Annotated in this window: 48 protein-coding genes and 1 pseudogene (2 of these 49 cut by a window edge); 32 read left to right on the forward strand and 17 right to left on the reverse strand. The window is 72.6% G+C overall.

Annotated features, from left to right (window positions below; all coding sequences use genetic code 11):
* The 4 genes from ACJX2R_RS37725 to ACJX2R_RS37740 form a co-directional block, all read left to right on the forward strand.
* Positions 1-435: the 3' end of a dihydrolipoyl dehydrogenase family protein gene (locus tag ACJX2R_RS37725; protein WP_413103724.1), read on the forward strand. It extends 1017 nt beyond the left edge of the window; 435 of the gene's 1452 nt are visible here — the last part of the coding sequence; its start codon lies off the left edge, out of view; the stop codon is at positions 433-435.
* 998 nt (positions 436-1433) lie between these two features.
* Complete coding sequence (locus ACJX2R_RS37730) at positions 1434-2507, forward strand: protein phosphatase 2C domain-containing protein (RefSeq protein WP_413103725.1); 1074 nt, start codon at positions 1434-1436, stop codon at positions 2505-2507.
* Between the two features lie 98 nt (positions 2508-2605).
* Entirely contained in the window at positions 2606-4348 is a 1743-nt protein-coding gene (locus tag ACJX2R_RS37735; RefSeq protein ID WP_413103726.1) for a pyruvate dehydrogenase, read from the forward strand.
* Between the two features lie 172 nt (positions 4349-4520).
* Complete coding sequence (locus tag ACJX2R_RS37740; RefSeq protein ID WP_413106036.1) at positions 4521-5387, forward strand: phosphotransferase; 867 nt, start codon at positions 4521-4523, stop codon at positions 5385-5387.
* Positions 5388-6400: 1013 nt separating this feature from the next.
* Here the strand turns inward: ACJX2R_RS37740 and ACJX2R_RS37745 are convergent.
* Positions 6401-9595 (reverse strand): alpha-mannosidase, encoded by a 3195-nt coding sequence (locus ACJX2R_RS37745; RefSeq protein WP_413103727.1) that lies wholly within the window; start codon positions 9593-9595, stop codon positions 6401-6403.
* A gap of 298 nt (positions 9596-9893) precedes the next feature.
* Between ACJX2R_RS37745 and ACJX2R_RS37750 the strand changes: the two genes are divergently transcribed.
* The gene (locus ACJX2R_RS37750; protein WP_413106037.1) at positions 9894-10310 is read left to right on the forward strand and encodes an ATP-binding protein; all 417 of its coding nucleotides are present in this window, start codon (positions 9894-9896) and stop codon (positions 10308-10310) included.
* Between the two features lie 149 nt (positions 10311-10459).
* Here the strand turns inward: ACJX2R_RS37750 and ACJX2R_RS37755 are convergent, their stop codons facing one another.
* Entirely contained in the window at positions 10460-11620 is a 1161-nt protein-coding gene (locus tag ACJX2R_RS37755; protein ID WP_413103728.1) for a DUF2637 domain-containing protein, read from the reverse strand.
* A 373-nt stretch (positions 11621-11993) separates the two neighbouring features.
* Here ACJX2R_RS37755 and ACJX2R_RS37760 point away from each other — a divergent pair, with 373 nt between their 5' ends.
* Positions 11994-12656: a GntR family transcriptional regulator gene (locus tag ACJX2R_RS37760; RefSeq protein WP_413106038.1), complete on the forward strand. Its 663-nt coding sequence runs from the start codon at positions 11994-11996 to the stop codon at positions 12654-12656.
* Positions 12657-13277: 621 nt separating this feature from the next.
* Here ACJX2R_RS37760 and ACJX2R_RS37765 read toward each other — a convergent pair.
* The gene (locus ACJX2R_RS37765; RefSeq protein WP_262699626.1) at positions 13278-14090 is read right to left on the reverse strand and encodes a hypothetical protein; all 813 of its coding nucleotides are present in this window, start codon (positions 14088-14090) and stop codon (positions 13278-13280) included.
* Between the two features lie 262 nt (positions 14091-14352).
* Positions 14353-16452 (reverse strand): PucR family transcriptional regulator, encoded by a 2100-nt coding sequence (locus ACJX2R_RS37770; protein WP_413103729.1) that lies wholly within the window; start codon positions 16450-16452, stop codon positions 14353-14355.
* Positions 16453-16735: 283 nt separating this feature from the next.
* On the opposite strand from ACJX2R_RS37770, the gene ACJX2R_RS37775 reads away from it, so the two are divergent.
* From ACJX2R_RS37775 to ACJX2R_RS37795, 5 genes are all read left to right on the forward strand, one after another.
* Positions 16736-17635: an FAD binding domain-containing protein gene (locus ACJX2R_RS37775; protein ID WP_413103730.1), complete on the forward strand. Its 900-nt coding sequence runs from the start codon at positions 16736-16738 to the stop codon at positions 17633-17635.
* Complete coding sequence (locus ACJX2R_RS37780) at positions 17626-18189, forward strand: (2Fe-2S)-binding protein (RefSeq protein ID WP_413103731.1); 564 nt, start codon at positions 17626-17628, stop codon at positions 18187-18189. The genes ACJX2R_RS37775 and ACJX2R_RS37780 overlap by 10 nt, the downstream gene beginning before the upstream one ends.
* A 2-nt stretch (positions 18190-18191) precedes the next feature.
* Entirely contained in the window at positions 18192-20579 is a 2388-nt protein-coding gene (gene pucD, locus ACJX2R_RS37785; RefSeq protein ID WP_413103732.1) for a xanthine dehydrogenase subunit D, read from the forward strand.
* Positions 20580-20655: 76 nt separating this feature from the next.
* Positions 20656-21807: an XdhC family protein gene (locus ACJX2R_RS37790; protein WP_262699438.1), complete on the forward strand. Its 1152-nt coding sequence runs from the start codon at positions 20656-20658 to the stop codon at positions 21805-21807.
* 210 nt (positions 21808-22017) lie between these two features.
* Positions 22018-23751: a glycoside hydrolase family 6 protein gene (locus ACJX2R_RS37795; RefSeq protein ID WP_413103733.1), complete on the forward strand. Its 1734-nt coding sequence runs from the start codon at positions 22018-22020 to the stop codon at positions 23749-23751.
* A 43-nt stretch (positions 23752-23794) separates the two neighbouring features.
* Here ACJX2R_RS37795 and ACJX2R_RS37800 read toward each other — a convergent pair whose 3' ends face one another.
* The 3 genes from ACJX2R_RS37800 to ACJX2R_RS37810 form a co-directional block, all read right to left on the reverse strand.
* On the reverse strand, positions 23795-24685 hold the full coding sequence (locus ACJX2R_RS37800; RefSeq protein ID WP_413103734.1) for a phosphatidylinositol-specific phospholipase C: 891 nt from the start codon (positions 24683-24685) through the stop codon (positions 23795-23797).
* A 164-nt stretch (positions 24686-24849) separates the two neighbouring features.
* Positions 24850-26022: a magnesium and cobalt transport protein CorA gene (locus ACJX2R_RS37805; protein ID WP_413103735.1), complete on the reverse strand. Its 1173-nt coding sequence runs from the start codon at positions 26020-26022 to the stop codon at positions 24850-24852.
* 139 nt (positions 26023-26161) lie between these two features.
* Positions 26162-27094 (reverse strand): LuxR C-terminal-related transcriptional regulator, encoded by a 933-nt coding sequence (locus tag ACJX2R_RS37810; protein ID WP_413103736.1) that lies wholly within the window; start codon positions 27092-27094, stop codon positions 26162-26164.
* A 94-nt stretch (positions 27095-27188) separates the two neighbouring features.
* Here ACJX2R_RS37810 and ACJX2R_RS37815 point away from each other — a divergent pair, with 94 nt between their 5' ends.
* Complete coding sequence (locus ACJX2R_RS37815; RefSeq protein WP_413106039.1) at positions 27189-28940, forward strand: AMP-binding protein; 1752 nt, start codon at positions 27189-27191, stop codon at positions 28938-28940.
* A 73-nt stretch (positions 28941-29013) separates the two neighbouring features.
* Complete coding sequence (locus ACJX2R_RS37820) at positions 29014-30738, forward strand: AMP-binding protein (protein ID WP_413103737.1); 1725 nt, start codon at positions 29014-29016, stop codon at positions 30736-30738.
* A gap of 75 nt (positions 30739-30813) precedes the next feature.
* On the opposite strand, the gene ACJX2R_RS37825 is transcribed toward ACJX2R_RS37820, so the two are convergent.
* Together ACJX2R_RS37825 and ACJX2R_RS37830 are read right to left on the reverse strand one after the other, a co-directional pair.
* Positions 30814-31563 (reverse strand): neutral zinc metallopeptidase, encoded by a 750-nt coding sequence (locus ACJX2R_RS37825; RefSeq protein ID WP_413103738.1) that lies wholly within the window; start codon positions 31561-31563, stop codon positions 30814-30816.
* A 64-nt stretch (positions 31564-31627) separates the two neighbouring features.
* Positions 31628-32332 (reverse strand): hypothetical protein, encoded by a 705-nt coding sequence (locus ACJX2R_RS37830; protein ID WP_413103739.1) that lies wholly within the window; start codon positions 32330-32332, stop codon positions 31628-31630.
* Positions 32333-32597: 265 nt separating this feature from the next.
* On the opposite strand from ACJX2R_RS37830, the gene ACJX2R_RS37835 reads away from it, so the two are divergent.
* The 6 genes from ACJX2R_RS37835 to ACJX2R_RS37860 all read left to right on the forward strand — a co-directional run bounded on the left by ACJX2R_RS37835 (position 32598) and on the right by ACJX2R_RS37860 (position 36551).
* A complete protein-coding gene (locus tag ACJX2R_RS37835) occupies positions 32598-32849 on the forward strand; it encodes a hypothetical protein (RefSeq protein WP_413103740.1) in 252 nt (83 codons plus the stop codon).
* A complete protein-coding gene (locus tag ACJX2R_RS37840; RefSeq protein WP_037949321.1) occupies positions 32846-33217 on the forward strand; it encodes a helix-turn-helix domain-containing protein in 372 nt (123 codons plus the stop codon). The genes ACJX2R_RS37835 and ACJX2R_RS37840 overlap by 4 nt, the downstream gene beginning before the upstream one ends.
* A 107-nt stretch (positions 33218-33324) precedes the next feature.
* Positions 33325-33903: a 2-oxo-4-hydroxy-4-carboxy-5-ureidoimidazoline decarboxylase gene (uraD, locus tag ACJX2R_RS37845; protein WP_413103741.1), complete on the forward strand. Its 579-nt coding sequence runs from the start codon at positions 33325-33327 to the stop codon at positions 33901-33903.
* Positions 33903-34241 carry a hydroxyisourate hydrolase gene (uraH, locus tag ACJX2R_RS37850; protein ID WP_413103742.1) on the forward strand — a complete coding sequence of 113 codons (339 nt, stop codon included), beginning with the start codon at positions 33903-33905 and terminating at the stop codon, positions 34239-34241. Before uraD ends, uraH begins: the two co-directional genes overlap by 1 nt.
* A gap of 5 nt (positions 34242-34246) precedes the next feature.
* Positions 34247-35128: a factor-independent urate hydroxylase gene (gene pucL / locus ACJX2R_RS37855; protein ID WP_413103743.1), complete on the forward strand. Its 882-nt coding sequence runs from the start codon at positions 34247-34249 to the stop codon at positions 35126-35128.
* A gap of 52 nt (positions 35129-35180) precedes the next feature.
* Complete coding sequence (locus ACJX2R_RS37860; protein WP_413103744.1) at positions 35181-36551, forward strand: 8-oxoguanine deaminase; 1371 nt, start codon at positions 35181-35183, stop codon at positions 36549-36551.
* 183 nt (positions 36552-36734) lie between these two features.
* Here the strand turns inward: ACJX2R_RS37860 and aceB are convergent, their stop codons facing one another.
* Entirely contained in the window at positions 36735-38354 is a 1620-nt protein-coding gene (aceB, locus tag ACJX2R_RS37865) for a malate synthase A (protein WP_413103745.1), read from the reverse strand.
* A 184-nt stretch (positions 38355-38538) separates the two neighbouring features.
* On the reverse strand, positions 38539-39147 hold the full coding sequence (locus ACJX2R_RS37870) for a nucleotidyltransferase family protein (protein WP_413103746.1): 609 nt from the start codon (positions 39145-39147) through the stop codon (positions 38539-38541).
* Positions 39148-39422: 275 nt separating this feature from the next.
* On the opposite strand from ACJX2R_RS37870, the gene ACJX2R_RS37875 reads away from it, so the two are divergent.
* Positions 39423-39740 carry a DUF5955 family protein gene (locus ACJX2R_RS37875; RefSeq protein WP_262699451.1) on the forward strand — a complete coding sequence of 106 codons (318 nt, stop codon included), beginning with the start codon at positions 39423-39425 and terminating at the stop codon, positions 39738-39740.
* 836 nt (positions 39741-40576) lie between these two features.
* Here ACJX2R_RS37875 and ACJX2R_RS37880 read toward each other — a convergent pair.
* The gene (locus ACJX2R_RS37880; protein ID WP_413103747.1) at positions 40577-41359 is read right to left on the reverse strand and encodes an IclR family transcriptional regulator; all 783 of its coding nucleotides are present in this window, start codon (positions 41357-41359) and stop codon (positions 40577-40579) included.
* A 222-nt stretch (positions 41360-41581) separates the two neighbouring features.
* Here ACJX2R_RS37880 and ACJX2R_RS37885 point away from each other — a divergent pair, with 222 nt between their 5' ends.
* The 4 genes from ACJX2R_RS37885 (at position 41582) to alc (ending at position 46539) form a co-directional block, all read left to right on the forward strand.
* Positions 41582-42325, forward strand: a complete 744-nt coding sequence (locus ACJX2R_RS37885) for an aspartate/glutamate racemase family protein (RefSeq protein WP_413103748.1) — start codon at positions 41582-41584, stop codon at positions 42323-42325.
* Between the two features lie 129 nt (positions 42326-42454).
* The gene (locus ACJX2R_RS37890) at positions 42455-43954 is read left to right on the forward strand and encodes an NCS1 family nucleobase:cation symporter-1 (RefSeq protein WP_413103749.1); all 1500 of its coding nucleotides are present in this window, start codon (positions 42455-42457) and stop codon (positions 43952-43954) included.
* A 129-nt stretch (positions 43955-44083) separates the two neighbouring features.
* A complete protein-coding gene (gene allB, locus ACJX2R_RS37895) occupies positions 44084-45394 on the forward strand; it encodes an allantoinase AllB (protein ID WP_413106040.1) in 1311 nt (436 codons plus the stop codon).
* Positions 45391-46539: an allantoicase gene (gene alc, locus ACJX2R_RS37900; RefSeq protein ID WP_413103750.1), complete on the forward strand. Its 1149-nt coding sequence runs from the start codon at positions 45391-45393 to the stop codon at positions 46537-46539. Before allB ends, alc begins: the two co-directional genes overlap by 4 nt.
* Here the strand turns inward: alc and ACJX2R_RS37905 are convergent.
* Entirely contained in the window at positions 46462-47373 is a 912-nt protein-coding gene (locus ACJX2R_RS37905; protein WP_413103751.1) for a hypothetical protein, read from the reverse strand. The two genes, alc and ACJX2R_RS37905, sit on opposite strands and share 78 nt — an antisense overlap.
* Before the next feature lie 301 nt (positions 47374-47674).
* On the opposite strand from ACJX2R_RS37905, the gene ACJX2R_RS37910 reads away from it, so the two are divergent.
* Positions 47675-47890: an EF-hand domain-containing protein gene (locus tag ACJX2R_RS37910; RefSeq protein WP_413106041.1), complete on the forward strand. Its 216-nt coding sequence runs from the start codon at positions 47675-47677 to the stop codon at positions 47888-47890.
* Positions 47891-48057: 167 nt separating this feature from the next.
* Here ACJX2R_RS37910 and ACJX2R_RS37915 read toward each other — a convergent pair.
* Positions 48058-48339: pseudogene (locus ACJX2R_RS37915) on the reverse strand (SCO6745 family protein); the annotation flags it as partial.
* A gap of 169 nt (positions 48340-48508) precedes the next feature.
* Here ACJX2R_RS37915 and ACJX2R_RS37920 point away from each other — a divergent pair.
* A complete protein-coding gene (locus ACJX2R_RS37920; RefSeq protein ID WP_413103752.1) occupies positions 48509-49705 on the forward strand; it encodes an RNA-guided endonuclease InsQ/TnpB family protein in 1197 nt (398 codons plus the stop codon).
* Positions 49706-49840: 135 nt separating this feature from the next.
* Here ACJX2R_RS37920 and ACJX2R_RS37925 read toward each other — a convergent pair whose 3' ends face one another.
* Positions 49841-50029, reverse strand: a complete 189-nt coding sequence (locus ACJX2R_RS37925; RefSeq protein WP_413103753.1) for a DUF6126 family protein — start codon at positions 50027-50029, stop codon at positions 49841-49843.
* 14 nt (positions 50030-50043) lie between these two features.
* The gene (locus ACJX2R_RS37930; RefSeq protein WP_413103754.1) at positions 50044-50721 is read right to left on the reverse strand and encodes a helix-turn-helix domain-containing protein; all 678 of its coding nucleotides are present in this window, start codon (positions 50719-50721) and stop codon (positions 50044-50046) included.
* 199 nt (positions 50722-50920) lie between these two features.
* Between ACJX2R_RS37930 and ACJX2R_RS37935 the strand changes: the two genes are divergently transcribed.
* From ACJX2R_RS37935 to ACJX2R_RS37960, 6 genes are all read left to right on the forward strand, one after another.
* Positions 50921-51367: a ribonuclease gene (locus tag ACJX2R_RS37935; RefSeq protein ID WP_413103755.1), complete on the forward strand. Its 447-nt coding sequence runs from the start codon at positions 50921-50923 to the stop codon at positions 51365-51367.
* A gap of 246 nt (positions 51368-51613) precedes the next feature.
* Positions 51614-52582, forward strand: a complete 969-nt coding sequence (locus ACJX2R_RS37940; RefSeq protein WP_413103756.1) for a sugar kinase — start codon at positions 51614-51616, stop codon at positions 52580-52582.
* 254 nt (positions 52583-52836) lie between these two features.
* Entirely contained in the window at positions 52837-53490 is a 654-nt protein-coding gene (locus ACJX2R_RS37945) for a bifunctional 4-hydroxy-2-oxoglutarate aldolase/2-dehydro-3-deoxy-phosphogluconate aldolase (protein WP_413103757.1), read from the forward strand.
* 338 nt (positions 53491-53828) lie between these two features.
* Complete coding sequence (locus ACJX2R_RS37950) at positions 53829-54689, forward strand: transporter substrate-binding domain-containing protein (protein WP_413103758.1); 861 nt, start codon at positions 53829-53831, stop codon at positions 54687-54689.
* Between the two features lie 118 nt (positions 54690-54807).
* Positions 54808-55530: a TetR/AcrR family transcriptional regulator gene (locus ACJX2R_RS37955; RefSeq protein ID WP_413103759.1), complete on the forward strand. Its 723-nt coding sequence runs from the start codon at positions 54808-54810 to the stop codon at positions 55528-55530.
* 155 nt (positions 55531-55685) lie between these two features.
* Positions 55686-56342 carry an HAAS signaling domain-containing protein gene (locus ACJX2R_RS37960; RefSeq protein WP_413103760.1) on the forward strand — a complete coding sequence of 219 codons (657 nt, stop codon included), beginning with the start codon at positions 55686-55688 and terminating at the stop codon, positions 56340-56342.
* 367 nt (positions 56343-56709) lie between these two features.
* Here the strand turns inward: ACJX2R_RS37960 and ACJX2R_RS37965 are convergent, their stop codons facing one another.
* Positions 56710-56923, reverse strand: partial view of a glycoside hydrolase 5 family protein gene (locus tag ACJX2R_RS37965; RefSeq protein ID WP_413103761.1) — the 3' portion only. Its footprint extends 1772 nt past the window's final position; 214 of the gene's 1986 nt are visible here — the last part of the coding sequence; its start codon lies beyond the right edge, outside the window; the stop codon is at positions 56710-56712.

The following is a 56923-nucleotide window of genomic DNA, read 5'->3' on the forward strand; positions in this document are numbered from 1 at the left end:
GCGATCGGGGCACGCGCGCGGGGCGTCGAGCGGCTGGACACGAGCCGCTGGGGCGAGTACGCGACGACCGCGGACGAGGCGGCCGTACCGCAGGTCGTCTTCACCGACCCGGAGGTCGCCGCGGTCGGGTTGACCGCGGAACAGGCCGAGTCCGAGGGCCGCAGCATCCGCGTCGTCGACTACGACACGGGCCAGGTCGAGGGCGCGGTCCTCTACGCGGACGGCTACCGCGGCCGCGCCCGCATGGTCGTCGACCTGGACCGCGGCCACCTGATCGGCGTCACGTTCGTGGGCCCCGGGGTCAGCGAACTGCTCCACTCGGCGACGGTGGCGGTAGCGGGCGAGGTCCCCATCGACCGCCTCTGGCACGCGGTGCCGTCGTTCCCCACGATCAGCGAGATCTGGCTGCGGCTGCTGGAGGCGTACAGGGGGTGAGGGCGCGGGGTTGACTGGGGCGGGGGTAATTGGCCGGGGGCCGCCTGCTCGCCCCGGCCCCGGCTCCCGCCCTTGGCCGGCTCGCGGAGTGCCGCTCCCCGCTCCTCGGGTTTGCCCTCCGGCCGCATTCACGCCCTACGCCGGGGCGCGGGCAGCGGCTCGTCTCCGGCGCTCCGCCCCGGCCCCGGGGGCCCGCTTGCAGGGCCGGGCTCCTGGGGCCCAACGGGTGAGAGCGCTCCGGTTTGCTTGAGCGGATCTTGGGCGGCCCTCGGGCCGGTCATCGCGTGGTGTCCCCGTGGAGCCTCCCTGTGGACAATGTGGGGATGAGCCAGCAGGGCGACCGACGCCGTCATGAGGACGACTGGTGGGGCGAGTTGTACGACCCGCGTCGTGCCGACGCGGGGCCCGCGGCGGCCTCCGACTCCGTGGACGACCGGTTCGATTCGGCCTCCCGCACGCTCGCTGGCGACGAGGACGCCGGAAATCGTAGACCGGCCGCGGGCGCCCCTTGGGGCCCGCGGACGGGGGAGCCGGGCGGTGCCGCCCCGGGCTCCGACGCCGACGCCGGAGGTGGCCCGCAGGGGTGGCGATCTCCCGCCGACGAGGAGCCCGGTGCCACACTGCCCACTCAGGCCCGCGCGGGCTCCGGTGCCGCATCGCCCCCGGCGGGCGGCAACGCGGGGTCTGGCGCCGCACAGGGTGACAACGCGGGACCCGGTGCGGCCCCGCCTTCCCAGGACCGGGCGGATCCCGGGGACGCACCCGGCCGCGCGGAGCCGAGCGACGGACCGGGACGTACCGCCCCGGCGGGCGCACCCGGACGTACCGACTCGGGAAGCGCGCCGGGACCCACGAGCCGGAGGAGTGCGCCCGGACCCACGAGCCCAGCGGGCGGGCCTGGGCTCGCGAGCCGGGGGAGCTCACCCCCATCCATCCCACCCAGGCGTGCCGGGATGTCCGGGCCGCCGTCGCCGTCCTCGGGGCCGCGTGGGGCCGGGGTGCCGCCTCCGCCGGAGGCCGCGTTGCGGGCCGATCCGGCGCGGCCCTGGCGGGCCGCGGCCGCCTCGTACGTCGGGGCCGAGCCGCCCACGTACGAGACCGAGCCGACCACGCTTCCCGTCACCGATCCGGAGGATCTCCGGGACGTGGTGCCCGACACCGTGTTGGAGGGCGCCCGGTACGGAACGCTGACGCTGCGGGCCGCGTCGTTGCGCGGGGACGCGGCCCGCTATCGGGGCGAGTCGCGGCGGGACGCGCTGCTCGCGGTGCGGTTCGGGACCGGGGACAGCGCCCTTCTCCTGGTGGCCGTGGCGAGCGGGCAGCGGGCGGCCCCGGGCGCGCATCGGGTGGCGCGTGAGCTGTGCGAGTGGATCGCCGGGGCGGTCGGCGGCAATCAGGCCCGGCTGACGGAGGACATCCACACCGCCAACCGCGGTGCCCTCAGCTCCGGGCTGCACCGGCTCACCGACCGTGCCTACGGGCGGCTGCGCGCCGGCGCGACCGTGCGCGGCCTCGCCCCCGCCGACCACACCGCGTCGGTGCGCTGCCTGCTGCTCCCGGCGCATCCGGCCTGCCGTACCCGGGTGTTCTTCGGCGTCGGCGACGGTGGGCTCTTCCGGCTGCGGGACGGCGTCTGGCAGGACCTGGAACCCGACGGGGGCGAGCGGGACACCGTCGGCGGGCCCGTCATCGGCTATGGGAGTGGTCGCCCGCCCGCCCGGCAAGCGAACCAAGAGCCCCAGCACCCTCAGCAGCCCCCCGGCTCCGACCCCGGCTCCGACCCCGACCCCGGCTCCGCCCACGCGCCGCCACCCGAGTCCGAGTCCGAGACCGAGCCCGTCCACGGGCCCTTCCGGTTCCGTGCCTCCGTCGCCCGGCCGGGCGACACCCTGCTGCTGTGCAGCGCGGGCCTCGCCGACCCCCTGCGCGGTGAGGCGGCCCTCGCCGATCGCCTGGCCGAGCGCTGGGACACCGCGGAGGCGCCGGGCCTCGCCGCGTTCCTCGCCGACGCCCAGACCGGGGTGAAGGGCTACGCCGACGACCGTACGGCGGCCGCCGTCTGGGAGGCGTAAGCGCGCCGTCCATGGGTTGATGGACGAAAGGTACAAGGTGGCGGACAAGCGTCACCCACCCCATCGACCCTGGACGACGAGAGGGATGAGGGCGCGCGATGGCCAAGCAGACCGTGGCGGAGCAATACGTGGACATCCTGGTGCGCGCCGGTGTGCGGCGGCTGTACGGCGTGGTCGGCGACAGCCTCAACCCCGTGGTGGACGCGGTCCGCCGGAACGCCGCGATCGACTGGATCCAGGTGCGGCACGAGGAGACCGCCGCCTTCGCCGCCGGTGCCGAGGCCCAGCTCACCGGGTCCCTCGCCGCCTGCGCGGGCTCCTGCGGCCCCGGGCACGTCCATCTGATCAACGGGCTCTACGACGCCCACCGCTCCATGGCCCCGGTCATCGCGCTCGCCTCGCACATCCCCAGCAGCGAGATCGGCACCAGCTACTTCCAGGAGACCCACCCCGAGCGGCTGTTCCAGGAGTGCAGCCACTACTGCGAGCTGATCTCCCACCCCCAGCAGATGCCCCGCGTCCTCCAGACCGCCGTGCAGCACGCGATCGGCCGCAGCGGGGTCAGCGTGGTGGCGCTCCCCGGCGACATCGCCGCCCGCCCGGCGCCCGAGCGCGCCGAGGAGCACGCCCTGGTGACGTCCCGGCCCACCGTGCGTCCGGGCGACGCGGAGATCGACCGGTTCGCCCGCATGGTCAACGAGGCGGAGCGGGTGACGCTCTTCTGCGGACGGGGCTGTGCCGGGGCACACGAGGAGGTGATGGCCTTCGCCGAACTGCTGAAGGCGCCGGTGGGGCACGCCCTGCGCGGCAAGGAGTGGATTCAATACAACAATCCCTATGACGTCGGCATGAGCGGTCTGCTCGGCTACGGCGCGGCGTACGAGGCCACCCACGAATGCGATCTGCTGATCCTGCTCGGCACCGACTTCCCGTACGGCGCCTTCCTGCCCTCCGACGTCCGCACTGTCCAGGTGGACGTCCGCGCCGAACACCTGGGCCGCCGCTCCAAGCTGGACCTCGCCGTCTGGGGCGATGTCCGGGAGACGCTGAGCTGTCTGACGCCGAAGGTGCGCCCCAAGACGGACCGCCGCTTCCTCGACCGCATGCTGAAGAAGCACGCCGACGCGCTGGAGGGCGTGGTCAAGGCGTACACCCGTCGGGTCGACAAGCACATCCCGATCCACCCGGAGTTCGTGGCGTCGGTGCTGGACGAGGAGGCCGCCGACGACGCGATCTTCACCGTGGACACCGGGATGTGCAATGTGTGGGCCGCCCGCTATCTGTCCCCCAACGGCCGCCGCCGGATGATCGGCTCCTTCACTCACGGCTCGATGGCCAACGCGCTGCCGCAGGCGATCGGCGCCCAGTTCATGGACCGCCGCCGCCAGGTGATCTCGATGTCCGGCGACGGCGGATTCACCATGCTGATGGGCGACTTCCTCACCCTCGTCCAGTACGACCTGCCGGTGAAGGTGATCCTCTTCAACAACTCCGCGCTGGGCATGGTCGAGCTGGAGATGCTGGTCTCGGGCCTGCCCGCGCACGGCACCGGCTACCACAACCCCGACTTCGCGCAGATCGCCCGCGCCGCCGGGGTGTACGGCGAGCGGGTGGAGAAGCCCAAGCGCCTGCGGTCCGCACTGCGCGCCGCACTGCACCACAAGGGGCCCGCCCTCCTGGACATCGTCACGGACCCCAACGCGCTGTCCATCCCGCCCAAGATCAGGGCGGAGATGGTGACCGGCTTCGCGCTCTCGGCCAGCAAGATGGTGCTGGACGGGGGCGTCGGCAAGATGCTCCAGATGGCCCGCTCAAACCTCCGAAACGTACCGCGCCCCTGATCAGACCGCCCGCCAGACGGAATGACCAGTAACACAGCCACCCCGTCCGGATCATCGACACGGTTGGCGAATCCGGTCCGCTGAGCCGAGGCACGATAGCTGTCACGTCAGCATGCCTGTTGTCACCGAGAGCACGAACGGGCGCATCTATGCCAAGATTTCGAGGGTGGAGATGACCGACGTCACGCGTGCGATCGCGGCTGCGACTTCGGTCGCTGCGTCGCTCGACCTGCCAGCCAACGATGCAATCGTTCTCCACAACTCGAACAAGCTGGCACTGCGGCTGACGCCATGCGACGTCTTTGCCCGGGTCGCCCCTGTGGGACAAGAGGTTGCACAGTTCGAAGTCGAGCTCGCTCAGAGGCTCGCCGAGGTCGAATGCCCGATGTGTCCCTTAGAGCCGCGGGCGGAGCCGCGCGTGTACACGCGCGATGGCTTCGCAGTGACGCTGTGGACCTACTACGAGCCCGTGACACCTCGCACCTCACCAGCCGACTACGCCAAGGCGCTGGAGCGGCTGCACGCCGGCATGCGTAAGGTCGATGTGCCGAGCCCGAGGTTCACGGACCGGATCACGGAGGCGGAAGAAGTTGTCGCCGACCCGGATCGCTCGCCGGCGCTCGCCGACGCGGACCGCGTTTTCCTCAGTGGCAGGCTCACAAGTCTGCGGCGAGCGATCGACGACCGCGGCGCCGTGGAGCAGCTGCTCCACGGCGAGCCGCATCCAGGCAATGTGCTCAGCACGAAGAACGGCCCGTTGTTCATCGACCTTGAGACGTGCTGCCGTGGACCCGTCGAGTTCGATCTCGCCCATGTTCCCGAGGCGGTCTGCGAGCACTACCCAAGCGTTGACCAGGGGCTGCTGGACGAGTGTCGGCAGCTCGTTATCGCGATGGTCGCCGCGTGGCGTTGGGAGCTTGGCGACCAGTTTCCGAATGGGAGGCGATTCGGGGAGGAATTCCTGCGCTTGCTGCGAGAGGGTCCTCCTTGGCCGACACTCGACACAGTTACCAGGCGACTGGATGGTCTTCGGCAGTGACAGGCCGTGAGCAGCTTCAGCCCGTCGGCGCCGATCAGCTCCATCTGCTTGGTCTTCCCCTTGGGTAGCCGGGTGTCCTCGAACCGGATCGCGTACCGGTCGAACCGCCGCGCGGCGGACAGCACGATCGTGAGTCCGTACGAGCACGGTTACCTGCCTTGAGCAAGCTGTGCTTCGCGGCGGCCTCGAGGACCCGGTCCAGGAGCTTGATCCCGGCGTCTCCTGCGATCAGTCGGCCACACCCGCGTCTACAGCGAGCTGTGCGAGGGAGTCGGCCGCTTCGTGCATCACATGCCGGAGCCTCCGGACGCGTCCCGGCACAACCCCGCAGAGCTGATTCGGACGCAGGAGGTGATCGCGAAGGCGGGGTTCACCGTCGACGACGCGCTGTGGCTGGCGCCGGCCGACCAGAGCATCACGGTCGTGGCGTCATGCGAACACATCCGAGGGCTGTCAAGCTCGTGGAGTTCGCTAGCCAGTTCCAGTCCTGGGCGGCGGCTCGCGGCCGCCATCGTTGTGAGCGCTGACGGGGCCATGTACGCCGTCCCGTGCACGGGTTGTGGGGGTACAGGCGTCAATCCGTAGGTGATCGACCGCCGCCGTCACCGACGACTGCGACTACCTGTTCTTCTTCGACAACGACGCGGTCCTCCCGTCCACTGAGGCGCCGGCCACGCTCGCTGCCGAACTCGACTACGACGCCCGACTCGCTTATGTACAGCCCCGCATCATCGACCCCGACAGCGGCGTACCGTGGCTACACCGGCCGCTACCTGCCCGCCGTGACCGTTCACCATCCGGCGACCAACCCGGCCAGGCATGCCACCTTCTACCGCCTCAACGCGACCCTGTGGCGGTTCCGTGACCGCGCGGCCCTCCGCGCTTCTCTGAGCGGGCTACGCGAAGGGCTGCGCGGCGGCCACGGCGCGCGGGCAGCCATGAGTTGGCGGACGGTCGTCCAGCTGACTCGCTCCGGACGACCGCCCGTCGTGTAGCCGTCAGGCCTCAGCCGCTCACCTCACCGGCCTCAGCCGCAGCGTGAGGATCTGGTGCGGGCGCAGTGTCAGGGTCAGTCCGCCCGGGCCCGTGGCCGCCTCGTGCTGTGGGCGCTCCAGCAGGTCCGTGACCTCGGCTCCGAGCACCGGGAAGCCGGTGACCAGGGTGCCCGCCGCCCGGCCGCCCTGGGACTCGTACAGCCGCACCACCACATCGCCGCTGCGGTCCTCCGCGAGCTTGACCGACTCGATCGTGATCGCGGGGTTGTCCACCGATACCAGCGGTGCCCGCTCGGCCGGTCCGGCGGGGAGGGTGCGCAGCGGCAGGTTGAGGGCGAGGCCTTCCGCGACCGCCTCGGCGACGCCCGCGCCCGGCAGCAGGGCGTAGCGGAAGCGGTGGATGCCCAGGTCGGTCTCCGGGTCGGGGCTGTGCGGGGCGCGCAGCAGGGTGAGCCGCACGGTGGTGCCCAGCACCTCGCCCTCGCCCGCGGCCCCGTCCGCGCCCGCGCCCGTGCCCTCGCCCCCGTGGTGCGCCGTACGGGTCACATCGTGGCCGTACGTGGAGTCGTTGAGCACCGCCGCCCCGTACCCGGGCTCGGCGACCCGGAGCCAGCGGTGGGCGCAGATCTCGAACCGGGCCGCGTCCCAGCTGGTGTTGGTGTGGGTGGCGCGGTCCACATGGCCGAACTGGATCTCCGCGGTGGACACCTTGGCGTGGATGTCCAGCGGGAACGCCGCCTTGAGGACCTTCTCCGACTCCTGCCAGTCCACCTCCGTGGCGATGTCGAGGCGGCGGTTGCCCGCGGCCAGGGTCAGCTCCTGGGTGATGCGGGAGGCGCCGAAGGAGCGTATGACCCGGACCGTGGCGCGCAGCGGACCGGATTCGATCAGCTCCACGGACTCGGCGTCGGTCAGATCGGTGTGGCGGCGGAGGTAGTGCCGGTCGATGTCCCAGGCGTCCCAGTGGTTGGGGTGGTCGGGGTGGAGCTGGAGGAGGTTGCCGCGGGCGCCGGGGGCCAGCACCTCACGGCTCGCGTCCAGGTCCAGCACCGAGGTGAGCAGCCCCTCGGCGTCGATGGTGACCCGCAGCCGGTCGTTGTCCAGGACGATGGACTGGCCGTCGCTCAGGGCGGTCACCGGCGGTGCCCCATGGGGTGCGCCGCTGGCGGCGGCGGGCGCCTGCGGGGCGGTTCCCACGGGTGCCGCGCCCAGCCCGGCGACCCGCACCGCGACCGCCGTACGGCCCTCGTCCAGCGGCTGGACCGGGGCCCCGGACGGCAGGGCGGCCGCCGTCCGCGCGTCCAGGACGGCGATCTCCTCGCGCTCGTACGGCGAGGCGTTGAGCACGGCGGGCCCGCCGCCGCCCAGCGCGGCCACCGCCCCCGCGATGATCTCCTCCAGCTCGGCGAACACCATCTCGTAGGTGTCCCGCGCCTCGCGGTGCACCCAGGCGATCGACGAGCCGGGCAGGATGTCGTGGAACTGGTGCAGCAGCACCGTCTTCCAGATCCGGTCCAGCGCGTCGTACGGATAGGCGTAGCCGGGCGTGTGCAGCGCGGCGGCCGTGGCCCACAGTTCGGCCTCGCGCAGCAGGTGCTCGCCGCGCCGGTTGCCCTGCTTGGTCTTGGCCTGGGTGGTGTACGTGGCCCGGTGCAGCTCCAGATACAGCTCGCCCGACCACACCGGCGCCTTGGCCCCGTACTCCCGCTCGGCCTCGGTGAAGAACGCCGAAGGTGGCTGGATCTCGACGGTCGGCGAGCCCTCCAGGGAGGCGAGCCGCCGCGCCTTCTCCAGCATCTCGCGGGTGGGGCCGCCACCGCCGTCGCCGTAGCCGAAGGGCACCAGCGAGCGCGTGGCCAGCCCCTTGTCGGCGAAGTTCTTCTCGGCGTGGGCGAGTTCGGAGGCGCTGAACTGGGCGTTGTAGGTGTCCACCGGCGGGAAGTGGGTGAAGACCCGGGTGCCGTCGATGCCCTCCCACCAGAAGGTGTGGTGCGGCATCTTGTTGGACTGGTTCCACGACAGCTTCTGGGTGAGGAACCACCTCACCCCCGCCAACTTGGCGAGCTGCGGGAAGGCGGCCGTGTAGCCGAAGGAGTCCGGCAGCCAGATCTCCTCGGTGTCCACCCCCAGCTCCTCCAGGAAGAACCGCTTGCCGTGCACGATCTGCCGGGCCAGCGCCTCACCGCCGGGCATGTTGGCGTCCGACTCGACCCACATCGAGCCCACCGGCGCCCAGTTGCCGTCCGCCACCGCCTTCTTGATCCGCTCCCAGATATGCGGCTGATGCTCCTTGACCCAGGCGTACTGCTGGGCCTGTGAGCAGGCGAAGACCAGCTCCGGGTACTCGCCCGCGAGCGCGGTGACATTGGCGAAGGTGCGGGACGCCTTGCGCACCGTCTCGCGCAGCGGCCACAGCCACGCCGAGTCGATATGGGCGTGCCCGGCCGCCGAGACCCGGTGCGCGCTGGAGTGCGCGGGACGGCCGAGCGCGTCGGTCAGCTCGGCGCGGGCGGCGGCCGCGGTGCCGGGGACGTCATGGAGGTCGAGCGCGTCCAGCGCGTTCTCCAGGGCGCGCAGGATCTCATGGCGGCGCGGCCGGTCCTCGGGCAGCTCGTGCATCAGCTCCGAGAGCACCTCGATGTCCAGGACCAGATGCCAGACGGTCTCGTCGAGGACGGCCAGCTCGGCCGAGGCGAAACGGTACAGCGGCTCGTCCCCGGCGGTCAGGACGTCGCCGAGCCGGGTCGGGGTGAAGCCGTCGCGCAGCACGGACGGGTTGGCGGCGGCCTCCAGCAGCAGCCGTACGGGCTCACCACCGGCCGCGGGGGCCGCTACGGGGATGTGGCGGTTGCGCGGATGGATGCCCTTGATCGGCACGCCCTCCGCGTCGTACACCAGCCCCTCGGCCTGGAACCCCGGGGCGTCGTCGGTGAAGCCCGGGTCGATGACGGCCTCCACCCGCCGCCCCGCCCAGTCCTCGGGCACCGCGCCCTCCAGCCGGAACCACCAGGTGGACCACGGACTGCCCCAGTCCGTGCCGGTGGTGAACGGCTCGTAGGTGCCCGCCAGCGCCTCCGCGACCGGCACCGGTTCACCGGGGGTGCGCCATGCGGAGAGGGTCAGCGGCACCCGGGCCGTGTACTGGGCGGGCCTGATGAACTGGCGCAGCGCGCGGTCCAGGCGCCCCTCCACCAGTGGTCGGTCGTCGTGCATCACGGCTCCTCGGTTCGAGCTCGGGGGATCACTCAGCGGATCACTCCCAGCATTTCCCTCGGTGTGTGGGAGGCAACACCCGGGCATGCATTTCCGTGAGCGTGTTCGACGACATTCGACGCTGGCCGCCGTCAGGGGGCGGCCGGGGCGGGGGAGGATGAAGCGTCAGCCTGTACGGCCGGGCCGGGGGCATGGGCAGGGTCGGCCGGATGCGGGGCCGAAGGCCGCGGAGGCCGTTCCGGTGGGTGTGCCGGAGGCCGCTCCGGAGGGTGTTCCGGTGGAGCGTGGTCCGGTTCCGGTGGAGCGTGGCCCGGTCCTGACCAAGCGATTGGCGCACGACGATCTCGCGGCGGTGGCGCGGGTCCGCGCGGAGCTGCGCGAGATGCTGTGGCACTGGGGCGGGCCCGGCCGGGCCGATCTCGCCGAGCTGCTCACCAGTGAGCTGGTGACCAACGCGCTGGTGCACACCGACCGTGGTGCGCAGGTCACGGCCTCGATGGGGGACGGGCCGGGCGCGCGCGTCACCGGGCGATTACGGGTGGAGGTGCGGGACTTCGTATCCCGGCACCCGACGCTGCGCGACCGGCCCGCCGAGGACAGCACATCCGGGCGCGGACTGCTGCTGGTGCATACGCTCGCGGACGCCTGGGGCGTGCGGGCGCACGGGGTGGGCAAGGTCCTGTGGTTCGAACTCGAAGCCGAGGGCGTTCCGTAGCCGCCACTCCGTGGACGTGTTGCACGTGTCGTGTGGCACGCGTGGCACGTGTGGCACGGAGGTGTGGCGCGTCGGCGCCCTGCGCGGTACGGGCCCGCGGGCGGCGGGCGGGGATCCGTACTCCGCCCTGGCCGCCGCCTCAGCCCCGCTCAGCCGAAGGCGCGCTCGATCTGCGCCAGCTTCTCCTCGAGGGAGTCCAGCCGCGGGATGGTGAGGGTGTCGTCCTCGGCCGTGAGGTCGATGGTGTGGGGACGGTCGGCCTCGGCGTCCTTGTCCTTCTCACCGAAGCCGAAGCTGAAATCCCGGTCGCGGTCCTTGTCCCGCTCATGGCCCAGGTCGCCGGTCGCGGACTCGGCGCCGCCCGCGGAGCGCAGGGCGGGCCGGGCGGAGGCGGCGGCCAGCTGGGCCTGCTCCGGGGCCCCGGCGGTCTCCAGCACCTGCTCGCCTATGGCAGGCTCCGAACTGAGCTGCGCGGGCGCCGGGGTGGCGGCGGTGACCTCCACCTGACGGCCGCCGCGGCGGCCCCACATCCGGTGCTGCCGGTTGATCGCCCGGATCCGGGCCCGGTCCAGCTTCTCCTGGTCGCGGCGGCGGGCGCGGTTGTGCTCCTTCTCGCGCCGGTCCTCGCGGACCTCCTCGACGGCCTCGTCCAGCGTCCGCACGCCCTCGAGCAGCATCAGCGACCAGGCGGCGAAGGTCTCGCGCGGAGCGCGCAGCCAGCGGACGACGCGGATCTGCGGCAGCGGCCGCGGCACCAGGCCCTGCTCGCGCAGCGCGGCCCGGCGGGTCTGCTTCAGGGCCCGGTCGAAGAGGACCGCCGCCGAGAGCGACATGCCCGCGAAGAACTGCGGGGCGCCCGCGTGGCCCATGCCGCGCGGCGCGTGCACCCAGTTGAACCAGGCCGCGGCGCCCGCGAACAGCCACACCAGCATGCGCGAGCCGAGCGCGGCGTCACCGTGGCTGGCCTCCCGCACCGCCAGCACCGAGCAGAACATCGCCGCGCCGTCGAGCCCGAACGGCACCAGGTACTCCCAGCCGTTGGTCAGCGCCAGGTTCTCCCGCCCGAAGCCCACCAGGCCCTGGAAGGAGAGCGCGGCGGCCACCCCGGCGCAGCAGAACAGCAGAATGTAGGCGGCCATCCCGTAGATGGCCTCCTTACGGCGCCGACGCTCCTCGCTGCGCTCCCAGGAGTCGGTGATGACGCTCTCGTCCTTCTTCCGTCGGCCGCGCGCGAGGACAACCGCCGCCCCCACGACGCCGGCGAGCGCCACGACGACTGGCAGAACCAGCGATATGTCGGTCAGTCTCATCCGGTGCCCCTTGATTGGCTTCATGAAGTTCTGGCCGCAGTACGGCCTACCGCGCGCGACATCCTGGCGGAGTCCTGCCGGGCCTCGAGCGGTTTTGGGACAAGAGGCCGCCAAGTGGGCGGGGGGACACGCGAATAGGTGCGATGCGATCCGAACACTCGCGCTGTGCAAGCGGCTTGATTCTATTCACGGAACCCGATCGCGGGTAATCCGACCGATCGGCTTGCCGATTGAGCTACGGTCCGTGTACGAGGCGCAACGTTACCGCGACCTTAAATGATGTTTACGGGCTTTGCCCGGGGGCGGCCTCCGCATATCGTTTCGATGGGATGTCAGGAGGACCGGAGTGGAGCAGTCCGAAGCACAGGCGGCGATGGAGCCGCTGCCCTCCTGCGGCGCGCCCGCGGCACGCAGGTCCCCGCGCCGGCACTCGGTGCGCGGCCAGATCCTGGACGCCCTGCGGGACGCGCTGGCCGGCGGTGAGCTGACCCCGGGCGAGGTGTACTCCGCGCCGGTGCTCGCCGAGCGCTTCGGCGTCTCTCCCACCCCCGTACGGGAGGCCATGCAGCAGCTCGCGGGCGAGGGCGCCGTCGAAGTGGTGCCCAACCGGGGCTTCCGGGTCGCCCGCCGCAGCGAGCGCGAGCTGGCCGAGCTCGCGGAGGTACGGGCGCTGCTGGAGGTCCCGGTGATGCTCAGCCTGGCGGAGGCGATCGCGCCCGAGCGCTGGGCGGGGCTGCGGCCCTTCGCCGAGGCGACGGCGGCGGCCGCCGTAAGGGGGGACCGGGCCGCCTATCTGGAGTCGGACCGCACCTTCCACCAGACGGTGCTCGGCTTGGCCGGAAACCAGCAGCTCGTGATCGTCGCCGATGATCTGCACCGCCGTGCCCAGTGGCCCCTGGCCTGCGGTCGCGTCACCCGCGTCGCCGACCTTGTCGCCGACGCGGAGGAGCATATGGCTCTCCTCGACGCCCTGGCCGCCCGCGACCTTGGCACGGTCGAATTCCTCACCAGGGCCCACTTCGCTCCGACGGTCTGAGCTGGGGCCTGGGGGTTGGGGGCTGGTAGGGGGCGTCCGGCGGGTCTTGGTGCCTGCGGTGGGCTGTTCCTCTCCCCGCTCCTTCCCGAAACTGGGGCTCTGCCCCAGGCCCCGGGGTGCGGGTGGAGCCTTCGTGCCCTGGGCGCGTTCCGGCGGGTCTTGGTGCCTGCGGTGGGCTGTTCCTCTCCCCGCTCCTTCCCGAAACTGGGGCTCTGCCCCAGGCCCCGGGGTGCGGGTGGAGCCTTCGTGCCCTGGGCGCGTTCCGGCGGGTCTTGGTGCCTGCGGTGGGCTGTTCCTCTCCCCGCTCCTTCCCGAAACTGGGGCTCCGCCCCAGGCCCCGGGGTGCGGGTGGAGCCTTCGTGCCCTGGGCGCGTTCCGGCGGGTCTTGGTGCCTGCGGTGGGCTGTTCCTCTCCCCGCTCCTTCCCGAAACTGGGGCTCTGCCCCAGGCCCCGGGGCCTGGGGCAGAGCCCCAGTCACGCCGGTTACCCCGTAGGGCCTGGGGCGGAGTCCCTGTCATGCCGGTCGCCCCGTAGGGGCTGGAGGCGTACGGGGCGTCCCGCGTCCCCGGGCGGGTTCGCCCCGGGGCGTGCTGTGTTTTTCCCGGGGCGAGCCGGGGCCGGTCAGTCGGCGGTCTCCTCGGGGGCCAGCTGTTCCGCGAGCCAGACGGGGACGCCGCCCAGGAGGCGGACCAGGCGGCCGGCCTCGGTGCGGAGGCGGGTGGCCTCCTCGGGGTCGGGTTCCACGTCGGCCAGGGCGGCCAGGGCCGGGGCGATGCCGACCAGGTAACCCAGCTCCTCACGGATCCGCAGCGACTCCGCGAAGCCGTGCCGTGCGTCGGGCAGATCGCCGTCCGCCTCCGCCATGGCGGCCAGATGGCGCCAGGTGAACGAGCGCAGCAAGGTGTCGCCGTGGGCCGCCGCGCCCGCGTGGGCGCGCTGGAAGGCGGCCAGCGCACCGGTCGGGTTGTGGGCGAGGTGCTGGGAGATCAGCCCGCGCCGGAAGTCCAGCAGCGGCCGGATCGGGGAGCCCGGTGAGAGCAGCGCGGCGGCGCGGCCGAGTGCGGTCCGCGCCTCGTCGGCCCGGTCCCGCACCCCGAGCAGCGTGGACGCGTACGCCAGATAGCCCCGCTCGCACGCGGTCGCGCCGCGCTCGGTGTCGGTGAGCGCCAGCGCCTCCGCCGCCCGCAGGGCGTCCTCGGCCGCGTCCCAGCCGGTGGAGGTGTACATGCACCGTTCGGTCAGGACGACGCTGCGCTTGAGCGCGGCCGAGGCGTCGTCCGCCGCCCGTGGGGCGAGCAGCTCGGCGGCGTCCTTCCAGCAGCCGCGCGAGCGCAGCCGCCATACCGCCGTGTCGAGTGGGTCGTCCACAAGCGGGTCGAGCCCGCGCCCCGTTCTTACCTCGGAATGGGAACCTGACGATCCAGGTGGTGACATGGCGGTGTCCGCCACATTGCCCTCCCCAAGCGCGCCATCGAGCCGGAAGCCGTGGGCGAATCTCAGCACGAATGCGCGCGCCCGGCCAAGAGGTTGGTGTGAATGAATTCACAAACCCCTGGCAAGGGTGATGTCGCGGTGGGGCACGGAGGTGCGCTCCGGGCGCTGCCGCGGGCGCCTCAACAGGCACATCCGCGGGCGCCTTCGCAGGCGCCTCCGTAGGCACATCAGCGGGCGCCTTCCCAGGCGCTTCCGCGCCGCGTCAGCTCATGCGCAGCGCGAGGAAGAAGTCCAGCTTGTCCTCCAGGCGCGACAGCTCGCGCCCGGTCAGCTGCTCGATCCTGCCGATCCGATAGCGCAGCGTGTTGACGTGCAGGTGGAGCCGGGCGGCGCAGCGCGTCCAGGAGCCGTCGCAGTCCAGGAACGCCTCCAGGGTCGGGATCAGCTCGGCCCGGTGGCGGCGGTCGTACTCGCGCAGCGGATCCAGCAGCCGGGCGGTGAAGGCGCGCCGCACATCGTCCGGGACGAAGGGGAGCAGCAGTACGTGCGAGGCCAGCTCCTGGTGCCCGGCCGCGCACACCCGCCCGGGGCGCGCGGCGGCCACGCGCCGGGCGTGCCGGGCCTCCTCCAGGGCGCCGCGCAGCCCGTCGGCGGAGTGCACGGCGGCGCTGACGCCGAGGGTCAGCCGGCCGTCGCCGTCCAGGCCCCGGGATAGCGGCTCCCGGACGGCGGCCAGCAGCGCGTCGGCCTGCACCTCCGCCGTCTCCGGGTGGTCCGTGGCGCCGTCCGACGGGCCGTTGGAGAGCGCCGGGAGGGGTACGAGCGCCACCGCCTCGTCGCCGGTGTGCGCCACGGCGATCCGGTCCGAGGGCTCCGGCCCGGTCGCGTACGGGTCGACCAGGATCTCCTCCAGCAGCGACTGGGCCACCTGGCCGCCGGGGATGCCACCGGGGACGCCCCCGGTGGCATGCGAGGAGCCGTCCCGCGTGCCCCGGCCCCGCACCGCACCTTCCCGCCCGTCTCGGTCCCGCCCGTCCCGGCCACGTCCGTCCCGGTCCCGCTCTTCCCGCCCCCGCGCACTCCCGTCCCATGAGGCGCCGTCTCGCGTGGCACCCTCGCGCGCCCCGCCATCCGCGCCCTTCCGCGCGCCCCCCAGCTGCGCCCCGGCGTCCCCGCCGCCCCGCGTCCCGCCGTCCGTGCCCTTCCGCGCGCCGCCCAGCTGCGCCCCGCCGCCCCGCGCCCCGGCGTCTCCGCCGCCCCGCGCCCCGGCGTCCCCGCCGCCCCGCGCCCCGCCGTATGCGCCCTTCCCCGAACCGTCCAGCCGCGTCCCGCCGTCCGTGCCGTACTCCCGCTCCGCCGTGACGCCCCACTCCACCCGGGCGACCACCACCTGCCAGTGCGGCGCCGTGCCGAGGCCCGGCAGCAGTACCGGGGCGGCGACCCGTAGCCGGGCCGCGATCTCGGCGGGCGGCGCGCCCGACTGGACCAGCTCCAGCACCTCCTGGGCGAGCCTGCGCCGCACCGTGCGGGAGGCGTTCCGCCGGTCGCGCTCGACCGCGATCAGCTGGGTGACCCCGTAGAGCAGATCCAGCCGCTCCTCCGGCCATTCGTCGGCGTCCGCGCCGACCGCCAGGACCCAGTCGGACAGCACGGTCTCGCGCACGTCGTCGCCGGGGTCACCGCTGCGGATGGGGAAGAGGGAGTACGTCATGCCGTCCGCGGCGGTCAGCCGGTGCGGGTCGCGCCGCCCGTCGCGGCGGGCGGCCAGTTGCTCGCCCGCCAGTTGGGCGCGGACCGCCGCGGGCGGCTCCGCGGCCGCCCCGGTGGCGGTCGGGCCCGCGATCAGGCGGCCGGTGGGCGAGAGCACCCACGCGGTCAGGTCCAGGTCGGAACGGAGCAGGTCCAGGACGACCTCGGGGCCGCCGCCCGCGGGTCCGGACGTCATCATCCGGCGGTGCCGGTCGACGACCGCGGCCAGATCCCCGGCCCGTTCACCGGAGACCTGGCGCACCACATGTTCGGTGATCGTGGCGAACGCGACGTCCTCGACCACGGAGAACAGCGGCAGCCGATGGCGGCCACAGGCCAGCACCAGATCCTCGGGCACGGCGCCCAGCTCCGCCTCGCCCGCCGCGAGACCCGCCACCCCGGCCGCCGCGAGGATGCGGACGAACCGTTCGGAGTCCTCCGGCTCACGCCGCCAGGCGAGCCCGGTCAGCACCAGCTCGCCACCGGCGAGATAGCGGCTGGGGTCGCGCAGATCGGTGGTCATCACGCCGCGCACGGTGCGGTCCAGCTCGTCCTCGCCGCCGAGCAGACGCAGCCCCAGGGTGTCGTTCTCCAGCAGTGCGCGCAGCCGCATGTGATGCCAGCCGATCTTGTTCCGTGTTGCCGGTCGAATACCGCGAGGTTTCCGGTCCCCGCCGTTCGTTCGAATCTACAAGACCTGCCCGCTGGCCAGCCAATTGCTTCATGTCTTTGGTGACTGCACCATGTGGCCCACACCTCGGTCTACTGGCGTTGAGCCGTGTGCAGAGTTCTTGGAGGACCCCCCCCGCACGCGGGGAGCCGCGTATGGGCGGCCATGTGCGGCGGGGAGCCCCCTCCCCACGACGCCGACGCCGACGATTCGAGAAGAGAGACCCATGGACTTCCTGCGCCCCGCCGGCTGGGAGGAGGCGCTCGCCGCGAAGGCCGAGCACCCCACCGCCGTGCCCATCGCGGGCGGCACCGATGTGATGGTCGAGATCAACTTCGATCACCGGCGGCCCGAGTATCTGCTCGATCTGACCCGCGTCGCCGAACTGGCCGAATGGGAGGCCACCGACGGCACGGTCCGGCTGGGCGCGGGCGTCCCGTACACCCGGATCATCGAGGAGCTCCGGACCGAGCTGCCGGGCCTCGCGCTCGCCGCGCATACCGTCGGCTCACCGCAGATCCGCAACCGCGGTACCGTCGGCGGCAACCTCGGCGCCGCCTCGCCCGCCGGGGACGCCCATCCCGCGCTGCTGGCGGCAGGGGCCGAGGTGGAGGTGGCGTCGGTGCGCGGCACCCGGCGGATCCCGGTCGAGGAGTTCTTCACCGGGGTCAAGCGCCACGCCCTGGAGCCCGACGAGCTGATCCGGGCGGTGCACATCCGGCGAGCGGACGGTCCGCAGCAGTTCTCCAAGGTCGGCACGCGCAACGCCATGGTGATCGCGGTCTGCGCCTTCGCCGTCGCGCTCCATCCGAGCACCCGCACCGTGCGCACCGGCATCGGATCGGCCGCGCCCACGCCCGTACGGGCCCGGGAGGCCGAGGAGTTCCTGGGTGCGGCGCTGGACGAGGGCGGCTTCTGGGACAGCGGCGCGCCCCTCGACCCGTCGGCCGTCCGGCGCTTCGCCGAGCTGTGCGCCGGGGCCTGCCGTCCGATCGACGACGTACGCGGCACCGCCGCCTACCGCCGCCACGCGGTGGGGGTCATGGCGCGCCGCACGCTCGGCTGGACCTGGGAGGCGTATCGCGAGGGACGCGAGGGAGAGGGGAGGGCCGCACAGTGCGCGTGAACATGAGGGTCAACGGACGGCCGTACGAGGCCGATGACGTCTGGGAGGGCGAGTCCCTGCTGTACGTGCTGCGCGAGCGGCTGGGGCTCCCCGGTTCGAAGAACGCCTGTGAGCAGGGCGAATGCGGTTCCTGCACGGTCCGTCTGGACGGGGTGCCGGTATGCGCCTGCCTGGTGGCGGCGGGGCAGGCCGAGGGGTGCGACGTGGTCACCGTCGAGGGGCTCGCGGACCACGCCCGGCAGCGGTCCGGGCAGGCCGCCGAGGCGGGCCGGCCGGACGAGCCCGAGCCATCCCGCCCCGAGCCGTCCCGCCCCGGGCATGCCGCCCCGCTGGCCCCGGTCCAGCAGGCGTTCATCGACGCGGGCGCCGTCCAGTGCGGCTTCTGCACCCCCGGGCTGCTGGTGGCCGCCGATGAGCTGCTGGAGCGCAATCCCGACCCCTCCGACGCCGACATCCGCGAGGCGCTCTCCGGTAACCTCTGCCGCTGCACCGGCTACGAGAAGATCCTCGACGCGGTCCGGCTCGCGGCCGCCCGCACCGGGGAGGCGGTCTGACCATGGCAGCCGACCGCGCCCCCACGACCCCCGCCCAGGCCACCGGCGCGACCCGGGGGACGGTCGGCGAGTCCACCCCGCGCCCGGACGGCACCCTCAAGGTGACCGGTGAGTTCGCGTACTCCTCGGACCTGTGGCACGAGGACATGCTGTGGGGCTTCACCCTCCGCAGCCCCCACGCCCACGCCGCGATCCGGTCCATCGACACCACCGGGGCGCTCGCCCTGCCCGGGGTGTACGCCGTCATGACACATGACGACCTGCCCGCCGCGACCCACTACGGCCTGGAGATCCACGACCAGCCCGTGCTCGCCGAGGACCGGGTCCGCTTCCACGGCGAGCCCGTCGCGATCGTCGCCGCCGACCACCCCGAGACCGCGCGCCGCGCCGCCGCCCGGATCGTGGTGGAGTACGAGGAGCTGCCGCTGGTCGTGGACGAGGCCACCGCCACCGCACCGGACGCCCCGCTGCTCCACCCGGGCCGCCGGGACCACCACGCCTCCCACGTCCCGCATCCGAACATCGTGCATCGCCAGCCCGTCCGGCGCGGTGATGTCGCCGCCGCCCGGGCTCGCGCCGATGTGGTGGTCCGCCGTACGTACGAGGTGGGCATGCAGGACCAGGCGTTCCTCGGCCCGGAGTCGGGGCTCGCGGTGCCCGCCGAGGACGGCGGGGTGGACCTCTACATCGCCACCCAGTGGCTGCACGTGGACCGCGACCAGCTCGCCCCCGTCCTCGGGCTGCCCGCCGACAAGGTGCGGCTGACGCTCTCCGGCGTCGGCGGGGCGTTCGGCGCGCGCGAGGACCTGTCCATGCAGGCCCACGCCTGTCTGCTGGCGCTGCGCACCGGACGGCCCGTGAAGATCGTCTACAACCGGTACGAGTCCTTCTTCGGCCATGTCCACCGCCACCCCGCCAAGCTCACCTACGAACACGGCGCGACCCGCGACGGCACGCTGCTCTACGTCCAGTGCCGCATCGTCCTGGACGGCGGCGCGTACGCCTCCTCCTCCCCGGCGGTGGTCGGCAACGCCGCCTCCCTGTCCATCGGCCCCTACGTCGTCGAAAACGTGGACGTCGAGGCCACCGCGCTCTACTCCAACAACCCGCCCTGCGGTGCGATGCGCGGCTTCGGCGCCGTCCAGGCGTGCTTCGCCTACGAGGCGCAGATGGACGCGGTGGCGGCCGAACTCGGCCTGGACCCGGTGGAGTTCCGGCGGCGCAACGCCATGTCGCAGGGCGCCACCATGCCCACCGGGCAGCTGGTCGACTCCCCGGCCCCGGTCGCCGAGCTGCTGCGCCGCGTCAAGGCGCTGCCGATGCCGCCCGAGCGCGCCTGGGAGGCGGCGGGCGGCCCGGTGGACGTACGGGCCCTGCCGGGCGGGCTGTCCAACACCACCCACGGCGAGTCCGTGGTGCGCGGGGTGGGCTATGCGGTCGGCATCAAGAACGTCGGCTTCTCCGAGGGCTTCGACGACTACTCCACGGCCCGGATCCGGCTGGAAGTGATCGGTGGCGAGCCGGTCGCCCTGGTGCACACCGCGATGGCCGAGGTCGGCCAGGGCGGGGTCACCGTGCACACCCAGATCGCCCGCACCGAGCTGGGCGTCGACCGGGTCACCCTCCATCCGGCCGACACCCGGGTCGGCTCGGCGGGCTCCACCTCCGCCTCCCGCCAGACGTATATGACGGGCGGCGCGGTCAAGCACGCCTGCGAGGCGGTCCGGGCGGAGGTGCTGCGGCGCGGCCGTGAGCGGTTCGGCGCCTCCCACCCCGGGTGGGCGGAGCCCGAACGGCTGCGGCTGGCGGACGGCAAGGTGGTCACCGACGACGGCGAGGTGATCGGCGACCTCGCCGGGGTCCTCGGCGACGAGGCGATCGACCTGGAGCGGGAGTTCCGGCACCGGCCGACCGAGCCGTTCGATCTCCGCACCGGACAGGGCTTCGGCCATGTGCAGTACTCCTTCTGCGCCCACCGCGCGGTCGTCGAGGTCGACACCGAGTTGGGCCTGGTCAAGGTGGTCGAGCTGGCGGCCGCGCAGGACGTGGGCAAGGCGATCAATCCGCTGTCGGTGGTCGGGCAGATCCACGGCGGTTCGACGCAGGGGCTCGGGCTCGCCGTGATGGAGGAGATCGTCGTCTCGCGGGACGGGGCGCGGGTGCGCAATCCGTCGTTCACCGACTATCTGATCCCCACCATCCTGGACACCCCGGCCATGCCGGTGGAGGTGCTGGAGCTGGCCGACGACCACGCCCCGTACGGGCTGCGCGGCGTCGGCGAGGCGCCCACGCTCTCCTCCACCCCGGCCGTGGTCGCCGCCATCCGCGCCGCCACGGGCCTGCCCCTGAGGCGGGTGCCCGTCCGCCCGGAACATCTGACCGGCGGCTGAGGGCAGATTTCGCGGCCCCGGCGCGTTGACGCGAATATAGGCGGCCTGCACATGGCCGCCCGAGGAGCTGATCACCATGCTGGACATCGCCGCCGAGCTGCGCCGCTGGTGCGCGGAGGGCCGGGACTTCGCCGTCGCCACCGTGGTCTCCGTGGGCGGCAGCGCACCCCGCCTGCCCGGCGCCGCCCTCGCCGTGGACGCGGAGGGCACGGCGGTCGGCAGTGTGTCCGGCGGCTGTGTCGAGGGCGCGGTGTACGAGCTGTGCCAGGAGGCGCTGCGCACCGGCGAGAGCGTGCGGGAGACCTTCGGCTACTCCGACGAGGACGCCTTCGCGGTGGGCCTGACCTGCGGCGGGGTCATAGATGTCCTGGTCAGCCCGGTTCCCGCGGCCGACCGCGAGCTGCGCCCGGTGTTCGCCGAGGCCGCGTCCGCCGCCGCCGAGGGCCGGACGACCGCGCTGGCCCGGATCGTGGACGGCCCGCCCGAGCTGCTGGGCCGCGCACTGCTCGTCCGCGCGGACGGCGGCTGGGACGGCACCCTGGGCGGCCACCCCGAGCTGGACCGTACGGCCGCCGCGGAGGCCCGTGCCCTGCTGGACGCCGGGCGCACCGCGACCGTGGAGATCGGCGCCGAGGGAAGCCGCTGCGGGCGGCCCGTCACGCTGCTCGCCGAGTCCAGCGTGCCGCCGCCGCGCATGATCGTCTTCGGGGCGGTGGACTTCGCCGGCGCGCTGGTGCGGATCGGGAAGTTCCTGAACTACCACGTCACGGTCTGCGACGCCCGTCCGGTCTTCGCGACCGAGCTGCGCTTCCCGGACGCGGACGAGGTGGTCGTCGACTGGCCGCACCGCTATCTCGACCGGACCGAGGTGGACGGCCGCACGGTGCTGTGCGTGCTCACCCACGACCCGAAGTTCGACGTCCCGCTGCTGGAACGGGCGCTGCGGCTGCCCGTGGCATACGTCGGCGCGATGGGCTCCGCCCGCACCCACCGGGACCGGCTGCGGCGGCTGCGCGAGGCCGGGGTGGGCGAGCCGGAGCTGGCCCGGCTGCGCTCCCCGATCGGGCTGGACCTCGGCGCCCGTACGCCCGAGGAGACCGCGCTGTCCATCGCGGGCGAGATCGTCGCGAACCGGCGGGGCGGCAGCGGAACGCCGCTGACGGGTGCCCGGACCCCGATCCACCACGACACCCGGGTGCCCTCGGACCGGATCGGCTCGGTCGCCTGACTCGGTCGCCTGAAACGCCGTCGAAGGCGGCCGCCCGACCCTTCGCAGACCTGATATCGCATCAGATCACAGAAGGATCGTCTGACATAAGGCCACTCCTGAGCGGGAAAAACCCTCCGCCATCTGGCGGAAGGTTCATTTGCCGGGTGCCGGTTCCTGAGTGAGAGTCAGAAACCGACCTTGGTCCTGCCGCCCCCCTGGAGTGCGTACGTGCGTAAGAGACGCAAGATCCTCACCGTGTCGACGGCCGTCGTGGCCGCGGCCACCCTGCCCCTGTTGATCAGCCCCGTGGTGAGCGCGGCCGTGTCGGAGGACGACGACGAGTCCCCGCGCGTGGCCCGCCTCTACGCCCCGCCCCCCGACCGGGACTCCTACCGCCAGGTGGCCCGGCTCGCCTGGCGGGGCGACTTCCGTGACTCCGCCGGGCTCCTCGCCATGGTGCGGACGCCGCACGCGGTCTGGTACGGGGACGAGACCCCGGAGCAGGTCACGCGGCTGGTCCGCCGGACGACGCGGAGCGCGGGCTGGCAGGAGAGGCTGCCGGTCCTCGCCCTCTACAACATCCCGGGCCGTGACTGCGGCAGCTACTCGAGCGGGGGAGCCGACGGCCTCGCCGCGTACCAGGAGTGGATCGACGCGGTCGCCGAGGGCATCGGCGACCGTGAGGTGATGGTCGTCCTCGAACCCGATTCGCTGGCGCTGCTGCCTTCCGACTGCGCCGACGCGTCGAACGCCGAAGAGACCGCCGTCGAGGCGCAGCGGCCCGAGCAGACCGCCGCCGAGGAGTCGCCCGCCGCCGAGGAGTCGCCTGCCGTCAAGGAGTCGCCCGCCGTCGAGGCATCGCCCACCGAGCTGCCGCCGCTGCCCGACCCCGACGCCTCCACGGCCCCACCCGCCGCATCGGCCGCCTCCGGCGCCGACGAGGAGGCCGCGCAGTCCACCGACGCGCAGTCCACCGACGCGCAGTCCAATGGCGCGCAGTCCAACGGCGCGCAGTCGACGGACCCGAAGTCCACCGACCCGCAGTCCGCCGGCTCGCGCCCCGCCGCCTCCGAGCTCCTGGCGCCCATGCCCCCGGAGGCCCTGGAGGCCGCCGCCCCCGAGCCCGCCGCGTCCCAGAGCCCCGACCCCGAGCCCTCCGCCGAGCAGCCCGGCACCCTGCCCGAACTGCCCCCGCTGCCCACGCCCGACCCCGTGACCCCCGAGGACGCGAGCGACACCGGTGACCTGGACACGCCGGTGGTCGAGGACCCGGAGACCGCCGCCCGCTACTCCGAGATCAACTACGCGGTCGACGTCCTCAGCGCGCTCGGCAACGCGTCGGTGTACCTGGACGCGGGCCACTCCGGCTGGCACGCCGTCAGCAGCATCGTGCCCCGGCTGATCAAGGCCGGGATCGACCGCGCCACCGGCTTCGCCCTCAACGTCTCCCACTACCAGACCGACCAGGACAGCGCCTGGTACGGCCGGCTGGTCTCGTCCTGCCTCGCCTACGCCGACGAGGGCGGGGACCCCGAGGACTGCGCCGAGCAGAGCTGGTCGCGGCGGCACGCCCGCCGCTGGCTGCGCCACCACGTACCGGACGACCCGGCCCGTATGAAGCACTACGTCACCGACACCAGCCGCAACGGCCAGGGCCCCTGGACCCCGAGGGCCGCGACCCACCGGCACAGCGACGTGCAGTCATGGTGCAACCCGCCGGGCCGGGGCCTGGGCCGGCGCCCCACCACCCGTACCGGCGAGGCACTGCTGGACGCCGCGCTGTGGGTGAAGACGCCGGGCCAGTCGGACGGGCGCTGCCTGCGCGGCACCGACGGGCCCCTGGACCCGGTGCGCGGGACCGTCAACCCCGAGGCGGGGGAGTGGTTCCCGGAACAGGCGCTGGAGCTGGTGCGCTACGCGGATCCGGCGGTCAGCGTCTTCCGCCGGACCCACGGCCGCTGAGGCCCTGGGGCCGCTGACGCCCCGCGGCCGCTGATACCCCGGGTCAGCCCGCCGGATTGTGCCGGACGAGGGCGTCGACCAGGCCGGACGTGGTGTTCGGGAAGTCCATCGGGACGATCCCGAGCCCGGTCCAGCTCTGTGCCTCGGCGCCCTCCAGGAACGACTTCACCCGCGGGTTCAGCCGGTCCGCGTTGGAGCGGGGCGGCAGCAGGGCGGCGGTGGAGACGTAGTTGATGAAGAGCTTGCCGGGCTGGGCCGCCGCCTTGCGGAACTGCGCCTCGATCTTCGGGTACTTGCCGATCGGCTCCGCCATGTAGTCGTCCTGGATGTCGAAGAGCGCACCGTCTCCGTACCGCACCCCGGGCATGTTGTCCGAGTCGGCGAGCAGCACCACCCTGCCCCGGGCCTGGCCCAGGGTGGGGAGGGTGCCGTCCAGGCGGAACAGCGAGCGCCAGCCCTTGTCGTCCAGATAGATGTCGAAGATCCGGCGGAACTCCGCGGCGCTCTCCTCCGAGTACTCCTGCTTGACCCGCATCAGCACGGTCTCCGACGGATGCGCGGAGAGGAAGGAGCGGCAGGCGCCGAGTACGTCGTCGAAGTTGAGGTGCTGGTAGAAGGCGCCGTGGTGGATGGGGAAGGCGTTCTCGAAGGCGCGGCAGCGGATGTCCAGGAAGCGGATGCCACTGGCCAGCTGGTCGGCGATGGTGGTGTTCTGACACTCCGTCCACGGACCGCCGAAGCGGGCGCCGGAGTCATGGGTTCCGGGCAGGGTCAGCCGCTGGACCGGAGTGGCGTCGGCGATGGCCGACAGCCAGTCCTGGGCGGCGGTCGGCCGGGGCGGCGCGGCGGTGGCCGTCGCGGTACCGCCGACGGCGGTGACCAGCCCCGCGGTGGACAGTGCGGCCGCGCCCCTGAGGAACCCTCGCCGGTCCATGCGCCCACTCCCGTCGCTCGCCCGCCGGTGCCGTGCCGCACGGCATCGAAGCACAAACGGCATGGAGGGGCTACGGAAAGCGGCTGAATCAGCGGTTCATCGAGGGTTTCCCTAGAACCGCCGGACCGGGACCGGTCGGAGAGGTGTTACGCGTCGTTACGCCGTCAGAGCCAGTCGCGGCGCTTGAAGATGAGGTACAGGCTGACGCAGACCACTGCCATCAGCAGGATCGCGAACGGATAGCCCAGCACCCAGTGCAGCTCGGGCATATGGGTGAAGTTCATCCCGTAGATGGTGCCGACCAGGGTGGGGGCGAACAGGATGGCCGCCCATGCGGAGATCTTCTTGACCTCCTCGTTCTGCTCGAAGCCCGCCTCGGCCAGCGCCCGCATCTCGGCGTTCTGCTGCTGGGTCACCAGGGTGGCGTTGACCGCGAGGATGTCGGTGAGGGCGGAGCGGAAGCCGTCCACGCGCTCGCTGGTGTGGGTGACATGGTCGGCGACGTCCCGCAGATAGCGCTGGAGCTCCTCATCGGTGCCGTACTTGTCGAAGCCCGCCATCAGCCCGTGCAACATCCCGACCAGGGGCCGGGTGGCGCGCTGGAACTCCACCATCTCGCGGGAGAGCTCATAGATGCGCCGCGAGACCTCGGGGTCGCCGCGGAAGACCTCGGTCTCGATCTCGTCGATGTCGTTCTGCACCCCCGCCACGACGGGTGCGTAGCCGTCCACTGCCGCGTCGAGGATCGCGTACAGCACGGCCTCGGGGCCCAGCGCCAGCAGCTCGGGGGTGGACTCCATCCGGGCGCGCACCGCGGACAGGTCCGGGGCGGCGCCGTGCCGGACGGTGATGACGAAGTCGGGGCCCACGAAGACGTGCAGCTCGCCGAAGTCCACCTCCTCGGGCGCGTCGAGATAGCGGGCGGCGCGCAGCACCACGAAAAGGGTCTCGCCGTAGCGCTCCAGCTTGGGGCGCTGATGGGCCTCCATCGCGTCCTCGATGGCCAGCTTGTGCAGATCGAACTCCTCGGCGAGCGAGAGCAGCTCCGCCTCGCTCGGCCGGTACAGCCCGATCCACGCCATGGCGCCCGTCTCCTCGCGCAGCCGCCGGTAGGTGGCGGCGAGGGACCGGGGGGTGCCGACCCGGCGGCCGTCCCGGTACACGGCGGCGTCCACCACACTGCGCTCGTCGACCTCGGGCGGGGCCCCTTCGGCCGCGGCGGCGGGCGGCTCGCCGCGCGGCGGGCCCGGGGCGGGGCGGGGTGTGGCGTCGGCCCGGTTCGCCCCGGCGGGGCGCCGCCAGGGGTGGCGCTTCGTGGCGCGACGGCGCTCGGACATAGACGGGTCCTCACCTTGCACTGACCTCAGTGCAGGATATCGCCCCATATGGCCGGCGTGCGCCCTGGGAGGAGCGGCGGACTCCCCGCTCGGCCCCGGCCCTGTCCGCCGCAGGCGTACGCGTACCGCCGGACGGCCCCTACGGCAGCAGCCCCGCCCGGCGGGCCTCGACCACCGCGTGGAGACGGGTATGAGCCCCCAACTTGCGCATCGAGGACCGCAGATAGCTCTTGACCGTCTCCGGCCGCAACCCCAGCCGCTCCGCCGCCACCGAATTCGTCGCCCCCGACGCCACACACGCCAGTACGTCCACCTCGCGCGGCGACAGCTCCACCCCGCTCGGGCGCTCCCGCTCGTGGCCGCGCCCGGACGAGGCCCTGGCCAGCCGGCCACACGCGGTGAGTATCTCCGCCCGCAGCTGGGGGTCGGGCACCCGGTGCGCCAGGGCCCGCAGATCGCCATGGGCCTCGCGCACCTCCTCCCACACCGCCGGATCGGTCTCCTCCGTCGGCGGCGCCCACTGCGGCCGCCCCCGCAGCCGCCGCCGGCGCGCCTCGGCCAGCAGCCGCTGCGCCTCTTCCCGCGTGGCCAGCTCCTGCGCCAGTTCCTGTTCCAGCGCCCGTTCCAGTTCGCGGGCCGCCTCCACGGCCGAGCCCAGCGCCCGGTCGCCGAGCACCAGCGGCTGGCGCAGCGCGCCGTACAGCACCCCGCGCACCTGCCCGCGCACCACCACCGGCACCGCGAGCATCGAGCGCAGCCCCTCCGCGCCCACCGCCGCGTCGTATTCATGGCTGATCGCCCGCGAGGTGGGGTAGTCCGCCACCGAGATCGGCCGGGACGTGGTGAGGACCTTGCCGCCCAGGCCGTTGCCGGGTGTGATGGCCAGTCCCCGCAGGGAGTCGGTCGTGGTGCCGGTGAGTTCCGAGATCCGGAACTGCCGTGCGCCCGAGAAGAGCCCGCCGAACGCGACGGGCAGTCCACCGCGCCGGCGCATCCGCTGGAGCGCGCTCCGCATGTCGGCGGCCCTGCCCGATCCCGCCCCGTCCGATCCCGCCACGGCCACCTCCCGCATCCAGCGCCACCCCCGTCCGGGGGTAGTGAGACTCAGATCACCCGTCGCACGATGCTAGCGAGCGGTACGCCCTTCAGGAGGACAAGTGACAGCAATGAATCCGGCCCAGGACTTCCGCGCGGCACGGGACTTCCTGCTCGGCCACCGGGAGGACTACGCGGCGGCGTACGAGGGGTTCCGCTGGCCCCGCCCGGAGCGGTTCAACTGGGCCCTGGACTGGTTCGACGGGATCGCCGGGCGCGCCGGTGAGCGTACCGCCCTGCACATCGTGGAGGAGGACGGCAGCGAGATCCGGCTGACCTTCGAGGAGCTGCGCCGCCGCTCGAACCGGGCCGCGAACTGGCTGCGCGAGCGGGGCGTGCGGGCCGGTGACCGCATCGTGGTCATGCTCGGCAACCAGGCCGAGTTGTGGGAGACCGCGCTGGCCGCGATGAAGCTGCGCGCCGTCGTCATCCCCGCCACCCCGCTGCTCGGGCCGCTCGACCTCGCCGACCGCATCGAACGCGGCCGGGCGCGGCATGTGATCGTGCGGGCCGGGGACACCGGCAAGTTCGCGGACGTGGCCGGGGACTACACCCGGATCGCGGTCGGCGGCGCGCCCGAGGGCTGGCTCGCCTACGAGGACGCCGGGACCGCCGCCATCACGGCGGACGGCACGGCGGGCACGGCGACGGGCGCCACGGGCGACCGCGCCGGGGACGACGACCGCGCTGGGGACGACGAGGGCTTCACCCCCGACGGGCCCACCCTCGCCACCGACCCCCTGATGCTGTACTTCACCTCCGGCACCACCGCCCGCCCCAAGCTGGTCGAGCACACCCACATCTCATACCCCATCGGACATCTGTCGACGATGTACTGGATCGGGGTCGAACTGGGCGATGTCCACCTCAACATCTCCTCCCCCGGATGGGCCAAGCACGCCTGGTCCAATCTCTTCGCCCCCTGGAACGCCGAGGCCACCGTCTTCGTCCACAACTACACCCGGTTCGACGCCGCCCGGCTGATGGCCGAGATGGACCGCTGTGGCATCACCACCTTCTGCGCCCCGCCCACCGTCTGGCGGATGCTCATCCAGGCCGACCTCACCCAGCTGCGCACCCCGCCCCGGGAGGCCGTCGCCGCGGGTGAGCCGCTGAACCCCGAGGTCATCGAGCATGTGCGGCGCGCCTGGGGGGTCACGATCCGGGACGGCTTCGGCCAGACCGAGACCGCCGTTCAGGTGGCCAACACCCCCGGGCAGCCGCTCAAGCCGGGTTCGATGGGACGGCCCACCCCCGGCTTCCGGGTCGTCCTGCTCGATCCGGTCACCGGCCGGCCCGGTGAGGAGGGTGAGATCTGCCTCGACCTCACCGGCTCCGAGGGCCGCCCGGTCGGCCTGATGACCGGCTACGAGGGCGACGAGGAGCGCACCGCCGAGGCCACCGCGGACGGCTACTACCGCACCGGGGACATCGGTTCGCGCGACGCCGAGGGCTACATCACCTATATCGGCCGCGCCGACGACGTATTCAAGGCGTCCGACTACAAGATCTCCCCGTTCGAGCTGGAGAGCGCGCTGCTGGAGCACGAGGCGGTCGCCGAGGCCGCCGTCGTCCCGGCCCCCGACCCGGTGCGGCTCGCCGTACCGAAGGCGTACATCGTCCTCGCGGAGGGCTGGGAGCCCGGCCCGGACACGGCAAAGGCGCTGTTCGCGCACTCGCGGGCGGTGCTCGCGCCGTACAAGCGGATCCGCCGGCTGGAGTTCGCCGACCTGCCCAAGACGGTTTCCGGCAAGATTCGCCGGATCGAGCTGCGTGAACGCACGGCACACGGCGGCGGTATCGAGTTTCATGAGGAAATCTGATGACTGACGCTCATATGATGACCCACCCTCACGAACGTGAAGGCGTCCGTGACCGTGACACCAAGGAGCTGCCATGACCGACCTGACGTCCGACCCACCAAGCCCAGCCGGGCTCTCCTACGCCAGTGGAGTCGGTGACCTCCCACTGCTCGGCGACACCATCGGCGCCAACCTGGCCCGCGCCGTCGAGCTGTACGGCGAGCGCGACGCGCTCGTCGACATCCCCTCCGGCCGCCGCTGGACCTACGCCGAGTTCGGCCGGTCGGTGGAGGAGGTCGCGCTCGGGCTGATGGCCAAGGGGGTCGCCAAGGGCGACCGGGTCGGCATCTGGGCCGTCAACTGCCCCGAATGGGTGCTGATGCAGTACGCGACCGCCCGCATCGGCGCCATCATGGTCAATATCAACCCCGCATACCGCGTCCACGAGCTGCGGTATGTGCTCCAGCAGGCGGGCATCTCGGTCCTCGTCGCCTCCACCGAGCACAAGACCAGCGACTACCGCCGGATGGTCGAGCAGGTGCGCTCGGCCTGCTCCGCGCTGCGCGATGTCATCTACATCGGCGACCGGACCTGGGACATGCTGGTGCGCGCCGGGGCCGATGTCGCCCCCGGGCGGCTGGCCGAGCGCGAGGCCCGGATCGGCTGCGACGACGCGGTCAACATCCAGTACACCTCCGGCACCACCGGCTTCCCCAAGGGCGCCACCCTCTCCCACCACAGCATCCTCAACAACGGCTACTTCGTGGGGGAGACGGTCCGCTACACCGCCCAGGACCGGATCTGTGTGCCGGTGCCCTTCTACCACTGCTTCGGCATGGTGATGGGCAACCTCGCGGCCACCACCCACGGCGCCTGCGTGGTCATCCCCGCCCCCACCTTCGACGCCGTCGCCACTCTCTCCGCCGTCGAACGGGAGCGCTGCACCTCGCTGTACGGCGTGCCCACCATGTTCATCGCCGAGCTGGCCCTGCCGGACTTCGCCACCTTCGACCTCAGCTCGCTGCGCACCGGGATCATGGCCGGATCGCCCTGCCCGGTGGAGGTGATGCGGCGGGTGGTCGACGAGATGCACATGGAGGAGGTGTCCATCTGCTACGGCATGACCGAGACCTCACCGGTCTCCACCCAGACCCGGCCCGATGACGACCTCATGCGCCGCACCTCGACGGTCGGCCGGGTGCTGCCGCATGTCGAGGTCAAGATCGTTGACCCGGTGACCGGGGCGACCGTGCCCCACGGCACCCGCGGCGAGCTGTGCACCCGTGGCTACTCGGTGATGCTCGGCTACTGGCAGGAGCCCGAGCGGACCGCCGAGGCGATCGACTCGGCGCGCTGGATGCACACCGGCGACCTCGCGGTGATGGACGACGAGGGCTACGTCCAGATCGTGGGCCGGATCAAGGACATGATCGTCCGCGGTGGGGAGAACGTCTATCCGCGGGAGATCGAGGAGTTTCTGCACACCCACCCCAAGGTCGCGGATGTGCAGGTCGTCGGCGTACCGGACGAGAAATACGGCGAGGAGATCCTGGCCTGCGTCATCCTGCGCGAGGGCGCCAGGACCCTCACCCGCGACGAGCTCGCCCGCTTCTGCCGGGGCCGCCTCGCCCACTACAAGGTCCCCCGCTATCTGCGGCTCATGGACGCCTTCCCGATGACGGTCAGCGGCAAGGTCCGCAAGGTCGAGCTGCGTGAGGCGGCCGCCCGGGAGCTGCTGCCCGAGACCCGGTCCGAGGCCGATCCGGCCAGACCGGAAACGCTTGCCGAGCGGGCCGAGCCCCAGGCCGCGCCCAGCTGATGAGATGCGGGCCCCTCTACCACAGCAGGGGCCCACACCCCCGAGCCGGGAACGCCATGTGCCACCGGCCCGCGGTCACTGAACGCCGTTCGGCAGACAGGACTTCACCCCGGATCGCGCGCCGCGGCTGAAGTAGGAGACCCGCTGGGAGGCGTCGCCGTGGTCGGAGACATCGGTCCACGGGGTCCGGTCGGCGAGCGCGGTCAGGGCGTCCGCCAGCTCCTCGGTGTCGCCGTCCTCGAAGGTGAGCGTCCCGTCCTGCGCGGCGCCGAAGAGGACCGCCCCAGCCAGGCAGTCGGCCTGGAGCTCCCGGGCCAGATCCACCAGCCCCGCGTCCAGCCGGTTCTGGACCGCGTGGCCCCACTCATGGGCGATCACCAGATAGACCCAGGCGTCGCCCCGCGCATGACCCCAGCGCATCAGATCCATGTCCCACGCTATGTAGTCGCCGTCCGGGCAGTACACGGCGTTGTCGTCCGGTAGGGGCGCGTCGCCGCACACCGGAGTGCCGGGGGTGTCGCCGTCGTAGGCCCCCGTGACCCGGGGCGGGCCGTAGCCGCCGGTGAACAGCTGGGACCAGTGGGTCTGCCAGTAGGTGTTGGTGACGGAGACCGCCGCCTGGATGTCCTCCTCCACGCTGCCTCCACCGTCGGGTCCCGCGCTGCCGGTCGGCGGTGCGGGCGTGCCGGACGGCGGTCCGGGCGCGGGCGAGGAGCTCTCCACCGGGCGCGGGGGCACATCGTCGCCCCCGCATCCGGTCACCAGGAGGAGGATCAGGGCGGCGCCGAGAGCGGCCCATGACCTCGGGTACCACGGAACAGCCATCGTTCGGCCTCCGGCCGGTCGAGCGGATGGGACGGATGAACGGTGGAGGGCGGTCCCTCGGTGGTCAGCCGTCCGGCGGGCCCATCCGGATCAGTACGTCCGCCGGGTCGTTGACGGGCTGCGGGGTACCGGTGAGATCCATGATGAACAGCGGCAGATGCAGCGCGTCGGCGCGCGCCCGCGCCTCCCGCCCATAGCCCGCCAGCGAGAAGAAGACGCTCATCGCCGACTTGTGGAGCCCGTTCAGCCACAGGCACTCGATGTCCCGCAGCCCGGTGGGGCGGGTGGTCGGATCGACCTGGGCGACCACGCCCGTCCCGTAGAGGTCCACGCCGGAGGCGGCCCGGTCCTCCGAGGCCCGCAGGCTGTGGAAGCCGAGCCACTTCAGATACTGCGCGGCGGCGGTGACCGCGTCCCGTGCGGTACGGATCGTGACCGGCCGGAAGGCCGGGCGCCGCACCGCCGGGCCACCGGGCCCGGCCGCCGCGCCCGGACCGGCCGCGGGCGGCGCGGCGGCTACGGGCACGCGGACCACCGCGCCGCAGTCGCAGCCGAGCTCCGGCCGCGGCCAGTGGCCCTGGCGGCCGCAGGACGGGCAGTTCACCGCCACCCAGAGGTTCTCCCAGGTGCGGTGGGAGAGCTCCTCCGGGCTGCCGTCGCGGAGGACGGGGAGGGGGACCGGGGTGCCGCACGCACAGGGGAAGGCGGGCGGCGTGAACGACTGCTCGCGACGGCACGCGGGGCAGCGCACCGGCACGTTGTCTGTCATCGGGGCACTCCGTGGGCGGAAGGCGGAAGGCGGAAGGCGGATGCGGTATCGGTCCATGCTCCCCGAAGCGGGCGGCCGCGGGGAGGGACTTGGGCGTTCTGTCCCCCGTAGTGGGGGCGCCGTGTTAGGGCCGGTCGTCAAAGGGGGCGCCCTGCTCCCTACGCCTCGCACGGCGTCCCCAGCTACCGCTGAGAGGTGCCCCCTGCTCGCGGCCGGACGCCCCCTTTGACGACAGACCCTGGGCGGGACGCAGTAGGTTGGCGGCGTGAGATTGAGGGTTGAGTTCACCACCGAGCCGTTCGACCTCGACGAGGTGCCGCCGCACGCCGTGACCGCCCGCGAGACCGTCCAGGCCGCCCCGCTGGACACCGTGGACGTCGGCCCCTTCGGCAACACCGCCGAGGGCGGGGCGGAGGCGGTGCTGGAGGCCGTCGACCGGCTGCTGCGCGGCTCCCTCGAAGCCGGGGCCACCCGGATCTCGCTCCAGGTCAGCGTCCTCGGGGAGGCCGAGGCGTGAGCGTACCGGCCGACCACCCCTTCGCCGCCGCGGTGAAGCCGCTCGTCGACGCCATGGGCGGCGAGATGATCGCCCCGGACCGGGCCCGGGGCGACGATGTGGTGCTCTCCTGGGAGGGCCGTCCGGTGGTCGCCGTAAGGCTGCCGCATCTGTCGGACTCGCTCGACCGCATCCTCGCCGACCTCCAGCGCCGCCACGGCGTACCGCTCTCGGCCCTGGACCGCAAGACCAAGCAGTCCGTGGTCCGCCAGCTCGAGCAGCGCGGCGCGTTCTCGGTGCGCCATGGGGTCGAGACGGTCGCCGGTGCCCTCGGGGTGAGCCGCTTCACCGTCTACAACTACCTCAACCGCGAGAAGGGCGGGGACTGACCGCGCCCCGTCCGCGAGCCCCCTCGCCGGCCGGCCGCGCACTCCCGTTACCCAGAGTTTTCAACAAACTGTTGACGTTATGCGCGGAAGCCTCCTAGCTTGCGAGAGTGACTTCCAGTGCACCGCCGGGGCTGGCCCGGTTCAACGCGGTGGACGGCCGGGACGCCGCCGCGACGCTGCGCGAGGTGTGCGCCAGCCGGGCCTGGGGTGCGGCGGTGGCGGCCGGGCGGCCGTACGCCACGGTCGGGGAACTGCTCGACGCCGCCGACGCGGCCATGGCCGGGCTGACCGCCGCCGATCTGGCCGAGGCGATGGCCGCGCATCCGCCCATCGGACGGCCGGCGCCGGGCGACACCGCCTCGGCGCGGGAGCAGAGCGGGGTACGGGACGCGGAGCGCGCGGAGCTGCTGGAGCTGAACCTCGCGTACCAGGAGCGCCACGGCCATGTCTTCCTGATCTGCGCCACCGGCCGCACCGGCGAGGAGATGCTGGCCGCGCTGCGCGAGCGTATCCAGCATGACGCCGACACCGAGCGCGAGATCGTCCGCACCGAACTGGGAAAGATCAATCGCATCCGGCTGACCCGGTTGACGGAAACGCTGACGGACACCCGGGCGGAAACCCGCGCGGAATCCCGGGCGGAAACCCTGGAGGCCCCGCGGGCCCCGGCGGAAGGAGAGCGGTGATGGCGAGCGGTACCACCTCGGTGTCCACCCACATCCTGGACACCAGCATCGGCCGCCCCGCCGTGGGCGTGGTCGTCGAGCTGTCCGTCCGCTCGGGGCCAGGCGCGGAGTGGACGGCGCACGCCGACTCGCTCACCGACGCCGACGGGCGGTGCGGGGACCTGCCCGCGCTCCCCGAGGGCACCACCCACGCACGGCTGCGCTTCGAGACCGGGCCGTATCTGACCCACGCCTTCTTCCCGGAGGTCGCGGTGGCCTTCGCCGTCGAGCCGGGTGAGCACTACCACGTACCGCTGCTGCTCACCCCGTTCGGCTACTCCGTCTACCGAGGGAGCTAGCACCGATGCCCACGCTCGGCCCGAACAGTTACGGCAAAGCCGAAACCCGCGTCGTCCGGGTGGTGCGCGACGGCGCCGTGCACCACCTGAAGGACCTCAATGTCTCGGTGGCGCTCTCCGGTGAGATGGACGAGGTCCACCTCTCCGGCAGCAACGCCAACGTCCTGCCGACCGACACCACCAAGAACACCGTGTACGCCTTCGCCAAGGAGCACGGCATCGACGCGGCCGAGGAGTTCGGCATCCGGCTGGCCCGCCACTTCGTCACCAGCCAGGAGCCCATCCACCGCGCCCGCGTCCGCGTCGAGGAGTACGCCTGGGAGCGGATCGGGACGGCCGGGAGCGCCGAGCACTCCTTCGTCCGCCGCGGCCAGGAGGTCCGCACCGCCCAGATCACCTTCGACGGCGAGCGCTGGGAGGTGGTCTCCGGGCTCACCGGCCTCACCGTCCTGAACACCACGGACTCCGAGTTCTGGGGCTATGTGAAGGACCGGTACACCACGCTCCCGGAGGCGCGCGACCGCATCCTCGCCACCGATGTGCACGCCCGCTGGCGCTACGGCTGGAGCGAGGACGCCCGGCCGATGCCGGACTGGGACCACGCCCACGCCGAGGCGCGCGGCCATCTGCTGAGCGCGTTCGCCGAGACCTACTCGTTCTCGCTCCAGCAGACGCTCTATCAGATGGGCGCGCGGGTGATCGAGCACCGCCCCGAGATCGACGAGATACGCCTCTCGCTGCCCAACAAGCATCACTTCCTGGTCGATCTGGAACCCTTCGGACTCACCAACGACAACAAGGTCTACTTCGCTGCCGACCGGCCGTACGGACTCATCGAGGCCACCGTGTTGCGGGACGGCGCCGAGCCCCGGATCCCCACCGACTGACCGCTCGTCCGACAGATCCCCACCGACCGATACGACGGGAGGGCCACGCTCCGTGAACCGCATCGTCATCGAGAACTGCGCCGTCGCCACCGTGGACGCCCACGACACCGAGTACGCCTCCGGCCATGTCGTCGTGGCGGGCCACCGCATCGAGTCGGTGGGCGAGGGGCCCGCGCCGGAGGGTCTCGAGGGCGTCGTCCGCCGGGTCGACGGCACGGGGCATCTGGTGACCCCTGGCCTGGTCAACACCCATCACCACTTCTACCAGTGGCTCACCCGCGGCCTGGCCCAGGACAGCAACCTCTTCGACTGGCTGGTCGCGCTCTACCCCGTCTGGGCGCGGATCGACGAGCCGATGGTCCACGCGGCGGCCCGTGGCTCGCTCGCGATGATGGTGCGCGGCGGGGTCACCACCGCCATGGACCACCACTACGTCTTTCCGCGCGGCAGCGGCGATCTGCTGGGCGCCGAGATCCGCGCGGCGCGCGAGCTGGGGGTGCGGTTCACCGCCGCCCGCGGCTCCATGGACCTCGGCACCTCCGACGGCGGACTGCCGCCGGACTTCGCCGTGGAGTCCATGGAGGACGCGCTGGCCGCCACCGAGGCGGCCATCGACACCCACCACGACCCGGCCTTCGACGCCATGCTGCGGATCGTGGTGGCGCCCTGCTCGCCCTTCTCCGTCACCACCGAACTGCTCCGCGAGTCCGCGGCGCTGGCCCGCCGCAAGGGCGTACGGCTGCACACCCACGGCTCGGAGACGGTGGAGGAGGAGAAGTTCTGCCATGAGCGGTTCGGGATGGGGCCGACCGACTACTTCGAGTCCACCGGCTGGCTGGGCGCGGACGTGTGGATGGCCCACTGCGTCCATATGAGCGACACCGACATCCAGGCGTTCGCCCGGACCGGCACCGGGGTCGCCCACTGCCCCTCGTCCAACGCCCGGCTCGCCGCCGGGATCGCCCGCGTCCCCGATCTGCTCGCCGCGGGCGTGCCGGTGGGCCTCGGCGTGGACGGCACCGCCTCCAACGAATCCGGTGAGCTCCACACCGAACTGCGCAACGCGCTGCTGATCAACCGGCTCGGCGGCCACCGCGAGAGCGCGCTGAACGTCCGTCAGGCGCTGCGCCTCGGCACCCACGGTGGTGCGCGGGTGCTCGGCCGCCAGGAGGAGATCGGCTCGCTGGAGCCGGGCAAACTGGCCGACCTGGTGCTGTGGAAGCTGGACGGCCTCGGCCACTCGTCCATCGCCGACCCCGTGGCGGCGCTCGTCCTCGGCGCCCCGGCCCCGGTGACGCTGTCCCTGGTGAACGGCGCCCCGGTGGTGGAGTCGGGCCGGCTGCTCACGGTGGACGAGGACCAGATCGCGCGGGAGGCCCGCACCGAGGCCCGGCGCCTGGCCCGTATCGCGGAAGAAGGCTGAACGCCGCGGCCGATACATCGAATGGGTTGCCGGGGCAGCCGCCTTTGCAGCTGCTGTGGCCCAGCCCCAGCGTGCCCCGGCAGATCGTGCCGCGCGCCCAGCCCTGCACGCCGTAGCGACCGCCAGGGCCCCGGACCGCATCGGTGGCCGTCCGGGGCCCCTCTGCCGCGTGAAAGAGCCGCGTCAGTCCAGCAGTTCGTACGCGGGCAGCGTCAGGAACTCGGTGTAGTTCTCGTCCAGCGCGACCCTCAGCAGCAGATCGTGCGCCTGGCCCCACCTGCCCGCGGCGAAGGCGTCCTCGCCGACCTCCTCGCGGATCGCCGCCAGCTCCTCGGCGGCGACCTTACGGACGCGATCGGCGGTGGCCTTCTCGCCGTTCTCGAAGACGATCCCCGCGTTGACCCACTGCCAGATCTGGGAGCGGGAGATCTCGGCGGTGGCCGCGTCCTCCATCAGGTTGAAGATCGCGACGGCGCCGAGGCCGCGCAGCCACGCCTCGATATAGCGGATGCCGACCTGGACGGCGTTGCGCAGCCCCTGCTGGGTGGGGGTGGCGTCGAGCGAGGCGATGTCGATCAGCTCGGCCGCGGTGACCTGGACGTCCTCGCGCAGCCGCTCCTTCTGGTGCGGCCGGTCGCCGAGGACCGCGTCGAAGGAGGCGCGGGCCACCGGGACCAGATCGGGGTGGGCGACCCAGGAGCCGTCGAAGCCGTCACCGGCCTCACGGTCCTTGTCGGCCTTGACCTTGTCGAACGCGACGGCGTTGACCTCGGGGTCGCGCCGCGAGGGGATGAAGGCCGCCATGCCGCCGATCGCGTGCGCGCCGCGCTTGTGGCAGGTGCGGACGAGCAGTTCGGTGTAGGCGCGCATGAACGGGGCGGTCATCGTGACCGCGTTGCGGTCCGGCAGGACGAAACCGGGGCCGCCGTCGCGGAAGTTCTTCACGATCGAGAAGAGGTAGTCCCAGCGGCCCGCGTTGAGCCCGGAGGCGTGGTCGCGGAGCTCGTAGAGGATCTCGTCCATCTCGTACGCCGCCGTGATCGTCTCGATCAGAACGGTGGCGCGGATCGTCCCTTGCGGAATGGAGAGGTGGTCCTGCGCGAAGACGAAGACGTCGTTCCAGAGGCGGGCCTCCAGGTGGGACTCGGTCTTGGGGAGGTAGAAGTACGGCCCCTTGCCCATCGTGAGCAGACGGCGGGCGTTGTGGAAGAAGTACAGCCCGAAGTCCACGAGGGCGCCGGGGACGGGGCGGCCGTCGGCGTCGCGCAGATGGCGCTCGTCGAGGTGCCAGCCGCGCGGCCGGGTGACGACGGTGGCCAGCGTGTCGTCGGGCCGCAGCGCGTAGCTCTTGCCCTCGGGGGAGGTGAAGTCGATCCGGCGCTCATAGGCGTCGATCAGATTCAGCTGGCCGCCGATCACATTCGCCCATGTCGGGGCGGAGGCGTCCTCGAAGTCGGCGAGCCAGACCTTGGCGCCCGAGTTGAGGGCGTTGATGGTCATCTTGCGGTCGGTGGGGCCGGTGATCTCCACCCGGCGGTCCTCGAGCGCGGGCGGGGCCGGGGCGACGCGCCAGTCCGGGTCGTCCCGGATGTGGGCGGTCTCCGGGAGGAAGTCCAGGGTGCTGGTGCGGGCGATCTCGGCGCGGCGCTCGGCGCGGCGCGCGAGCAGCTCGTCCCGGCGCGGGGTGAAGCGGTGGTGGAGCTCGGCCAGGAAGGCCAGGGCCGCGTCGGTCAGCACCTCTCCCTGACGCTCCAGCGGTTCGGCGTCGACGATGGCCAGCGGGGACGGCGCTGGTGCGGACATGGGCGGTCACTCCTTGGGCGAGTCTCGGCTGGACCCTCGCGGTACCTCTGCTTTGTGGATAGTAAGTTTCTCATGGTGGAAGTTCAATATTCTGTTGAACCGTTGGTGGGGGCTCGATGGTCTGTTGAACCGCTGATGGAGGTTCGATGTTCTGTTGAATCGCCGCCTTGCCCGTGGGCGCCCCTCACTCCAGCAGCGTCAAGTCCTCGGGGGTGTCGATGTCGTCCGTACGGGCGATATCCGAGCAGTCGACGAGCGTGATCGCGGACTGATGTGCCCGCAGATAGGCGCGTGCCCCCCGGTCGCCCACCGCACTCGCGGCGATATCCGCCCACCGGTCCGCGCCGAACAGCACCGGATGCCCCCGCTCCGCGCCGTACGCGGCGGCGGCCAAGGAGGACGGCGAGCGGTACGCGGCCACCACCCGCGCCACGGCCTCGGCGCCGATCCCCGGCTGGTCCACCAGCGCGACCAGCGCCGCGTTGGCGCCCGTACCGGACAGCGAGGCGAGCCCGGCCCGCAGCGAAGAGCCCATGCCCTCCTCCCAGTCGGGGTTGTCCACCAGGGCGAACCCCTCCAGCCGCGCCCGCGCCCGTACGGTCCCGGCCGCGGCGCCCAGCACGATGTGCACCGGGGCGCAGCCGCCCTCCCGCAGCGCGTGCGCGGCGCGCTCCACCAACGGCCGCCCCCGATGCGTCAAAAGGGCCTTGGGCCGCCCGCCCAGCCGCCGGCCGCCCCCGGCCGCCAGTACGATCCCGGCGACCTGCGCGGAGTCCTCCGTCGTACGTTCCATGGGCCCTGCTTACCGCACATCGGGGCCGCGCGGGGGCTTCATCCCAGCCGGTCTGATTTTCGCTCTCCGTATAGCGCGTCGTGCACTGAGTGGCGTTAACTGATCCGCGGCCCCTTGTGTCCGAATCCACGCGAGGTGGAGGGTTGGGGCGGCAATGCGGGAGAGGGGGCAGGCTCGTGCGAGAGGGCGCGAGGGGGAGAAGGGCAGTGTTGGCCAACGAAGGCGCGAGGCTCTGGGGTGGACCCGGCGCCTTGTCAGTGGAGGGCGCCGCAGTCGTGGAAGTCAGGCGAGTGGCGGGCACCGAGGACGATCCGAGGGCGACCGAACTGCGCCGTGCCGTGGCCAGGCTCAGGCGCGACCTGGCCGCCCACCCGGCGGAATTACCTGACCGGGCGATCGCGGACGACGAACTGGCCGCGCTCGATGCCATGGCCCGCACCGGCGCCCCGGAACTGCACCGGCTCCGCCGCTCGCTGCTCCTCATCGCGGGCGCCTTGGGCTCGGTCAGCGCTCTGGGCCCCGCTCTGACGGGTGTCCGCGTGGCGATCGACCAGTTCGGGAGTGTGCCACAGACGGGCATAGGGAGAGACTGAACGACCGACCAACGGGCAACGCGCAACGGGCAACGGGCAACGGGCAAGGCTGATCCGGCCGCCCCGCCGACCCCGCCGGGCGGTTGCCCGAGGGTCCCGCTCGCGCCGGGGTGCCGGGCGGTGGCCGGGCGTTCCCGCCCGGCGCCTGGCGCCGCCTCAACGGTTCCGCCCGCGCCGACCAGGCGACGCCTGCGGCGGGCTGCTCCCCTCCCCGCCCCTTCCCGAAACCGGGGCTCCGCCCCAGACCCCGGACCGGGGCTCCGCCCCTCCTGGCTCAGGCCTGGGTCGGGGCTCCTGCCCCCAGACCCGGGGTCGGGGTTCGCCTCAGGCTCCGGGTCGGGGCTCCTGCCTCAGGCCCCGGGTTGGGGTTCCCGTCTCAGGCCCGGGGTTGGGGCTCCTGGCTCAGGCCCCGGGTTGGGATTCCCGTTTCAGGCTCCGGGTCGGGGCCCCTGCCTCAGGCCTGGGCCGGGGTTCCCGCCCCAGACCTGAGGTCGGGGTTCCTGCCTCAGGCCCGGGGTCGGGGTTCCCGTCTCGGGCCCCGGTCGGGGCTCCGCCTCAGACCCCGGGAGCGTCGATGTGCGGTTCCGCCGCGTGGTGGGGCTCCGAGCCGGGTTTCGGGGGTCCAGGGGCGGAGCCCTTGGTATCGGGAAGGGGCGGGGAGGGGAAAGATCCCCCCACGCCCGGCAGCGGCTCAACGGCCCCCGCCCGCTCGGGGCGTCCGCTGTCGGGCCGCTCGCCCTCGGCCGTCGGGCCGGACCCGGTGCGGCGCGCCGTCGTCGTTCCCCCCTGGCCGTCAGGCGGTCCTGTGCTGGCGCGCCGTCGTCGTCCCCGCGCCGTCAGGCGGACCCCGTGCTCGCCAGGGCCCCCGACAGCTCGGCCGCGACCTCCTTGAGGATCGGCACGATCCGTTTCGTGGCCTCGTCCGTCACCCGGCCCGCCGGGCCCGAGATGGAGATGGCCGCCGGGGCGGGGGAGTCGGGCACCGAGACGGCGAGGCAGCGCACGCCCATCTCCTGCTCGTTGTCGTCCACCGCGTAGCCGTGCTCGTGGACCTGCCGCAGCGCGTCGAGGAACGCGTCCGGCGTGGTGATCGTCTTCTCGGTGACCGCGGGCATGCCCGTGCGGGCCAGGAGGGCGCGTACCTCCTCGGGGGGTGTGTCCGCCAGCAGCGCCTTGCCGACGCCCGTGGTGTGGGGCAGCACCCGCCGCCCGACCTCGGTGAACATCCGCATCGAGTGGCGCGAGGGCACCTGCGCGACGTACACTACCTCATCGCCGTCCAGCAGCGCCATGTTCGCGGTTTCGCCGGTCTCCTCCACCAGCCGCGCCAGATACGGCCGCGCCCAGGTGCCCAGCAGCCGGGACGAGCTCTCGCCGAGCCGGATCAGCCGGGGCCCCAGGGCATAGCGGCGGTTGGGCTGCTGGCGGACGTAGCCACAGGCCACCAGCGTGCGCATCAAACGGTGGATGGTGGGCAGGGGAAGCCCACTGCTGTTGGAGAGCTCGCTCAGTCCGACTTCGCCCCCGGCGTCGGCCATCCGCTCCAGCAGATCGAATGCGCGCTCCAGGGACTGGACACCGCCGGCGGCGGCGGTGGTCTTGGACTCGGCGGACGGCACTTCGGCGTTTTCCCTTCACAGTGAGCGGCACCGGCCTCGCACACGCGTCGGACGCCGCGGCCGACCGGCCACGGGCAGCCTACCCGTCCCCGGCGACCTCCCGTAGCCGCTTGTCAACGATCTCTGTCCGATCCATTGACGAGGATGGCCACCCTGACTAATTTCTGCATCCCGAAAAGGGACTTCCATTCTATGGAAACAGAGAGTCGTTGCGGGAGTGCTATGCGCATCCTTGTGCTGAATCCGAACACCACCGCCGCCATGACCGCCGCCATCCGGGACCTCGCCGAGGCCGTCGCGAGCCCCGGCACCACCATTGTGGCCACCGAGCCGCTGTGGGGCCCCGAATCGATCGAGGGCCACTTCGAGGGGTATCTGAGCGCCGCCGCCGTACTGGACCGGCTGACGACGTTCGACGAACCCTTCGACGCGCTGGTCATGGCCGGGTTCGGCGAGCCGGGGCGGGAGGGCGCGCAGGAGCTGCTCGACGTCCCGGTCCTCGACATCGCCGAGTCCGCCGCCCAGATGGCCATGATGCTCGGCCATTCCTACGGCGTCGTCACCACCCTCGACCGGGCCGTGCCGCAGATCCGGGACCGGCTGCTCACGGCGGGCCTGCTGGCGCGCTGCGCGGGGGTGCGCGGCACCGGTCTGGGCGTACTGGAGCTGGAGGCGGACCGGGAGCGGACCGTCGAGGTCATCGTGGCGACCGCGCGGGAGGTGGTGGAACGGGACGGCGCCGAGGTGATCTGCCTGGGGTGTGGGGGCATGGCCGGGCTGCGGGAGCGGGTCTCGAAGGCGCTGGGCGGGCTGCCCGTCGTCGACGGGGTCGCCGCCGCCGTGAAGTTCGCCGAGGCGCTCGTCGGGCTCGGCCTCTCCACCAGCAAGGCGCGGGCCTTCGCCCCGCCGCGACCCAAGACCATCGTCGGCTGGCCCCTGAGCGGGCGTCGGCCCGACATCCGGTGAATCGGCGGCTTCAAGGGCATCAAGGGCAGCAACCGCAGCAACCGCATCAACGGCGGCAACCACAGGAACGGCAGGAACCGCAGAAACGGCAGGAACCGCAGGAACGGCACCACCCCCTCGGAGGGCACCATGGCAGCACCCCAATCGCCCGACCCCCGCCTCTACAACGAGGACCTCGCGCCCGCGAAGGAGCGCAACTGGGGGACGTACAGCATCTTCGCCCTGTGGATGTCGGACACCCACGCGATCAGCAACTACGCCTTCGCGGCGAGCCTGTTCGTCCTCGGGCTGCCCACCTGGGAGGTGTTCCTGTCCCTGCTCGCCGGCATCACCATCGTCCACTGGCTGATGAACCGCATGGGCCACGCGGGCCACCGCACCGGAGTGCCCTTCCCGGTCCTGGCGCGGGCCAGCTGGGGGGTGTACGGCGCCAATGTCCCGGCGCTGATCCGGGCCGTGATGGCGGTCGCCTGGTACGGCATCCAGACCTGGCTGGCGTCGGAGGCGCTCATCCTGCTCGGTGTCCAGCTCGCGCCGGGGCTCGCGGCGTACGACCACAACTCCATCCTGGGCCTGTCGACCCTGGGCTGGATCGCGTTCCTGGTGATGTGGCTGCTCCAAGCGGTGCTGCTGACCCGGGGCATGGAGTTCATCCGCAAGGTGCAGGACTTCGCCACCGGCCCGGTGGTCTGGCTGGTCATGCTCGTGCTCGCCGTATGGCTGGTGGTCAAGGCGGGCGGCGACATCTCGCTCACCCGTAGCCTGACCGGGCTGAGCGGCGGCGAACAGCTGCACCAGAGCGTGATCGCGGTCAGCCTGACCGTGGCCACCTTCCTCACCCTGGTGCTCAACTACGCCGACTTCGCCCGCTTCACCCCGGACCACCGCTCGTACCGGCGCGGCAATCTGCTGGGGCTGCCGGTGAACTTCACCGCCTTCGCCGTCGTCTCCGTGCTGATGACGGCGGGCACGATCTCGGTCTTCGGCACCGCGATCGCCGATCCGGTCCATGTCATCGCGCGGATCGACAACCCTGTGGTCACGGTGGTCGGCGCGCTGTCCTTCATGATCGCCACGATCGGGATCAACGTCGTGGCGAATTTCGTCTCACCGGCGTACGACTTCGCCAACCTCGCCCCCAAGTACCTGGACTTCCGGCGCGGCGGCATGGTCACGGCGGTGCTCGCGGTCGTCGTGATGCCGTGGAAGCTGTACTCCAGCCCGGTCGTCATCCAGTACTTCCTGGGCGGCCTCGGCGCCTTCCTCGGCCCGCTCGTCGCGATCCTGCTGGTCGACTACTACCTGGTGCGGCGCGGCCGGATCGATGTCGACGCCCTGTTCAGCGCGGACGAGGCGGGGGCGTACTACTACCGCCGGGGCTTCAACCCCGAGGCCGTCATCGCCTTCGTGCCCGCGGCCGCCGTCTCCGCGGTGCTCGCGCTGGTCAAGTTCTTCGCGGACGTAGCCCCGTTCTCCTGGTGCTTCGGACTGGTCATCGCCGGGGGTATCTACGGTCTGAGGACCGCGAAGGCCAGGATCGGCGGCGCCATGGCCCAGACGCTGATCCCATCGCAGGTCACCTCGCAGGTCACGACGGGTGGGGTCTTGACCCGCCCGGCGGCGGAGTAAAGACTTGCCGCATTCAATGGAAGGCCAATTCCGTATGACGAAAGGCTGGTGACGGTGTTCGACCTGGATCCGGAAGCGCGTTCGGAGCCGGAGCCCGAACCGGAGCTGGTGCTGCGCTCACGCCGCGTCATGGCACCGGACGGCCCGCGCTCGGCATCCGTCGCCGTGTCCGTCACCGAGGGGAGGATCACCGCCGTCCTGCCGTACGACACCGCCGTACCGCCGGGGGCGCGGCTCGAGGACTTCGGCGACGACGTCCTCCTCCCCGGCCTCGTCGACACCCACGTCCATGTCAACGACCCCGGCCGCACCGCATGGGAGGGGTTCGGCTCCGCCACCCGCGCCGCCGCGGCCGGCGGCGTCACCACCCTCGTCGACATGCCGCTCAACAGCGTCCCGCCGACCACCACCGTCCCGGCCCTGGAGGTCAAACGGGCCGTCGCCCGGCGGTCGGCCCATGTCGACATCGGGTTCTGGGGCGGCGCCGTGCCCGGGAACGCCCCGGAGCTGCGGCCGCTGCACGACGCGGGCGTCCTCGGCTTCAAGGCGTTCCTGCTCCCCTCCGGCGTGGACGAGTTCCCGCCACTCGCCCCCGACCAGCTCCGGACCGCCCTCCGCGAGATCGCGGGCTTCGGCGGACTGCTCATCGTCCACGCCGAGGACGCCCGCCTCATCGACGGCGCCTCGCCGCCCACCGGCCCGCGCTACGCCGACTTCCTCGCCTCCCGCCCGAGCGCCGCCGAGAACGAGGCCATCGCGGGCCTCATCGCCCTCGCCCGCGAGCTGGACGCCCGCGTCCACGTCCTGCACCTCTCGTCCGCCGACGCGCTGCCGCTGATCGCCGACGCACGGCGCGAGGGCGTCCGGATCACCGTGGAGACCTGCCCGCACTTCCTGACCCTCACCGCCGAGGAAGTCCCCGACGGCGCCACGGAGTTCAAATGCTGTCCGCCCATCAGGGAGGCCGCCAACCAGGACGCGCTGTGGGCGGGCCTGGCGGCCGGGGAGATCGACTGCGTCGTCTCCGACCACTCGCCCTGTACGGCCGACCTCAAGGTCGACGACTTCGGGCGGGCCTGGGGCGGCATCTCCTCGCTCCAGCTCGGGCTCCCCGCCGTCTGGACGGCGGCCCGGCGGCGCGGCCACACCCTCCACGACGTGGCCCGCTGGATGTCCACCGGCCCCGCCGCGCTCGTCGGTCTCGACCGTAAGGGCGCCATCGAGGCCGGGCGCGACGCCGACTTCGCGGTCCTCGCCCCGGACGAGACGTTCACCGTCGACCCCGCCGCCCTCCACCACCGCAACCAGGTCACCGCCTACGCGGGCAGAACGCTGTACGGCGTCGTACGGTCCACATGGCTGCGCGGCCGGAAGATCGCCGACCACGGCACGCCGACCGAACCCACCGGCCAACTCCTGGAAAGGCAGCCCCGCACATGACCACGCCGATCCCCCGCTTCACCGGCGACGCCGCCCCGTACGGCGGTGGCGACCCGTACGCCGACTACCGGACCGCCGACCTCCCCTTCACCCACCTCGTGGACCTGGCCGACCGGCGGCTCGGCGGAAGCGTGATCGCGGCCAACGACGAGTTCTTCGCCGAGCGCGAGAATCTGCTGAGGCCCGAAGCGCCGCGCTTCGACCCCGAGTCCTTCGGCCACAAGGGCAAGGTCATGGACGGCTGGGAGACCCGGCGGCGGCGCGGGGCCTCGGCCGGCACTCCGCACCCGGCCGAGGACGACCACGACTGGGCCCTGATCCGACTCGGCGCGCCCGGGGCCATCCACGGCATCGTCGTCGACACCGCCCACTTCCGCGGCAACTACCCGTGGGCGGTGAGCGTCGAGGCGACGGCGGTGGACGGCGCCCCGTCCCCCGGGGAACTCCTCGCCGACGACGTCGTATGGACCGAGCTCGTCCCCCGTACGCGGATCGGCGGCCACGCGGCCAACGGCTTCCCCGTCTCCGGCTCCCGCCGCTTCACCCACCTCCGCCTCAAGCAGTACCCCGACGGCGGCATCGCCCGCCTCCGTGTCCACGGCGAGGCCGCCCCCGACCCGGCGTGGCTCACCGCCCTCGGCACCTTCGACCTGGTGGCGCTGGAGCACGGCGGGGTGGCCGAGGACGCCTCCGACCGCTTCTACTCCCCGCCCGCCAACTCCATCGGGCCGGGCCGCTCCACCCGGATGGACGAGGGCTGGGAGACCCGCCGCCGTCGGGACACGGGCCACGACTGGGTCCGCTACCGCCTCGCCGCCCAGGGGTCCATCCGCGCCGTGGAGATCGACACCGGCTGCTACAAGGGCAACGCACCGGGCTGGGCGGCGCTGTACGGCCTCGACGCGACAACCGGCGCGGACCCGGCCGACCACACGGCCCCGGCCTGGACCGAACTCCTGCCCCGCACCCGCCTCCAGCCCGATACGGTCCACCGCTTCCTCCTGGACGCGGCCCCGCCGGTGACCCACGTCCGGATCGACATCTACCCGGACGGCGGCGTGGCCAGGCTACGGCTGCACGGCTCGCTGACCGAGCACGGCGCGCGGCGGCTGGCCGCACGCCATGCGGAGCTGGGCGGCAGCTGAGCGTTGTCTCCCCTCACAGGTAGCGGACTCGGATGCCGGGGCCGAGGTGCTCGGTCCCGGTGACGGTCTGCGTGGTGCCCACCTCGATGGTGAGCTGCGTCGGGGCCGTGCGGCCGACCAGGGGCGAGAGGTCCAGCCGTACGGTCGCCGCCGGCTCGTGCTCCGCGCCGCCCCACGACCCGATGCCCGTCCGTAACCGGTGGTCGGGACCGCCCGACGACCTCCGCGCCGCCCGCCCCTCCTCATCCGCGCTGACCCGCAGACTGATGTAGGCGGGACGGGGAGCCGCCCCAGCACCCGGCTCAGCTCGGGGCCGAGCTCGCCGACCCGCCCCAGCAGTTCGGCGATCCCGCGCTCGGTGAAGACCGGGAGCCGCTGGAGGATCCGCACATAGCAGTCGCAGCACCCGGCCAGCACCAGCTCGTAGAAGTGCGTGGCCGCCTCGCCCAGCCCGGCGGGCGGAGGAGCGGAGGCCCGCACCCGGCGGGCCAGCTCGGCGGGGTTGGCGTCGGACCCGAGGATCGCCTCGTCGGACAGGTCCGCGCGGCCGAAGGCCGCCGTCACGGCGTCGAGCGCCGCCCGCCGCCCGCCCTCCTCCAGACCGCGGAACTCATGGCCGCACATGGGCTCCAGCCGCGCCGCCACGGCGTCCGCGATCTGCTCGAACTGCCGCTCCACACCCCGCTGCGCCCGCAGCCCCGGCACCCGCCGCCGCACCAGGGCGGACATCTCCATCCGGCTCTCCTGCTCGCGCCGGCGCGGTTCGAGCCATAACCGCACGACGCGGTTCGCGACCGTCCGCCCGAGATTGATGGCAGCCGCCTCAGCGCTCACTCCGCGGGCCCCTTCCCGGACGCACCACTCCGGCTCCGATCCGGTCCCGGCCGGCCATCGCCGCCTGACGACCTGGCGGGTTCCCCGAGCAGGGTATCGATGAGGGCCACTTGGCGGATGAACTGCGAAGTTCTCGACCGCCGAGCCGAACCGCTCCTGGCCGAGACGGCCCAAGTGCCGGACGGCGTGCCGCTGCTGGACCGTACCGAGTCCCACCCCGCTCTGGGCGTGCTGTAGGCGATCAGTGCGCAGTAGCATCGCACAACATCCAGCGAGGAAAGGCGAGCTCACCGTGGTGGACATGAAAGCGGCCGCGCGCAAGGTCTTTGACGCATACGACCTCGATGCCGACGGGCAGATAACCGCCAAGGAATACCAGCAGGTCGTCGCCGAGCTGCGCGGCGAGCACCTCACCGACGAACAGGCGCAGCGATTCATCGACGTACTCGACATGGACGGCGACGGCACGATGTCGTTCGAGGAGTTCTGGGCCCCGATGCAGGGCATCGCGGACTGACCACGGGCGTTCCGGTCACCCCGCGCTCGGCGCGCCCCCTGGCGTGGCCGCTCACCCCGTCGGCTTCGGGAGCCCGATCGGGTTGGGGAAGCGGAGGGCGGTGGTGAGGGGGTGAGGAGGCGGACCAGGGTTGCGACCTGCTCGGAAGTCAGCGGGCGCCAGGGGCGTTCCGCCGCTTGGTCCGTGGCGGTCTCGGCCGTGCGGAGCAGTTCGCGTCCGGGCTCCGTCGCGGCGCCGTCCGGGGTGAGCAGGTCGCGGTCGGTCAGGCGCTGGGCGGCGGCGTCCCACTCCTGGTCGGTCCAGCCGCGGTGGGGCTGGAGCTCGGTGCGGGGGATGCCCACGGCGGAACGGAGGACGAGGGCTTCGCAGCCGTCGAGACCGGCGGCGACGAGGGCCGCGACATGGCCGTCGCCGCGGTGCTCGCGCAGCAGGGTCGCCGCATGCCACAGCCGCTCGACCGGTTTATCGAAGTCCTTTCGAGGACTCCCCCTTCAGGCGGGGGAGGAATCGAACCCCTGCGGAGCGGGGCAGGGTAAGCCCGTTCGCCGCCAGGGCGGACCGGCGTCCGCCTCCAACCACCCGCAGGTGGTCACAAGTTGATGGGCTGGTATGTGAACCATGAAGGCCACCCACGTGAAGCGGGCGTTCAAGTACCGCTTCCATCCGACTGATGTGCAGGCAGCCGAACTGTCGCGCACTTTCGGTTGCGTGCGGAAGGTCTACAACCTTGCCCTTGCGGCCCGCACGGAGGCGTGGACGCGGCAGGAGCGGGTGAACTACAACCAGACGTCGGCGATGCTGACGGCTTGGAAGAAGACCGAGGAACTGGCGTACCTCAACGACGTCTCCTCGGTCCCACTCCAGCAGGCGCTGCGCCACCTCCAGGCAGCGTTCACCAGCTTCTTCGCCAAGCGCTCCAAGTACCCGCGCTTCAAGTCGCGGAAGAAGTCCCGCAAGAGCGCGGAGTACACCACCAGCGCGTTCCGGTTCCGGGACGGCAAGTTGACCCTGGCGAAGATGGCGGAACCGCTGGACATCGTGTGGTCCCGTCCGCTCCCCGAGGGTGTGTCGCCGTCCACGGTGACCGTGTCCCAGGACGCGGCCGGGCGCTGGTACGTGTCCCTGCTGTGCGAGGACCCGTCCGTTCAGCCGTTCCCGGCCATCGAACGGGCCGTCGGCATAGACGCCGGACTGGACCACCTGTTGACTCTGTCGACCGGGGAGAAGGTCTCCAACCCCCGGCACGAGCGGCGCGACCGCGCACGCCTGGCCAGGGCCCAGCGGCAGCTTGCCCGCAAGGCCAAGGGCGAGGGAGCGAACCGGGCCAGGGCCCGCCGGAAGGTCGCCAAGGTCTACGCCCGCATCGCCGACCGCAGACGTGACCACCTGCACAAGCTCACTACTCGGCTCGTTCGTGAAAACCAAACGATCGTGATCGAGGATCTCGCCGTTCGGAACATGGTGAAGAACGGAAAGCTGGCCAGGGCCATCAGTGACGCGGCCTGGTCGGAGTTCCGGAGCATGCTGGAGTACAAGGCCCAGTGGTATGGCCGCGAAGTGATCGCCATCGACCGCTGGTTCCCCTCCTCCAAGCTCTGCTCCGTCTGCGGCAGCTTGCAGGACGGGATGCCGCTGCACGTCCGCACCTGGACGTGCGACTGCGGGACGACCCACGACCGGGACGTGAACGCGGCGAAGAACATCTTGGCCGTCGGGCTGACGGCGTCTGTCTGTGGAGCTGGTGTAAGACCTCAACGGAGAACTCCGGGCGGGCAGTCGGCGATGAAGCAGAAACCCCTACGGCGCGAGCCATAGGAATCCCCCTCCAGGAGGGGGAGGAAGCCAACCTGGAGAAGTTCACCGGGCGGGCGGGTTGTTCTCCACCCACTCGGGGTGACGGCCGGGTCCCCGAACCCCCGGGCCCCGGGCCGCAGCCCCTAGGGCCACCGCCTACTTCGCGCCCGCCACATAGAAGAGGAAGAAGAGAAACGCGGCGATGAAGTGGACGCCCACGAGGTAGATGAAGACCCGCACCGTGAACGTCATCGGCGCCCGGTCCTCCTCGTTGGGGCCGGTCCGGGCCGGCGTCGCGGGGGTCGTCGGGGCACCGGTCGTGCCGGTCGCATCGGTCGCACTCATGTCGTTCGCGTCCTTCATGGCGTACCGGGCCTTCCTCGGCGAGCGGCGTCGCCGAGGCACAGCTCGGCCGCGCCGCTTTGCAGCAGCGTGTGGACGAAGAGCAGATCCACGCCGCCGGGCGAGGCGGCGGCGATGCGGTGCGGGGTGAGCGAGTCGAAGTGGGCCGCGTCGCCCGCGGAGAGGGCGTGCACGGTCTCGCCGAGCGTCAGCCGCAACCGGCCCCCCAGGACGTAGAGCCACTCCTCGCCGGGGTGGATCCGCACCAGGTCCTCCTGGGCGGCGGAGCGCTCCGGTACGTGCAGCCGCAGCGCCTGCATGGCCCGGCCGGAGCCGCCGGCCTGCCAGTAGGTCCAGCCACCCGCCTCCTGCGCCTCCATGCGGTCGGCCCGTACGACCGGGTCCCGCTCCGCGGGCACCTCACCCAGCAGGTCGGATACCGTGGTTCCGTAGGTACGGGCCAGGGCCAGCAGCATCGGGAGCGAGGGCTGGCGGCGGCCCGTCTCCAGCCGCGACAGATGCGCGGGGGAGAGCCCGACGCGCTGGGCGGCGGCCTCGAGCGTCAGACCGCTACGTCGCCGCAGGTCACGCAGGCGGGGAGCGACGGTGGGCAGCTCGGCGGACGGTCCGCCGGGGTCACCGTCGGCCGGTCCGCCCGTGGGCCTCTCGGCGGGCCCGTGGGGGAGCGGGTTCATGTCTCCGGTATAGCCAGCCTTAACCTATGAGGCAAAAAGTTTGCCTCATAGGCAAGAGAGACGGCGCCGCCCCCGGCAGAGGCGATGGGTTACGTTTTCGTTACCTCTTCTGACGCTTCGCGCAGTTCCTGTGAACTCCCGGAGAACGGCCGTCACTTGGCATTGACACGACAGGGTCTACGCGCGTCATGCTATGTCTATGACAATCCCCCCACGGATCGCCCGCATCGGTGCCCTCGGCGCCCTCGTCTCGACGCTGCTCATCGGCGGCGCGGCCACCGCGGCCACCGCTGTCACCCCGGCGGGATCGCAGAGCGTCGCGTCGTCGCAGACCATTGCGTCGTCGCAGGTCATCGCCGCCGTTGGCGATATCTGCTACTCGGATCTGCCCTCCCAGGCCCATGACACCCTGGACCTGATCGAGAAGGGCGGCCCCTACCCGTTCCCGCAGGACGGCACCGTCTTCCAGAACCGTGAAGGCGTCCTTCCGTCCCAGTCCTCCGGCTACTACCACGAGTACACCGTGATCACCCCGGGCTCCGACGACCGTGGCGCCCGGCGCATCGTCACCGGCAAGCAGACGGACGAGGACTACTACACCGCGGACCACTACGCGTCGTTCGACCTGGTGGACCGCGGCTGCTGACGCGGCCCCCGCCGAAGACCGCCACCCCCCGCAAGACCGCCACCCCCCGCAACCGCGGCCGCTGCCCCCACCGGGGCGGCGGCCGCGGTGCTTTGCCCGCCCGCACTCCGCGCCGCCTCGCGTCCCGCCCTCCGCGTCGCCCGTCCCGTATCGGCCGCGTATCGGCCGCGGACCCCGGGAACCCCGCGCGGGCCATTGTCGTTGCTTCCCGATACCGTCTCGGTAGCAGCGGATGTGCGGGGAGGCATGGTGGCGAAGGGTCCGGAAGTGGTCACGTGCGGGGAGGCAATGCTTCTCCTGCTCGCCGAGCCCGGGGTTCCGCTGGACCGGGCCGTGCATTTCCGCAGGTCGGTGGCGGGAGCCGAATCCAATGTGGCCGTGGGCCTCGCCCGGCTCGGCCACGGGGTGCGCTGGCTCGGCCGGGTCGGCGCCGACCCGGCGGGGGAGGCGGTGCTGCGCGAGCTGCGCGCCGACTGTGTGGACGTCGCCCACGCGATCGTGGACGACCACGCCCCCACCGGGCTGCTGATGCGGGACAGCCATGCGTACCGCGCCATCGATGTGCAGTACTACCGCATGGGCTCGGCCGCCTCCCGGCTGACGCCCGAGCAGATACGCCCCGAGGCCCTCGAAGGCACCCAACTGCTGCATCTGTCCGGGATCACGCCGATGCTCTCGCCGACCGCGGCGGCCGCCAGCCGCCGCCTGGTGGAGCTGGCCCGTGCGGCCGGGGCCAAGGTGTCCTTCGATCCGAACGTACGGCACAAGCTGGGCGGCGCGGCGCAATGGGCCCAGACGGCGGGCCCGTTGCTGCGCGAGGCGGACATCGTCCTCGCGGGGGAGGAGGAGTTGGAGCTGCTCACCGCCCAACCCGCCGACGAGGCCGCGCGGGAGCTGCTGCGCGGCGGGGCCGCCGAGGTCGTGATCAAGCGCACCGACCACTCCTCGACCGTCCTCACCGCGGGCGGCGGCTGGGACCAGTCGCCCCATGCGGTGCCGGTCGTCGATCCGATCGGTGCCGGTGACGGCTTCGCGGCCGGCTATCTGTCGGCGCGGCTGCGCGGGCTGCACGAGGACCAGGCGCTCGCCGAGGCGGCGTGCGTGGCCGCCCTGGTCGTCCAGGCCGCCACCGATACGGACGGGCTGCCCACCGCCGCCGCGCGGGACCGGGCGCTCGCCGAGCTGTCCAAGGGCGGGGACGCGGTGTACCGCTGAACCGGCCGCGGCAACCACGGCCCGCCCGGAGAATGCGGGGCCGCCGGAGAGCGCGGGACCCCTGGAGAGCGCGGGGCCGCGTACGTCACAACAACACAGAGCAGCAACGGTAAGACGGACAACCCAGATACCGATCCACCAAGCGCACACAGCACCGCGTATCGTCCACCGCACACCGAAACCGCCGCATATCCCGGAGGCAATCCGGGGCGGCATCGCCAGCAGCACTTGGGAAAGGAAAGGCGGCGACCGCCGTGTACCGCTGGGAGATCACCCGGGCCGCGCTCGCACAGCGCGTCCTCGCCATCGTCCGTAGCGACAGCTACGACCACGCCCACGCCACGGCGGACAGCCTGCTCTCGGCCGGTATCACCAGCCTGGAGATCTCGCTGACCACGCCCTTCGCCCTGGAGGCGGTCACCACCCTGATCCGGGAGGTCGGTGATGACGCGGTGATCGGCGCGGGCACGGTGCTCGATGGCGCCTCGGCCCGGATGGCGGTGGACGCGGGCGCCCGCTTCCTCGTCTCGCCGAGCCTGGACCAGGAGGTCATCCGCACCGGCCACCGCTACGGTCTGCCGGTCTTCCCCGGCGTGGCCACACCCACCGAGGCGGTCCGCGCGATGGAGCTGGGCGCGGACGCCCTGAAGCTCTTCCCCGCCTCCGCCTACGGGCCCAGATGGGTCAGCGATGTACGGGCCGCGCTGCCGCAGGCCGCCGTGGTCCCCACCGGCGGTGTGACGCTGGCCGAGGCCCCGGACTGGATCGCGGCCGGGGCCGTCGCCTGCGGAATGGGCTCGGCGCTGTCCGAGGGCGACCGGGACACCGTGGGCAAGCGCGCCGCCGAACTGCTGGCCCGCCTCGCGGATGTGGCGCCCCCGCTGGACTCGCCGCACGAGCTTTACTGACGGCGGTACACGACTCCCGCGTATCCCATCCGGTGGTCAATGGCTTCCCGTGGGCCGGGACTTCTGCCACCCTGAGCTATGTTGATCACGCGGCTCCGGGGCGCCCGGCGGGCCATGCGGCGGAGCCGCATATCGATGCTTTCCCCGCCCCGCCCCTTCCCGACACCTGACGATATGCGGCTCCGCCGCGTGGGGGGCTCCGCCCCGGACCCGGGGTCCAGGGGCGAAGCCCCTGCCATGCGGCGGAGCCGCATATCGGGGCTGCGGGAAGGGGCGGGGCGGGGAGCTGCCCGCCGCAGGCGTCACCGGCGGCCGCCCGCCCGCGCCCAGGAGGTGCCGTGAGACGTACCGTCACGCTGTCCGCCCTCGCCGCCGTGCTCGCCGCCACCGCCGCCGGTTCGGCGCTGGCCGTCGGCACGACCTCGAAGCCCGAGCCGAAGGCCGAGTCGGCGCGGGCGAGCGCCGCCGAGCGCGCCCGGCAGCAGCGCGGCACCCTGCTGGACCGGGTGCCCGACCGCGGGGTGCTGCGGGTGTGCACCACGGGCGACTACCGGCCCTTCAGCCATCGCGACCCCAAGTCCGGGGCCTACACCGGTATCGACATCAAGATGGCCGGGGACCTCGCCAAGAGCCTGGACGCCAAACCGAAGTACGTCCCCACCACCTGGGCCACCCTGGTGGACGACCTCGCCGCCGGGCGCTGCGACGTGGGCATGGGCGGGGTGTCGGTGACCCTGGCCCGCGCCCGTAAGGCGTCCTTCAGCGAGCCCTACCTCACCGATGGCAAGACGCCGATCGTGCGCTGCGAGGACAAGGACAAGTACCGGACGCTGGAGGAGATCGACCAGCCGGGCGTACGAGTCGTGGTCAACCCGGGCGGCACCAATGAGCAGTTCGCCCGAGCCCATGTCAAACGGGCCACCCTCACCGTCCATCCGGACAACACCACGATCTTCGACGAGATCATCGCGGGCCGCGCCGATGTGATGATGACGGACGCCAGCGAGACCCGCTATCAGTCCGCGATCCACCCGGAACTGTGCGCGGTCCACCCCGATGAGCCGTTCTCCTTCTCCGAGAAGGCGTACGTACTGCCGCGCGGCGACGCCCAGTTCAAGGAGTACGTCGACCAGTGGGTCCACCTGGCCACCCACGACGGTACGTACAAGAAGTACGAGGACGAGTGGATGAAGCGATGATGCGGCGGTGACGCGACGGCGGACACGAGAGCGACAGAGCGGCTGAAAAACTGGGCATCCCCGTACGACTCTCGCGTCCGTCGCGCTTCCGCCGGGCCCGGAGCGGGAAGATGGCCTCATGAGTCCCGCCCAGCCCGCGCGCCGCCGCTCGGACGCCGTCGCCAACCGTGCCGCCCTCCTCGACGCGGCCGAGCGGGTCCTGCTCCGTGACGGGCCCGCCGTGCCGCTGGAGGTGGTGGCGCGGGAGGCCGGGGTCGGCATCGCCACGCTGTACCGGAACTTCGCCGACCGCGAGGAGCTGTACGCGGCCGTCGTGCACCGCTCCTACGAGCTCGTGGCCGCCCTCGCCCAGGAGGCCGAGGACAGCGCGGCACCGCCGCTGGACGCGCTGGCCGGTTTCCTGCACGGGCTGCTGGCCGAACGGCACCATCTCGCCCTGCCGCTGCTCGGCGCGCCCGGCGTGCCCGGTCTGCCCGGCGTGCCCGGCGCGCCCACCCCGTCCTTCGCGGACTCCGGCCTCCCCGGCCCGCCGTTGGCGGACGAGGCCGACCCCCTCGGTTCGCGGATCTCCCGGTCGCTGGCCGCGGTCCTGAAGCGGGGTGTCGGCGACGGCTCGATCCGCCCCGACGCCACCGCCGCCGACCTCGTCGTCACCGGCGCGATGCTCGCCCACGCCCAACTCCCGTCCGACGCCTGGGGGCGCGCCGCCCGCCGTGTCGCCGCGCTCGTCCTGGACGGTCTGCGCGCCCGCCCCGACACCGCCCCGCTGCCCGACGGGCTCACCGGGACCGAACTGGACCGGGTCATGACCCGTGGCGCGGGGGGAGCGACGGCCCATTAGCCTCGCCATGAGCCTCGCCCATTAGCCTGTCGAACACAGCGGGATGCGCATTTGCGCGAATCCGGGCGCGGCCCTCGTGCGGGTGCTACACGCTGACGGATGCCGGTTGTAATGCCCTGGACCGGTGACCGTTTCCTCGCCCCCGGAGAGACGACATGAGCAGCCCCCTCAGCCACCCCCTCGTGCGGACCTTTCTGTCCTCGGTCGAGCGGCTGACCGCGGCGCTTCCCGCCGCGTGGCGGGAGGAGTTGCTGGAGGATCTGCGCGAGGAGATCGCGGCGGCGCTCGCGGACGACCTCGCCGAGGATGCCGCCGGGGACGGTGATTCCGCGATCGGGGATGAGCGGGTGCGGCAGGTGCTCGACTGGATCGGAACCCCGGAGGAGATCGCGGCGGACGCGCTGGCCGAGGAGTCCGGCAGCATTCCGCCCGAGCCGGAGGACGCCGGTGCCACCTGGGTGACGCTCGGTCTCGCCGTGCTGCCCGTACCGCTGTGCCTGGTCCCGGGCGTGGGCATACCCCTGGGGCTGGTCGCCGCCCTCGGCGCGCTCGTCCGGCTGTGGCGGTCCGCGCCATGGGTCCGGCGCGAGAAGCGGCAGGCCACGCTGTTCGTTCTGTCGCCCCTGGTGACGGTGCCGGTGCTGGCGGTGGCGCTCTCCCTGGCGCTCGACGGGATCAGCGCCCCCGCGTTCGTGGCCTCCCTGCTGATAGCGCTCACCCTGCCGGTGGTCGGCACGATACGGCTGGCCCGGTCCGCGGCCCGACTGCGCGAGCGGGCGGGCGGGCGCGTAACGCCGGCGGGCGGCGGCTAGGGGGAATCCGGCGGGCCACGCGGCGGAGCCGCATACCGACGCTTCCCCCCTCCCCGCCCCTTCCCGAAACCGGGGCTCCGCCCCAGCCCCCGAGACCTGGGGCGGAGCCCCGGCGGCGGCCTCCCGGCGGCGGCGCGGCCCCCAGTGGCGGCTCCCCGGCGGCGGAGCCCCCAACGCGCGGTGGAGCCCCACCACGCGGCGAAGCCTCCTCACGCGGTGGCGCCCTCCCCCTGCGGTGGCGCCCTCCCCCTGCGGTGGCGCCCGCGACGGCGGAGCCCCCCGGCGGTGGCGCCCCCGGTGGCGGCGCCCCACGCGGCGAAGCCTGGCATCGGGAAGGGGCGGGGAGGGGGACAGCCCGCCGCAGGCGTCACGATCCGCCGGGCACCTCGTGGCGGGTGGCGGTCGCGAGCCGTAGCACTCGGACCCCGTACGGCGGCAGGACGACCGTGTCCGCCGACGCGCCCTCCAGGGAGAGCAGCCGGGTGCCGTCCGCGACCGCCGGTTTGACCTTCAGCTCCGCCCGCGCCTGGCTGACCAGCCAGACGAAGACCCGGCCGTCCTCGTGCACCAGCCGGTCCACC

The organism is Streptomyces sp. Inha503 (assembly GCF_047215865.1).
GTDB lineage: Bacteria > Actinomycetota > Actinomycetes > Streptomycetales > Streptomycetaceae > Streptomyces > Streptomyces lycopersici.

Excerpts from the sequence above, each read along its gene's own strand:
- ACJX2R_RS37820 (WP_413103737.1), top strand. The coding sequence starts at position 29,014 with ATGACCGACCTGACGTCCGACCCACCAAGCCCAGCCGGGCTCTCCTAC.
- ACJX2R_RS37765 (WP_262699626.1), bottom strand. The coding sequence starts at position 14,090 with ATGTCACCACCTGGATCGTCAGGTTCCCATTCCGAGGTAAGAACGGGG.
- ACJX2R_RS37955 (WP_413103759.1), top strand. The coding sequence starts at position 54,808 with ATGAGTCCCGCCCAGCCCGCGCGCCGCCGCTCGGACGCCGTCGCCAAC.
- pucD (WP_413103732.1), top strand. The coding sequence starts at position 18,192 with ATGGCAGCCGACCGCGCCCCCACGACCCCCGCCCAGGCCACCGGCGCG.
- pucL (WP_413103743.1), top strand. The coding sequence starts at position 34,247 with ATGCCCACGCTCGGCCCGAACAGTTACGGCAAAGCCGAAACCCGCGTC.
- ACJX2R_RS37815 (WP_413106039.1), top strand. The coding sequence starts at position 27,189 with ATGAATCCGGCCCAGGACTTCCGCGCGGCACGGGACTTCCTGCTCGGC.
- allB (WP_413106040.1), top strand. The coding sequence starts at position 44,084 with ATGGCACCGGACGGCCCGCGCTCGGCATCCGTCGCCGTGTCCGTCACC.
- ACJX2R_RS37800 (WP_413103734.1), bottom strand. The coding sequence starts at position 24,685 with ATGGACCGGCGAGGGTTCCTCAGGGGCGCGGCCGCACTGTCCACCGCG.
- ACJX2R_RS37910 (WP_413106041.1), top strand. The coding sequence starts at position 47,675 with ATGAAAGCGGCCGCGCGCAAGGTCTTTGACGCATACGACCTCGATGCC.
- ACJX2R_RS37805 (WP_413103735.1), bottom strand. The coding sequence starts at position 26,022 with ATGTCCGAGCGCCGTCGCGCCACGAAGCGCCACCCCTGGCGGCGCCCC.
- ACJX2R_RS37925 (WP_413103753.1), bottom strand. The coding sequence starts at position 50,029 with ATGAGTGCGACCGATGCGACCGGCACGACCGGTGCCCCGACGACCCCC.
- ACJX2R_RS37770 (WP_413103729.1), bottom strand. The coding sequence starts at position 16,452 with ATGCGGCTGCGCGCACTGCTGGAGAACGACACCCTGGGGCTGCGTCTG.
- ACJX2R_RS37760 (WP_413106038.1), top strand. The coding sequence starts at position 11,994 with ATGGAGCCGCTGCCCTCCTGCGGCGCGCCCGCGGCACGCAGGTCCCCG.
- ACJX2R_RS37890 (WP_413103749.1), top strand. The coding sequence starts at position 42,455 with ATGGCAGCACCCCAATCGCCCGACCCCCGCCTCTACAACGAGGACCTC.
- ACJX2R_RS37920 (WP_413103752.1), top strand. The coding sequence starts at position 48,509 with ATGAAGGCCACCCACGTGAAGCGGGCGTTCAAGTACCGCTTCCATCCG.
- ACJX2R_RS37830 (WP_413103739.1), bottom strand. The coding sequence starts at position 32,332 with ATGACAGACAACGTGCCGGTGCGCTGCCCCGCGTGCCGTCGCGAGCAG.
- ACJX2R_RS37930 (WP_413103754.1), bottom strand. The coding sequence starts at position 50,721 with ATGAACCCGCTCCCCCACGGGCCCGCCGAGAGGCCCACGGGCGGACCG.
- ACJX2R_RS37885 (WP_413103748.1), top strand. The coding sequence starts at position 41,582 with ATGCGCATCCTTGTGCTGAATCCGAACACCACCGCCGCCATGACCGCC.
- ACJX2R_RS37740 (WP_413106036.1), top strand. The coding sequence starts at position 4,521 with ATGACCGACGTCACGCGTGCGATCGCGGCTGCGACTTCGGTCGCTGCG.
- ACJX2R_RS37775 (WP_413103730.1), top strand. The coding sequence starts at position 16,736 with ATGGACTTCCTGCGCCCCGCCGGCTGGGAGGAGGCGCTCGCCGCGAAG.
- aceB (WP_413103745.1), bottom strand. The coding sequence starts at position 38,354 with ATGTCCGCACCAGCGCCGTCCCCGCTGGCCATCGTCGACGCCGAACCG.
- ACJX2R_RS37935 (WP_413103755.1), top strand. The coding sequence starts at position 50,921 with ATGACAATCCCCCCACGGATCGCCCGCATCGGTGCCCTCGGCGCCCTC.
- ACJX2R_RS37825 (WP_413103738.1), bottom strand. The coding sequence starts at position 31,563 with ATGGCTGTTCCGTGGTACCCGAGGTCATGGGCCGCTCTCGGCGCCGCC.
- ACJX2R_RS37810 (WP_413103736.1), bottom strand. The coding sequence starts at position 27,094 with ATGCGGGAGGTGGCCGTGGCGGGATCGGACGGGGCGGGATCGGGCAGG.
- ACJX2R_RS37755 (WP_413103728.1), bottom strand. The coding sequence starts at position 11,620 with ATGAGACTGACCGACATATCGCTGGTTCTGCCAGTCGTCGTGGCGCTC.
- ACJX2R_RS37790 (WP_262699438.1), top strand. The coding sequence starts at position 20,656 with ATGCTGGACATCGCCGCCGAGCTGCGCCGCTGGTGCGCGGAGGGCCGG.
- ACJX2R_RS37940 (WP_413103756.1), top strand. The coding sequence starts at position 51,614 with ATGGTGGCGAAGGGTCCGGAAGTGGTCACGTGCGGGGAGGCAATGCTT.
- ACJX2R_RS37735 (WP_413103726.1), top strand. The coding sequence starts at position 2,606 with ATGGCCAAGCAGACCGTGGCGGAGCAATACGTGGACATCCTGGTGCGC.
- ACJX2R_RS37745 (WP_413103727.1), bottom strand. The coding sequence starts at position 9,595 with ATGCACGACGACCGACCACTGGTGGAGGGGCGCCTGGACCGCGCGCTG.
- uraH (WP_413103742.1), top strand. The coding sequence starts at position 33,903 with ATGGCGAGCGGTACCACCTCGGTGTCCACCCACATCCTGGACACCAGC.
- alc (WP_413103750.1), top strand. The coding sequence starts at position 45,391 with ATGACCACGCCGATCCCCCGCTTCACCGGCGACGCCGCCCCGTACGGC.
- ACJX2R_RS37870 (WP_413103746.1), bottom strand. The coding sequence starts at position 39,147 with ATGGAACGTACGACGGAGGACTCCGCGCAGGTCGCCGGGATCGTACTG.
- ACJX2R_RS37960 (WP_413103760.1), top strand. The coding sequence starts at position 55,686 with ATGAGCAGCCCCCTCAGCCACCCCCTCGTGCGGACCTTTCTGTCCTCG.